The sequence below is a fragment of the Geodermatophilus sp. SYSU D00710 genome (genome assembly GCF_054050195.1).
This window is the reverse complement of sequence record NZ_JBJGYX010000039.1, coordinates 1-43,024: the sequence shown is the minus strand read 5'-3', so window position 1 is coordinate 43,024 and position 43,024 is coordinate 1. Positions and strand designations below refer to the sequence as shown.

The 43,024-nt window shown below is 76.7% G+C and carries 48 protein-coding genes and 1 pseudogene; 27 read left to right on the top strand and 22 right to left on the bottom strand.

Annotated elements, in window-relative coordinates; all coding sequences use genetic code 11:
* Both ACI78U_RS17080 and pcaC read left to right on the top strand, forming a co-directional pair.
* On the top strand, positions 1-457 hold a 457-nt coding region (locus ACI78U_RS17080), incomplete at its 5' end, for an alpha/beta fold hydrolase (protein WP_456876578.1).
* Complete coding sequence (gene pcaC, locus ACI78U_RS17075; protein WP_456876577.1) at positions 454-855, top strand: 4-carboxymuconolactone decarboxylase; 402 nt, start codon at positions 454-456, stop codon at positions 853-855. The genes ACI78U_RS17080 and pcaC, both read left to right, overlap by 4 nt.
* 6 nt (positions 856-861) lie before the next feature.
* Here the strand turns inward: pcaC and ACI78U_RS17070 are convergent, their stop codons facing one another.
* The gene (locus tag ACI78U_RS17070) at positions 862-1,053 is read right to left on the bottom strand and encodes a hypothetical protein (protein ID WP_456876576.1); all 192 of its coding nucleotides are present in this window, start codon (positions 1,051-1,053) and stop codon (positions 862-864) included.
* Between the two features lie 286 nt (positions 1,054-1,339).
* Between ACI78U_RS17070 and ACI78U_RS17065 the strand changes: the two genes are divergently transcribed.
* Positions 1,340-2,800, top strand: coding sequence for a benzaldehyde dehydrogenase (locus ACI78U_RS17065; protein ID WP_456876575.1), 1,461 nt, complete (start codon positions 1,340-1,342; stop codon positions 2,798-2,800).
* 31 nt (positions 2,801-2,831) lie between these two features.
* Here ACI78U_RS17065 and ACI78U_RS17060 read toward each other — a convergent pair whose 3' ends face one another.
* From ACI78U_RS17060 to ACI78U_RS17045, 4 genes are read right to left on the bottom strand one after another with little or no spacing between them, the layout of a single operon-like run.
* Positions 2,832-3,665, bottom strand: coding sequence for a 5-oxoprolinase subunit C family protein (locus ACI78U_RS17060; RefSeq protein WP_456876574.1), 834 nt, complete (start codon positions 3,663-3,665; stop codon positions 2,832-2,834).
* On the bottom strand, positions 3,659-4,267 hold the full coding sequence (locus ACI78U_RS17055; RefSeq protein WP_456876579.1) for a 5-oxoprolinase subunit B family protein: 609 nt from the start codon (positions 4,265-4,267) through the stop codon (positions 3,659-3,661). The genes ACI78U_RS17060 and ACI78U_RS17055 overlap by 7 nt, the downstream gene beginning before the upstream one ends.
* Entirely contained in the window at positions 4,267-5,019 is a 753-nt protein-coding gene (locus ACI78U_RS17050) for a LamB/YcsF family protein (RefSeq protein ID WP_456876573.1), read from the bottom strand. The genes ACI78U_RS17055 and ACI78U_RS17050 overlap by 1 nt, the downstream gene beginning before the upstream one ends.
* 27 nt (positions 5,020-5,046) lie before the next feature.
* Complete coding sequence (locus tag ACI78U_RS17045) at positions 5,047-5,958, bottom strand: EamA family transporter (RefSeq protein WP_456876572.1); 912 nt, start codon at positions 5,956-5,958, stop codon at positions 5,047-5,049.
* An 86-nt stretch (positions 5,959-6,044) separates the two neighbouring features.
* Here ACI78U_RS17045 and ACI78U_RS17040 point away from each other — a divergent pair, with 86 nt between their 5' ends.
* The gene (locus tag ACI78U_RS17040; RefSeq protein WP_456876571.1) at positions 6,045-6,551 is read left to right on the top strand and encodes a MarR family winged helix-turn-helix transcriptional regulator; all 507 of its coding nucleotides are present in this window, start codon (positions 6,045-6,047) and stop codon (positions 6,549-6,551) included.
* A 6-nt stretch (positions 6,552-6,557) separates the two neighbouring features.
* Here ACI78U_RS17040 and ACI78U_RS17035 read toward each other — a convergent pair whose 3' ends face one another.
* From ACI78U_RS17035 to ACI78U_RS17020, 4 genes are all read right to left on the bottom strand, one after another.
* Positions 6,558-8,051, bottom strand: a complete 1,494-nt coding sequence (locus ACI78U_RS17035; RefSeq protein WP_456876570.1) for an APC family permease — start codon at positions 8,049-8,051, stop codon at positions 6,558-6,560.
* Between the two features lie 104 nt (positions 8,052-8,155).
* Positions 8,156-9,007 carry a pyridoxal kinase PdxY gene (gene pdxY / locus ACI78U_RS17030; protein ID WP_456876569.1) on the bottom strand — a complete coding sequence of 284 codons (852 nt, stop codon included), beginning with the start codon at positions 9,005-9,007 and terminating at the stop codon, positions 8,156-8,158.
* A 33-nt stretch (positions 9,008-9,040) separates the two neighbouring features.
* Entirely contained in the window at positions 9,041-9,448 is a 408-nt protein-coding gene (locus tag ACI78U_RS17025) for a four-helix bundle copper-binding protein (RefSeq protein WP_456876568.1), read from the bottom strand.
* Between the two features lie 58 nt (positions 9,449-9,506).
* Entirely contained in the window at positions 9,507-10,184 is a 678-nt protein-coding gene (locus ACI78U_RS17020) for a DsbA family oxidoreductase (RefSeq protein WP_456876567.1), read from the bottom strand.
* A 216-nt stretch (positions 10,185-10,400) separates the two neighbouring features.
* On the opposite strand from ACI78U_RS17020, the gene ACI78U_RS17015 reads away from it, so the two are divergent.
* The 4 genes from ACI78U_RS17015 to ACI78U_RS17000 are packed head-to-tail and all read left to right on the top strand — an operon-like array spanning position 10,401 to position 14,908.
* Positions 10,401-12,854, top strand: a complete 2,454-nt coding sequence (locus tag ACI78U_RS17015; protein ID WP_456876566.1) for a molybdopterin oxidoreductase family protein — start codon at positions 10,401-10,403, stop codon at positions 12,852-12,854.
* The gene (locus ACI78U_RS17010; RefSeq protein WP_456876565.1) at positions 12,851-13,336 is read left to right on the top strand and encodes a hypothetical protein; all 486 of its coding nucleotides are present in this window, start codon (positions 12,851-12,853) and stop codon (positions 13,334-13,336) included. Before ACI78U_RS17015 ends, ACI78U_RS17010 begins: the two co-directional genes overlap by 4 nt.
* Entirely contained in the window at positions 13,333-13,974 is a 642-nt protein-coding gene (locus ACI78U_RS17005) for a hypothetical protein (RefSeq protein WP_456876564.1), read from the top strand. The genes ACI78U_RS17010 and ACI78U_RS17005 overlap by 4 nt, the downstream gene beginning before the upstream one ends.
* Positions 13,975-14,023: 49 nt before the next feature.
* Entirely contained in the window at positions 14,024-14,908 is an 885-nt protein-coding gene (locus ACI78U_RS17000) for a potassium channel family protein (RefSeq protein ID WP_456876563.1), read from the top strand.
* 18 nt (positions 14,909-14,926) lie between these two features.
* Here the strand turns inward: ACI78U_RS17000 and ACI78U_RS16995 are convergent, their stop codons facing one another.
* Positions 14,927-16,141: a zinc-dependent alcohol dehydrogenase gene (locus tag ACI78U_RS16995; protein WP_456876562.1), complete on the bottom strand. Its 1,215-nt coding sequence runs from the start codon at positions 16,139-16,141 to the stop codon at positions 14,927-14,929.
* 124 nt (positions 16,142-16,265) lie between these two features.
* Between ACI78U_RS16995 and ACI78U_RS16990 the strand changes: the two genes are divergently transcribed.
* The 3 genes from ACI78U_RS16990 (at position 16,266) to ACI78U_RS16980 (ending at position 18,845) form a co-directional block, all read left to right on the top strand.
* The gene (locus ACI78U_RS16990) at positions 16,266-17,216 is read left to right on the top strand and encodes a Gfo/Idh/MocA family protein (RefSeq protein WP_456876561.1); all 951 of its coding nucleotides are present in this window, start codon (positions 16,266-16,268) and stop codon (positions 17,214-17,216) included.
* Positions 17,213-18,298 carry a zinc-dependent alcohol dehydrogenase gene (locus ACI78U_RS16985; protein ID WP_456876560.1) on the top strand — a complete coding sequence of 362 codons (1,086 nt, stop codon included), beginning with the start codon at positions 17,213-17,215 and terminating at the stop codon, positions 18,296-18,298. Before ACI78U_RS16990 ends, ACI78U_RS16985 begins: the two co-directional genes overlap by 4 nt.
* Positions 18,299-18,443: 145 nt before the next feature.
* The gene (locus tag ACI78U_RS16980; RefSeq protein WP_456876559.1) at positions 18,444-18,845 is read left to right on the top strand and encodes a hypothetical protein; all 402 of its coding nucleotides are present in this window, start codon (positions 18,444-18,446) and stop codon (positions 18,843-18,845) included.
* On the opposite strand, the gene ACI78U_RS16975 is transcribed toward ACI78U_RS16980, so the two are convergent.
* From ACI78U_RS16975 to ACI78U_RS16965, 3 genes are all read right to left on the bottom strand, one after another.
* Positions 18,842-19,642 carry a hypothetical protein gene (locus ACI78U_RS16975; protein WP_456876558.1) on the bottom strand — a complete coding sequence of 267 codons (801 nt, stop codon included), beginning with the start codon at positions 19,640-19,642 and terminating at the stop codon, positions 18,842-18,844. The genes ACI78U_RS16980 and ACI78U_RS16975 overlap by 4 nt on opposite strands.
* Positions 19,643-19,747: 105 nt before the next feature.
* Positions 19,748-21,535, bottom strand: coding sequence for a glycosyltransferase (locus ACI78U_RS16970; RefSeq protein ID WP_456876557.1), 1,788 nt, complete (start codon positions 21,533-21,535; stop codon positions 19,748-19,750).
* Positions 21,532-22,794: a glycosyltransferase gene (locus ACI78U_RS16965; RefSeq protein ID WP_456876556.1), complete on the bottom strand. Its 1,263-nt coding sequence runs from the start codon at positions 22,792-22,794 to the stop codon at positions 21,532-21,534. The genes ACI78U_RS16970 and ACI78U_RS16965 overlap by 4 nt, the downstream gene beginning before the upstream one ends.
* An 81-nt stretch (positions 22,795-22,875) precedes the next feature.
* Here ACI78U_RS16965 and ACI78U_RS16960 point away from each other — a divergent pair, with 81 nt between their 5' ends.
* From ACI78U_RS16960 to ACI78U_RS16950, 3 genes are read left to right on the top strand one after another with little or no spacing between them, the layout of a single operon-like run.
* On the top strand, positions 22,876-23,937 hold the full coding sequence (locus ACI78U_RS16960; RefSeq protein ID WP_456876555.1) for a glycosyltransferase family 9 protein: 1,062 nt from the start codon (positions 22,876-22,878) through the stop codon (positions 23,935-23,937).
* A complete protein-coding gene (locus ACI78U_RS16955) occupies positions 23,934-24,986 on the top strand; it encodes a glycosyltransferase (protein WP_456876554.1) in 1,053 nt (350 codons plus the stop codon). The genes ACI78U_RS16960 and ACI78U_RS16955 overlap by 4 nt, the downstream gene beginning before the upstream one ends.
* The gene (locus ACI78U_RS16950) at positions 24,983-25,159 is read left to right on the top strand and encodes a hypothetical protein (RefSeq protein WP_456876553.1); all 177 of its coding nucleotides are present in this window, start codon (positions 24,983-24,985) and stop codon (positions 25,157-25,159) included. Before ACI78U_RS16955 ends, ACI78U_RS16950 begins: the two co-directional genes overlap by 4 nt.
* A gap of 55 nt (positions 25,160-25,214) precedes the next feature.
* On the opposite strand, the gene ACI78U_RS16945 is transcribed toward ACI78U_RS16950, so the two are convergent.
* From ACI78U_RS16945 to ACI78U_RS16930, 4 genes are all read right to left on the bottom strand, one after another.
* A complete protein-coding gene (locus tag ACI78U_RS16945; RefSeq protein ID WP_456876552.1) occupies positions 25,215-25,625 on the bottom strand; it encodes a rhodanese-like domain-containing protein in 411 nt (136 codons plus the stop codon).
* Positions 25,622-26,188: a cysteine dioxygenase gene (locus ACI78U_RS16940; RefSeq protein WP_456876551.1), complete on the bottom strand. Its 567-nt coding sequence runs from the start codon at positions 26,186-26,188 to the stop codon at positions 25,622-25,624. Before ACI78U_RS16940 ends, ACI78U_RS16945 begins: the two co-directional genes overlap by 4 nt.
* A gap of 74 nt (positions 26,189-26,262) precedes the next feature.
* Entirely contained in the window at positions 26,263-26,343 is an 81-nt protein-coding gene (locus ACI78U_RS16935) for a putative leader peptide (protein WP_425283680.1), read from the bottom strand.
* Positions 26,344-26,433: 90 nt separating this feature from the next.
* Entirely contained in the window at positions 26,434-27,336 is a 903-nt protein-coding gene (locus ACI78U_RS16930; protein ID WP_456876550.1) for a hypothetical protein, read from the bottom strand.
* Positions 27,337-27,404: 68 nt separating this feature from the next.
* Here ACI78U_RS16930 and ACI78U_RS16925 point away from each other — a divergent pair, with 68 nt between their 5' ends.
* Positions 27,405-28,373: a sulfotransferase gene (locus ACI78U_RS16925; protein ID WP_456876549.1), complete on the top strand. Its 969-nt coding sequence runs from the start codon at positions 27,405-27,407 to the stop codon at positions 28,371-28,373.
* 1 nt (position 28,374) lies between these two features.
* On the opposite strand, the gene ACI78U_RS16920 is transcribed toward ACI78U_RS16925, so the two are convergent.
* Complete coding sequence (locus tag ACI78U_RS16920; protein ID WP_456876548.1) at positions 28,375-28,977, bottom strand: dihydrofolate reductase family protein; 603 nt, start codon at positions 28,975-28,977, stop codon at positions 28,375-28,377.
* 110 nt (positions 28,978-29,087) lie between these two features.
* Between ACI78U_RS16920 and ACI78U_RS16915 the strand changes: the two genes are divergently transcribed.
* Entirely contained in the window at positions 29,088-30,260 is a 1,173-nt protein-coding gene (locus tag ACI78U_RS16915) for a DUF222 domain-containing protein (protein WP_456876547.1), read from the top strand.
* A gap of 124 nt (positions 30,261-30,384) precedes the next feature.
* Here ACI78U_RS16915 and ACI78U_RS16910 read toward each other — a convergent pair whose 3' ends face one another.
* Positions 30,385-30,855: a hypothetical protein gene (locus ACI78U_RS16910; RefSeq protein WP_456876545.1), complete on the bottom strand. Its 471-nt coding sequence runs from the start codon at positions 30,853-30,855 to the stop codon at positions 30,385-30,387.
* Positions 30,856-31,130: 275 nt separating this feature from the next.
* Between ACI78U_RS16910 and ACI78U_RS16905 the strand changes: the two genes are divergently transcribed.
* The 5 genes from ACI78U_RS16905 to ACI78U_RS16885 all read left to right on the top strand — a co-directional run bounded on the left by ACI78U_RS16905 (position 31,131) and on the right by ACI78U_RS16885 (position 35,655).
* Complete coding sequence (locus ACI78U_RS16905) at positions 31,131-31,628, top strand: Chromate resistance protein ChrB (RefSeq protein ID WP_456876543.1); 498 nt, start codon at positions 31,131-31,133, stop codon at positions 31,626-31,628.
* Positions 31,625-32,056, top strand: a complete 432-nt coding sequence (locus tag ACI78U_RS16900; RefSeq protein WP_456876541.1) for a chromate resistance protein ChrB domain-containing protein — start codon at positions 31,625-31,627, stop codon at positions 32,054-32,056. Before ACI78U_RS16905 ends, ACI78U_RS16900 begins: the two co-directional genes overlap by 4 nt.
* 66 nt (positions 32,057-32,122) lie before the next feature.
* Entirely contained in the window at positions 32,123-33,463 is a 1,341-nt protein-coding gene (chrA, locus tag ACI78U_RS16895; protein WP_456876539.1) for a chromate efflux transporter, read from the top strand.
* A gap of 82 nt (positions 33,464-33,545) precedes the next feature.
* A complete protein-coding gene (locus ACI78U_RS16890) occupies positions 33,546-34,967 on the top strand; it encodes an NADP-dependent succinic semialdehyde dehydrogenase (RefSeq protein WP_456876537.1) in 1,422 nt (473 codons plus the stop codon).
* Between the two features lie 100 nt (positions 34,968-35,067).
* The gene (locus ACI78U_RS16885) at positions 35,068-35,655 is read left to right on the top strand and encodes a hypothetical protein (RefSeq protein ID WP_456876536.1); all 588 of its coding nucleotides are present in this window, start codon (positions 35,068-35,070) and stop codon (positions 35,653-35,655) included.
* Between the two features lie 53 nt (positions 35,656-35,708).
* On the opposite strand, the gene ACI78U_RS16880 is transcribed toward ACI78U_RS16885, so the two are convergent.
* Complete coding sequence (locus ACI78U_RS16880) at positions 35,709-36,425, bottom strand: ANTAR domain-containing protein (RefSeq protein WP_456876534.1); 717 nt, start codon at positions 36,423-36,425, stop codon at positions 35,709-35,711.
* Positions 36,426-36,648: 223 nt separating this feature from the next.
* Between ACI78U_RS16880 and ACI78U_RS16875 the strand changes: the two are divergent.
* From ACI78U_RS16875 to ACI78U_RS16855, 5 genes and pseudogenes are all read left to right on the top strand, one after another.
* A pseudogene (locus ACI78U_RS16875) lies at positions 36,649-37,149 on the top strand (N-acetyltransferase family protein); the annotation flags it as partial.
* A gap of 54 nt (positions 37,150-37,203) precedes the next feature.
* Positions 37,204-37,614 (top strand): large conductance mechanosensitive channel protein MscL, encoded by a 411-nt coding sequence (gene mscL, locus ACI78U_RS16870; RefSeq protein WP_456876532.1) that lies wholly within the window; start codon positions 37,204-37,206, stop codon positions 37,612-37,614.
* A gap of 67 nt (positions 37,615-37,681) precedes the next feature.
* The gene (locus ACI78U_RS16865) at positions 37,682-38,548 is read left to right on the top strand and encodes an alpha/beta hydrolase (protein WP_456876530.1); all 867 of its coding nucleotides are present in this window, start codon (positions 37,682-37,684) and stop codon (positions 38,546-38,548) included.
* Positions 38,549-38,594: 46 nt separating this feature from the next.
* Positions 38,595-39,167, top strand: coding sequence for a class I SAM-dependent methyltransferase (locus ACI78U_RS16860; protein WP_456876529.1), 573 nt, complete (start codon positions 38,595-38,597; stop codon positions 39,165-39,167).
* Between the two features lie 47 nt (positions 39,168-39,214).
* Positions 39,215-39,733, top strand: a complete 519-nt coding sequence (locus tag ACI78U_RS16855) for a pyridoxamine 5'-phosphate oxidase family protein (protein WP_456876527.1) — start codon at positions 39,215-39,217, stop codon at positions 39,731-39,733.
* A 13-nt stretch (positions 39,734-39,746) separates the two neighbouring features.
* On the opposite strand, the gene ACI78U_RS16850 is transcribed toward ACI78U_RS16855, so the two are convergent.
* Complete coding sequence (locus ACI78U_RS16850) at positions 39,747-40,736, bottom strand: LLM class flavin-dependent oxidoreductase (RefSeq protein WP_456876525.1); 990 nt, start codon at positions 40,734-40,736, stop codon at positions 39,747-39,749.
* 123 nt (positions 40,737-40,859) lie between these two features.
* On the opposite strand from ACI78U_RS16850, the gene ACI78U_RS16845 reads away from it, so the two are divergent.
* The gene (locus ACI78U_RS16845) at positions 40,860-41,567 is read left to right on the top strand and encodes a hemerythrin domain-containing protein (RefSeq protein ID WP_456876523.1); all 708 of its coding nucleotides are present in this window, start codon (positions 40,860-40,862) and stop codon (positions 41,565-41,567) included.
* Here ACI78U_RS16845 and ACI78U_RS16840 read toward each other — a convergent pair.
* Positions 41,564-42,994: a hypothetical protein gene (locus tag ACI78U_RS16840; RefSeq protein ID WP_456876521.1), complete on the bottom strand. Its 1,431-nt coding sequence runs from the start codon at positions 42,992-42,994 to the stop codon at positions 41,564-41,566. The two genes, ACI78U_RS16845 and ACI78U_RS16840, sit on opposite strands and share 4 nt — an antisense overlap.
* Positions 42,995-43,024 lie beyond the last annotated feature (30 nt).

Genomic DNA, 43,024 nt, shown 5'->3' with positions numbered 1-43,024 from the left:
TGGTGGGGCGTTAAGCGCCCCGCCCCCCCCCCCCCCCCCCCCCCCCCCCCCCCCCCCCCCCCCCCCCCCCCCCCCCCCCCCCCCCCCCCCGCTGGCGCCGACGATCGTCGGCCGCTGGCTCACGCCCGGGTACGCCGCGCAGCACCCCGACCTGGTGGCGCGGCTGGAGGCGATGATCGCCGGCGCCGACGACGAGGGGTACGCGGCCTGCTGCGAGGCGGTCGGCTCCTTCGACGGCCGGGAGGACCTCGCCCGGATCACCGCGCCGACGCTGGTCGTGTCGGGCGCGCAGGACCCCGCGCTGCCGCCGCCGCACCAGCAGGCGATCGCCGACGGGATCGCCGGGTCGGCCCTGCTGACGGTCGACTCCGGGGCGCACCTGCCCAACCTGGAGCAGCCGCTCGAGGTCACCGGCGCGCTGCTGGCCCACCTCGACGCCGCGGGGCGGCACGCGTGAGCGACGCGCCCCTCGACTCGGACGACGCCCGCCGCGAGGCGGGGATGCGCACCCGGCGCGAGGTGCTGGGGGACGCGTGGGTGGACCGCGCGGTGGCCGGCACGACGCCGTTCACCGCGGGGTTCCAGGACTTCATCACCCGGGTGGCCTGGGGCGACGTCTGGCAGCGGCCGGGGCTCGGGCGGCGGGAGCGGAGCGTCGCGACGCTGTCGATCTGCATCGCGCTGCGGCACTGGGACGAGTTCGCGCTGCACGTCCGCGCGGCGGTGCGCAACGGGCTGACCGAGGCCGAGATCGCCGAGGTGGTCCAGCACGCCGCCGTCTACGCGGGGGTGCCGGCGGCCAACCACGCGTTCAAGGTCGCCGGGACGGTGCTCGAGGAGATGCGCGCCGGCTGAGCCGGCTCAGGCCCGCCGCGCCCGCTCCTCCGGGGTGGGCACCAGGGCGACGCTGAGCAGCGTCACGACGCCGACCAGGACCACCGCGGTGAGGTCGTCGTCCAGCAGGAACAGCAGGCCGGCGGCGCCGAGGCCGACGAGGACGGCGACGAGCAGCCGCCCGCGCACGCCGTCCCAGTACGACCGTGGACCACTCACGGCCTCCGACGGTAGGGACGGCACGGGCCACGATCGCGTGCTCCGGGTCGACCGGCGGCGCGTGTCCGGGCCGCCCGGCGCGTCGTCACACCCCGGCATTCCCCGGTCGCGGTCCGGTCGTGGGCGTGGGCGCTGTCGGCACCGAGATCGGCGGTCTCGTGGCCATGAGCTGCTGATGGCCACGAGACCGCCGATCTCGCGGTCCGGGCGTGGGGTGGGCCCCTGCGCAGCGAACGCCCAGCACCTCGGTGAGGATCGGAACAGGATCACCGACGAGAGGACCGACGTGGCACTCCTGGACGACGGCGCGTGGCAGGGCAGGGTCTGGACCGGGGCCTGGACCGACGGGTCCGGCGGCACCTACGACGCGGTGGAGCCGGCCACCGGCGACGTCATCGCGCCGGTCGGCCGGGCGACCCCGCAGGACGTCCACGCCGCGGCCGAGCGGGCGGCACGGGCCCAGCGGGAGTGGGCCGCCGCGCCGTTCGAGGAGCGGGCGCGCGTCCTGCGCCGCGCCGGGCAGGTGCTCGAGGACGCCGCCGACGAGATCCGGGGCTGGCTGGCGCGGGAGTCCGGCGCGATCCCGCCGTTCGGCGACTTCCAGGTCCACACCAGCGCCCAGGAGTGCTACGAGGCCTCGGCGCTGCCCAGCCACCCCTACGGCGAGCTGCTGCGCACCGGCGCGCCGCGGCTGTCCTTCGCCCGCCGCCTCCCGGCCGGCGTCGTCGGGGTCATCGCGCCGTTCAACGTGCCGACCATCCTCGCCATCCGGGCCGTGGCCCCGGCGCTCGCGCTCGGCAACGCCGTCGTCCTCAAGCCCGACCCGCGTACCGCGATCTCCGGTGGCGTGCTGTTCGCCCGGGTCTTCGAGGAGGCCGGACTGCCCGCCGGCGTGCTGCAGGTGCTGCCCGGCGGGGCCGACGTCGGCGAGGCGCTGGTGACCGCACCGCAGGTGCGGGTCATCGCCTTCACCGGCTCGACGAGCGCCGGCCGCGCCGTCGGCGCGCTGGCCGGCCAGCACCTCAAGCGCGCGCACCTCGAGCTCGGCGGCAACTCCGCGCTGATCGTGCTGCCCGACGTCGACGTCACCGCGGCGGCGGGCGTCGGGGCCTGGGGGACGTTCGCCCACCAGGGCCAGATCTGCATGGCCACCAGCCGGCACCTGGTGCACGAGTCGATCGCCGAGGAGTACACCGCCGTGCTCACCGAGAAGGTCGAGAAGCTGCCGGTCGGCGACCCGTACCGCGAGGAGGTGGCCCTCGGCCCGCTCATCGACGCCGGCCAGCGCGACCGCGTGCACGGGCTGGTCACCGCCAGCGTCGAGCGCGGCGCCACCGTGCGCACCGGCGGCACCTACGAGGGGCTGTTCTACCGGCCGACCGTCCTCGGCGGCGTCGCGGTCGACCACCCGGCCTACGCCGAGGAGATCTTCGGCCCGGTCGCGCCGGTGACGCCGTTCTCCAGCCTCGACGAGGTCGTCGAGCTGGCCTCGGGCACCGAGTACGGGTTGAGCCTCGGCATCCTCACCCGCGACGTGCACGCCGGGCTCGAGCTCGCCGAGCGCATCCCCAGCGGGCTGGTGCACGTCAACGACCAGACGGTCAACGACGAGGCGGTGGCGCCCTTCGGCGGCGTCGGCGCCTCGGGCACCGGCTCCCGGCACGGCGGCCCGCAGGCCAACATCGAGGCGTTCACCGAGACCCAGTGGGTCACCGTGCGCGGGGACCTGCCGACGTACCCCTTCTGAGGTCCCGGGCACTTCCGCGGACGTGCACGGGTCAGCGGCGCAGCCGGAGGGTCTGACCGGGCCGCAGCTGCGCGCAGCGGTCGACGTCGTCGTCGGCGACGTACCCGGCCACCGGGTAGCCGCCGGTGACCGGCGCGTCGGCGAGGAAGAGCACCGGCGGGCCCGACGGCGGCACCTGCAGCGCGCCGCGGACCAGCCCCTCGCTGGGCAGCTCACCGGGCACCCGGCGATCCAGCGGGGGGCCGTCCAGCCGCAGGCCGATGCGGTTGCTCTCGGCGGTGACCGTCCACGCCGCGGTGCCCAGGGTGGCCAGCGCAGTCTCGGTGAACCAGTCGCCGCGGGGGCCGGGCAGCAGCCGCACGGTCACCTCCCCGCCGGGCGGGTCGGGCACCGGCGCGACGTCCACCCCGGGCGGCGGGCCGGTGGGCTCCCCGACCGGCAGCCGGTCCCCGGCGCGCAGGGGTGCCGGTCCCAGGCCGGACAGCAGGTCGGTGGACCGCGAGCCGAGCACCGGCTCGACGGCGATCCCGCCGCGGACGGCGAGGTAGGTCCGCAGCCCGGTGGCCGGCGTCCCCAGCGTGAGGATCGCGCCGGCGCGCAGCAGGGCCGGCGCGTCGTGCGCCGGGGACCCCGGGCAGCGGGCGCCGGTGGTGGCGACCAGCAGGTCGGCGTCGGCCCGCAGCGCCAGCCCGCCGAGCGTGGCCTCGAGGACGGCGGCCCCTGCGTCGTTGCCCACCAGCCGGTTGGCCAGCGCGGCCGCCGCCCGGTCGGCCGCGCCCGACCGGCCCACCCCGATGCCGGCCAGCCCCGGGCGCCCGCGGTCCTGCACCGTGGTGAGCGGCCCGGGGGCGAGGACGGTCAGCACGGTACGAACCGCACCCGCACGCCGGGGCGCAGCAGCGCGGCCGGGTCGCGGGCCAGGTCGAACACGGCGACGTCGGTGCGCCCGACCAGCTGCCACCCGCCCGGCGACTCGCGTGGGTAGACGCCGGTGAACCCGCCGGCCAGCGCCACCGACCCGGCCGGCACCCGGGTGCGCGGGGACGCGCGGCGCGGCAGGTCCCAGCCGCCGTCGGCCGGCGTCAGGTAGCCGAAGCCCGGTGCGAAGCCGGAGAAGGCGACGGTCCACTCGGTGCCGGTGTGCCGCCGCACCACCTCGCCGGGGTCCACGCCCAGGTGCGCGGCGACGTCGCCGAGGTCCGCGCCGTCGTAGACGACCGGCAGCTCCACCAGCTCGCCGGCGGGTCCGCGCCCCGGCCGGGGACGGGTCCGCCGCACCGCCGCCTCGACGGCCTCGGGCGTGGTGACCGCGGGGTCGGTGACCACCAGCACCGTGCGCGCGGCCGGGACCAGGTCGACGACGCCGGCCGGACGGTCCTCCTCCAGCGCCGCGTACAGGCCGAGCACCTCGTCGAGGCCGTCCAGCTCCACCAGCAGCGCGGTGGAGCCGCTGGGCAGCACCCGCATCACGGCGCGAAGGCGGCGAGCTCGACCCCGGCCCCGGCCAGCGCCGCCCGCACGCGGCGGGCGACCTCGACGGCGCCGGGGGTGTCGCCGTGCACGCAGATCGACTGCGGGGCCAGCCGCAGCGGGCCGCCCTCGACGTCGGTGATCGGCTCCCCGGTGGCCATGGCCACGCAGCGGCGGGCGATCTCGCCGGGGTCGTGCAGCACCGCCCCGGGCAGCCGCCGCGACACCAGCGTGCCCTCGGGCGTGTAGGCGCGGTCGGCGAACGCCTCGGCCACCACGGTCAGCCCGGCCTCGGCCGCCAGCCGCAGCCAGGCCGACCCGGGCAGGCCCAGCACCGGCAGGGTCCGGTCGTACTCGACGACGGCGCGTACCACGGCCGCGGCCTGCTCCTCGTGGGCGACGATCGCGTTGTACAACGCGCCGTGCGGCTTGACGTAGCGGACCCGGGTGCCGGCCACCCGGGCGAAGGCCTGGAGCGCGCCCACCTGGTAGAGCACGTCCTGGGTGAGCGCGTCGGGCTCGACGTCGACGAACCGGCGGCCGAACCCGGCGAGGTCGCGGTAGCCCACCTGGGCGCCGATCGCGACGCCGGCCGTCGCGGCGCGGTCGCACACCCGGCGCAGGATCACCGGGTCGCCGGCGTGGAAGCCGCAGGCGACGTTGGCGCTGGTGACCACGTCGAGCAGGGCGTCGTCGTCGCCGAGGGTCCACCGCCCGAAGCCCTCGCCGAGGTCGGAGTTGAGGTCCACGCCGGGGAGTCTGCTCGGGTGCAGCCGTCAGCCGCCGCGCTGGGCGAGGAGGACGCTGCCCAGCGCCAGGACCACGCCGGCCAGCTGCAGCGGCCCGAGCGACTGCCCGAGCAGCACCCAGCCGACGGCCGCGGCCACGACGGGGGAGAGCAGGCCGAGGAAGCTCACCCGGTCGGCGGGCAGCAGGCCGATCCCGCGCAGCCACAGCACGTAGGCCAGCGCGGTGTTGACCACGGCCAGGTACAGGAAGCCGCCCACCTGGCCGGCGGTGACGGTCGCCGGCAGTCCCTCGACGGCGAGGGCCAGCGGCAGCAGCAGCGCGCCGCCGGCGGCCAGCTGCCAGCCGGTGAAGGCCAGCACCGGGACCGGCCGGCCCCACCGCTTGGTGAGCACCACCCCGGTCCCCATGCAGACGGTGGCCACCAGCCCGGCGACGACGCCGACGGGGTCGAGCCTCGCCTCGTCGGTGAGCACGACCAGCGCGACCCCGGCCACGCCGGCCGCGCCGAGGGTGAACGTGCGGGCCCGCAGCGGCCGGCCCAGCAGTGGCAGGGCCAGCAGCGCCACCACGAGGGGCTGCACGGCGCCGAGCACCGCGGCCACCCCGCCGGGCAGGCGGTAGGCGGCGACGAACAGCAGCGCGAAGAACGCGCCGATGTTGAGCGTGCCGAGCACCGCCGCCTTCCACCACCAGGCGCCGCGGGGGAGCACGCGGCCGGCCGCGACGAGCAGCAGGCCGGCGGGCAGCGCCCGCACGGTCGCGGCGAGCAGCGGCCGGTCGGGCGGCAGCCACTCGGTGGTGACGACGTAGGTGGTCCCCCAGGTGACCGGCGCGACCGCGGTGAGCGCGGTCAGCGCCCAGACCGCGCGGACGCGGCGACGGGCCGGCGCGGCGGCGGCGGGGGGAGCGGCCGCCGGTGCGGAGACGGTGGTGACCACGGCCAACTCCCTCGCTCGAATGAATCTCGATATCAAGATACTCAGGGCCGAGTATCCGTCAAGCGAGCGAGTGGCAGGATCGAGAGGTGACCGATCGGGACGGCGTCGACGAGATCGTGGCGCAGTGGGCGCGGGAGCAACCCGAGCTCGACACCACGGCGATGGCCGTGTTCGGCCGCGTCTACCGCACCGCCCGGCTGGTGGGGGACGCCCAGGAGCGCTGCTACGCGCGGTTCGGCATCACCCGGGCGGACTTCGACGTCCTGGCGACGCTGCGCCGGGCCGGCGGCCCCGAGGGACTCTCGCCCGGCCGGCTGACCGGGGCGCTCATGCTCAGCAGCGGCGGGATGACCAGCCGGCTGGACCGGCTGGAGAAGGCCGGCCACCTGGTGCGCACCCCGGACCCGGCCGACCGGCGGGCGCTGCTCGTGCGGCTCACCGACTCCGGCCGGGCGCTGGTCGACGAGGCGGTCGGCGCCGGGCTGGCCGAGCAGCAGCGCCTGCTGGAGGGGATGTCACCGGCCGCGGTGCGGCGGCTCGACGACCTGCTGCGCGAGCTGCTCGCCTCCGTCGAGGAGCGCGCCGGCGACTGACCCGACTCAGCGCACCCGCGACTGCACCCGCGCCTCCCGGCGGACGCGGGAGTGCCGGTAGCCGTAGACCGCGTAGACCAGCCCGCCGATCGCGAGCCAGGCCAGGAAGCGCAGCCACGTCTCGATGCTCAGCATGAACATCAGGTAGAGGCAGGCTGCCGCGGCCAGCAGCGGCAGCGCGGGGGCCAGCGGCACGCGGAACGGGCGCTCGAGCTCGGGCCGGGTGCGCCGCAGCACCACCACCGCGAGCGACACCAGCAGGAACGCGAACAGGGTGCCGATGCTCACCAGGTCGGCCAGCGTGCCCAGCGGCACGAACGTGGCCAGCACCAGCACGAGCGCGGCGAACAGCAGCGTGATCCGCGCGGGGACGCCGGTGCGCGGGCTGACCCGGGCGACCGCCGGGGGCAGCAGGCCGTCGCGGCCCATGGCGAAGCCGATCCGGCCGATGGTGATCAGGTCGACCAGGATCACCGAGGTCAGGCCGGCCACCGCCGCGATCGCCACCAGGGACGCCGCCCAGCCCAGCCCGACCTGGTCGAACGCGTCGGCGATCGGGGCACCCTCGTCGATGCTGCCGTACTCGACCATCCCGACCAGGACGAACGCGACGCCGACGTAGAGCGCGGTGGCCAGCCCCAGCGTGCCCAGCAGGCCCAGCGGCACGTCGCGGGCCGGTCGCCGGGTCTCCTCGGAGAGGTTGGCCACCGCCTCGAAGCCGGTGTAGGCGAAGAACACGACCGCGGCGGCGGTGAGCACCCCGCCCATGCCGAAGGCGACCGGCTCCAGCCCGGCGACGACCTCGAGGAGCGGGCGGGACAGCCCGCTGCCGCCCTCGGCCGGTTCCGCGGGCGGGACGAAGGGCGTGAGGTTGTCCCCGCGGACGAACCACATGCCGGCCAGGACGACGAACACGCACACGGCGACCTTGACCACCACCAGCGCGCCGGTGACCCGGGCCGACTCCCGGATGCCGAGCACCGCCACGGCGGTGAGCAGCAGGACGATCCCGGCCGCGCCCACGTTCACCGTCGAGGTCTCGCCGAACAGCGACGGCGGCAGGTCGAGCAGGTTGCCCACGTAGCCCGACCAGCCGCGCGCGACGACGGCCGCGCCGAGCGCGAACTCCAGGAACAGGTCCCAGCCGATGATCCACGCCACCGCCTCGCCGGCGGTCGCGTAGGCGTAGGTGTAGGCGCTGCCCGCCGTCGGCACCGACGAGGCGAGCTCGGCGTAGCAGAGGGCGGCGAGCAGGGCGACCAGCCCGGCGATCGCGAAGGACACCACCACCGCCGGTCCCGCGTTGTTCTTCGCCGTCACGCCGGTCAGCGTGAAGATGCCGGTCCCGATGACGATCCCGATCCCGAAGCCGACCAGGTGCCGGGCCGACAGCCGCTTGCGCAGCCGCCCGTGCCCCGCCCCGGCGTGCGTGCCGCCGTCGCCCGCGTCCGCGCGGACGGCCTCCACCGACTTCGTCCGGAACAGTTCCACCCGGACCATGCTGCGCGCCGGGGGCGGCCCCTGCCGGGTGAGGGGATGGGACGGCCGCCCTTCAGGGCCCCGCGCCGAGCTCGCGAGGCGTGGGGGGAAGGGTGGTCCTTCGTCTACACCTCGTCGACGGGGAAGCTCCGCGAGGGCGAGACGAACTCGTCCTGCGCCGCGACCAGCAGGATCTCCCGCGACCCGGCCTCCTCGGTGCGGCGCAGCAGGCCCCACACGCTGGCCGCGGCCCGGGACAGCGCCTCGCCGGCCGAGCGGGTGTCGAGCCAGTGCGCGAGGAACAGCGCGGCGATCGCGTCGCCGGCGCCGTTGACCGACACCGACAGGCGCGGGGTGCGCACGCGGAAGTGCCGGCCGCCCTCGGAGGCGAGCAGGTCGACGGCGTCGTCGGGGGTGTCCTCGGCGACCAGCGAGGTGGTCATGACGACCCGCGGCCCCAGCTCCTGCACCGCGGCGACGGCGTCCTTCACCGAGGCCAGCGACCGCGTCGTCATCCGGGAGAGCAGGTCGAGCTCGTAGTGGTTGGGCGTCACCAGGTCGGCGGTGGGGACGGCGACCTCGCGCATGAGCTCCTCGATGCCCGGCCGGACGAACACGCCCCGCCCGACGTCGCCGATCACCGGGTCGCAGCAGTAGACGGCGTCGGGGTTGGCCGCCCGCACCCGCCCCACGGTGCCGACGACGGCGTGGCCGATGTCGGCCGAGCCCAGGTAACCCGACAGGACGGCGTCGGCGGTGCCGAGCACGCCGCGGTCGGCGATCCCGTCGACGACCTCCTCGACGGCCTGCCCGTCGAAGACCCGCCCGGTCCAGGCCCCGTAGCCGGTGTGGTTGGAGAACTGGACGGTGTGCACCGGCCACACCTCGACGCCGAGGCGCTGCAGCGGGAAGACGGCCGAGGAGTTGCCCACGTGCCCATAGGCGACGTGCGACTGGATCGAGAGGACGTTGACCATGGGGGCACAGGCTGCCATGCGCCCCCGCCCGGGTCAGCCCAGCGTGGCGACCAGGTCGCGGCAGGCCTGCTCGCAGCGCCGGCAGGCCTCGGCGCAGATCCGGCAGTGCTCGTGCACCTCCGCGTGGGCGGCGCACTCGTCGCCGCACGCCCGGCACGCCGCGGCGCAGGCCTCGAGCACCGCCCGGGTCAGGTCGGCGTCGTAGCCGGTGTGCCGGGACAGCACCCGGCCGGTGGCCTCGCAGACGTCGGCGCAGTCGAGGTCGGTGCGGATGCACGTCCGGAGGTCGGCGACCATCTCCTCGGACAGGCAGGCGTCGGCGCAGGCGGTGCAGGCCTGGGCGCACTCGACGCAGGCCTCGATGCAGGCGACGAGCCGCTCGCGGTCGATGCCGCCGAGGTCGGCGGGGTGGGCGGCGAGCATCCGGTCGGCGAGGGTCACGTCGGTCTCCGTTCGGTCGGTCGGACCGGGACGGCGGGTGCCGTCCCGGCGTACCCGGTCAGGAGGCGGCGTCGGCGGCGCGCCGCACGAGGTCCGCGTAGACGCCGGGGTCGTCGGTGTCGACCACCGGGTACCCGGCGTCGGCCCAGTGCAGCCCGATGCCCGGGTTGTGCAGGTCGGAGCCGTCGGCCAGGAAGAAGTGCGGGCTGCCCTGGACCTCGTCGGCGTGCGCCCGGTAGTCGGCCATCATGGCGCCGCGGGCCCGCCCGTCCTCCAGCGCCGCGGCCAGCGCGTCGGCGTCCACCCGGTCGCAGTCGCGGGCCACGTCGACCACCTCGTGGAGCATGCTGATGCACCGGCTGTCGCGGAAGAACGCCAGCCGCAGCGCCATGTCCAGCTGCTCGGCGGCCGCGGCGGACTGCTCCTTGGCCGCGTGCACCGCCTCGTCGGCCGGCAGCGCGGTCACCGGCCAGTCCGACGGCTCACCCTGCCAGGGCGCGATGCCGAGGTCGGGCTCGAGCGGGCCGACGACGGGGATCTCCGCCTGCAGCATCCGCATGGGGATGGCGAAGGAGTTGACGTCCTCGAGCAGGTACAGCCGGTGGTCGACGCGGACGCGGTCGTCGAGGCCCAGCCGGGACCGCGCGGCGTAGAAGCGCTGCAGCGCGACGGTGGACCAGGCGCAGACGACGTCGGTGTAGACGACGACGGTGCCCGGGGCGACGTCGACGGTCACGGGTGCTCCTCTCCGCCGGCGCGGTCAGCGCTCGGTGCCCGGCTGGCTGCGCCGGGTCCCGGGACTCCCGCGCCCGTGGTGACGCGACGGGATCGCGGTACCCCGCCGGTCGTCGTCCGAACGCCGGGCCGTTTCGCGGGGCAACCGTCGGGTGATCCCCCCGGGAGGACAGCGGCCGAGCAGGAGCCGGGGACCGACCCGACGAGGGGACCAGGCATGCCACGCACCGACCGGATCGCCGAGCCGTGGGGGACCCGCACGCCGTACGGGCCGGGGCAGACGTGGCCGGTGCGGGTCGACCAGCACCTGGCCGACGGGGTGACCGAGGACGACGTCGACCGCTGGGTGCAGGCGGCGTCGATCCTGCACTCGAACGGGGACGCCATGGACATCGCGGTCAAGGACGGTGCGATCGTCGGCGTCCGCGGCCGGGCCGTCGACCGGGTCAACCGCGGCCGGCTGGACCCCAAGGACCTCTTCGGCTGGCAGGCCAACGCCTCCCGCCAGCGGCTCACCCGGCCGCTGGTCCGCAGGGACGGCCGGCTGGTGGAGACCGACTGGGACACCGCCATGGACCTCGTCGTCCGGCGGACCCGGGAGCTGCTCGACGAGCGGGGCCCCGGGAGCATCGGCTTCTACAACACCGGGCAGCTCTTCCTCGAGGACTACTACACGCTCGGGCTGATCGCGCACGGCGGCATCGGGACGATCCACGTCGACGGCAACACCCGGCTGTGCACCGCGACGGCGGCCGCGGCGCTCAAGGAGTCCTTCGCCTGCGACGGCCAGCCCGGCTCCTATGCCGACGTCGACTCCGCCGACGTGATCGTCCTGTACGGGCACAACATGGCCGAGACGCAGGTCGTCACCTGGAGCCGGGTCCTCGACCGGTTGGCCGGCCCGAACCCGCCCCGGGTGGTCTGCGTCGACCCCCGCACGACCCCGGTGGCGCGGGCGGCGGCCGTCCACCTGGCCCCGCGCCCGGGGACCAACGTCGCCCTCATGAACGGGCTGCTGCACGAGATCGTGACCAACGGCTGGATCGACCGGGACTACCTCGACGCCCACGTGGTCGGCTTCGACGAGCTGGCCGAGCGCGTCGCCGAGTACCCGCCCGACGTCGTCGCCGGGATCTGCGACGTCCCCGCCGACCGGATCCGCGAGGCCGCCCGCGTCATCGGGACCGCCGAGCGGCTCTTGTCCACGGTGCTGCAGGGCTTCTACCAGTCCCACCAGGCCACCGCGGCCGCCGTGCAGGTCAACAACGTGCACCTGGTCCGCGGCATGCTCGGCCGGCCGGGCTGCGGCATCCTGCAGATGAACGGCCAGCCCACGGCGGAGAACACCCGCGAGGCCGGGGCCGACGGCGACCTGCCCGCCTTCCGCAACTGGTCCAACGACGCCCACATCGAGGACCTGGCCCGCATCTGGAACGTCGACCCGGCCCACATCCCGCACTACGCGCCGCCGACGCACGTCATGCAGCAGCTGCGGTACCTCGAAGAGGGGTCGATCCGGATGTTCTGGGTCATCTGCACCAACCCGGCGGTGTCCCTGCCGGAGCTGGCCCGCATCCGGTCGATCCTGTCCCAGGACCGGCTGTTCCTCGTGGTGCAGGACATCTTCCTCACCGAGACCGCGCAGCTGGCCGACGTCGTCCTGCCCGCCGCCACCTGGGGGGAGAAGACGGGCACCTTCACCAACGCCGACCGCACCGTGCACCTGACGGAGAAGGCGGTCGACCCGCCCGGTGAGGCCCGGCCGGACATGGACGTCCTCATCGACTTCGCCCACCGGCTCGGGCTGCAGGACAGGGACGGTGCCCCGCTGGTGAAGTGGTCCGACCCGGAGGGCGCCTTCGAGGCGTGGAAGGAGTGCAGCCGGGGGCGGCCGTGTGACTACACCGGCATCACCTACGACAAGCTGCGCGGCGGCAGCGGCATCCAGTGGCCGTGCACCGACGAGGCTCCCGAGGGCACCGAGCGGCTCTACACCGACGGGCGGTTCTCCAGCCATCCCGAGTACTGCGAGAGCTACGGCCGGGACCTGCTCACCGGGGCCCCGCTCGACCCCGACGAGTACCGGTCGATGAACCCCTCGGGCAAGGCGGTGGTCAAGGCGGCGGAGTACGTCCCGCCGCACGAGCCGACCTCGGCCGCCTTCCCGTTCGCGCTCATCACCGGCCGCACCCTCTACCAGTTCCACACCCGCACGAAGACCGGCCGGGCGCCGCAGCTGCAGGCCGCGGCCCCCCAGGTGTGGGTGGAGATGTCGGTGGGCGACGCCGGCCGGCTGCGCGCCCGGGAGGGCGACCTGCTCGAGGTCGCCACGGCGCGCGGACGGGTGCGGGCCCGGTTGCGGATCAGCGGCATCCGCGACGGCGTCGTCTTCCTGCCCTTCCACTACGGCTACTGGGACGTCCCGGGACGCGGACGCCGGCGCCGGGCCGCCAACGAGCTCACGCTCACCGACTGGGACGCCGCCTCCAAGCAGCCGATCTTCAAGACCGCGGCCGCCCGGGTGCGCAGGGTCCGCTGGTCGCGGCGCGGGCGGTCCTCGGCACCCACCACCACCGGCTCGGCCCCGGCGCGCGGCTCCCTCCCGCCGACCCGGGGCGGGCGGGCCGCCGAGGTCCAGGAGACCCTGGCGGACGAGGGAGGCCGGCGGTGAACCTCGGCCTGGCACTCGAGGAGCTGCACCGCTCGGAGAACTCCCTGGCGCACCAGCTGCTGGCCGTCGCCGAGCGGCACAAGGTCGACCACGAGGTGTTCCACCTCGGCCGCGACCTGGCCCGCTGGTCGCAGGACCACGTGCGACGGCTGGCGCCCTTCGGGGCCCGGTACGGCGTGGAGCTCGACCCCGAGCCCGCCGGTGAGCCGCGGCTGGTCGCGCGGCTCTACGAGGCGGTCAGCGACAGGCTCGGCCGGCGTTCGGCACCCGCGCTGCTCCTGCTGCGCGACCTGCGCAGCCTCCACATCCACGCGGTGGGCGTCTCGGTCGACTGGGAGATGGTGGCGCAGGCGGCACAGGGGCTCGAGGACACCGACCTGCTCGGGCTCGCGCAGCGCTGCCACCCGCAGACCCTCCGCCAGGCCACGTGGGCCAACAGCCGGATCAAGGAGTCCGCGACGCAGATCCTGGTGACGGGATGACCCGGCCCGGGACCCACGTCGTCCTCCGGCCGGTCGCGACGCCGCTGCCCCTGGGCTTCCTCGCTCTGGCACTGGCGACCACCGTGTTCGCCGCCGTCCAGCTCGGCTGGGTCCCGCCGACCGAGGGGCGGGTCGCCGCTCTCACCGCGCTGGTCGCCACGGTCCCGCTGCAGCTGCTCGCCTCGGTCGTCGGGTTCACCGCCCGCGACCCGGTCGCCGCCACCGGGATGGGTGTGCTCGCCGGCACGTGGGCCGTCGTCGGCCTGACCACGTGGACGTCACCGCCGGGCGCGACCAGCGCCGGCCTGGGTGTCCTCCTGCTGGCGGCCGGCGTCGCCATGGAGGTCTCCGCCCTCTCCGCGACGGCGAAGCTGGTGCCGGCCGCGGTGATGGGACTGGCCGGGATCCGGTTCGCCGTCACCGGTGGGTACCACCTCACCGGCTCGCCGGCCTGGCAGACGGCCGCCGGCTGGGTGGGGCTGGCGCTCGGCGTCCTGGCGGTCTACGCGGCGCTGGCCCTCGAGCTCGAGGGGTCCCACGGCCGCACCGTGCTGCCGCTGGGGCGCCGGGGTCCCGGGCGGGCCGCCGTCGAGCCGTCGGGCGTGGCCGGCGAGCCGGGTGTCCGCCCGCAGCTGTGAGGTCGGCGGCGTGCCGCGGTGGCGGCTCCCGGCTGGCAGGGTGGCCCGGGTGGGCGAGGTCCTCGGCTGGTCGGTCACCGCGGTGGGGGCGCTCCTCGTCCTCGTCGCCCTGCGCGACATCTTCCACACGATCTGGCACCCGAGCGGCCGGGGCTGGCTGAGCCGGCGGCTGCTGCGGGGCGTCTGGTGGGCCGGGCGCGGGCGGGTCGGACCGGTGACCGGGCCGCTGGCGATGACCGCGGTCATCCTGACCTGGATGCTGCTCATCGCCGGCGGCTGGGCGCTGGTCTACTGGCCGCACCTGCCGGACGGGTTCGCCTTCGCCACCGGGCTCGACCCCTCGGCGCGGGCCGGGCTGCTCGACGCGCTGTACCTCTCGGCGGTCACCCTGACCACCCTGGGGTTCGGCGACATCTCCCCGGAGGTCGCCTGGCTGCGCCTGGTCGTGCCCGTCGAGGCGCTCGTGGGCCTCACCCTCGTCACCGCCGCGGTGTCGTGGGTCCTGCAGGTCTACCCGGCGCTGAGCCGGCGGCGTGCGCTCGCGATCCGCCTGACGCTGCTGCAGCGGTCGGGCGCCGGGGACCGGGTGGCCGCTGGGGACTCGGCGCTGGCGCCGGCCCTCCTGGCACAGGTGGCGGCCGACGTGGTGCAGCAGCGCGTCGACCTCTTCCAGCACCCGGAGACGCACTGGTTCACCGACAGCCGCCCCGATGCCGCGCTCGCGCCGGCCCTGGACGTCGCGCTGGACCTGGCCGCGGCCGCCATGGCCGCGGCGGACCCCGACACCCGGTTCGCCGGCCGGCTGCTCGAGGCTGCCGTGCACGACTTCCTCGTGGTCGTCGACGACGAGTTCCTGCACACCCGGGCCTCCCCGCGGGACGTGCTGGACCGCTACGCCGACGCCCGCGGTGTCCGGCGGCTGCCGGCCGGCTGACCGGTCGGGGCGGGTCCCTCAGCTGCTCGGGTCCAGCGCGACCTTGGTCCAGCCGCTCTCCCGGCGGTCGAAGGTCTCGTACGCCTCGAGCACCGACGGCATGTCGCCGACCTGGGTGAGCACCGTCGTCGGGTCGATGGCGCCGGTGCGGACGAGGGTGAGCAGCTCGGGGACGTAGCGCCGGTGGTTGCAGTTGCCCATCTTCACGGTCAGGTTCTTGTTCATGGCCGCGCCGGTCGGGAAGCTGGTCATGTCCGGCGGGAAGACGCCGATGACCCCGATGCTCCCGGCCTTGGCCACGCACTCGACCGCCCACTGCAGCGACTGGCTCGGCGCGTCACCGGCCACCCAGGTGTCGCCCTGCGCGTTCCGCTCCGGAGCCACCTGCTGCCGCTCCTGCTCGAACTGCTCGGCCTGCTCCTGCGCCGCCTCGGCGGCCGGGCCGCTCTTCGGCCGCTGTGCGTCGACGCCGACCGCCTCGATGACGCGGTCCACGCCGACGCCGCCGGTGAGCTCCTGGACGACGGCGACCGGGTCCTCGGCGTTGAAGTCGACGACCTCCGCCCCGCGGGCCCGGGCCTGGTCCAGCCGGCTCGCCACGCCGTCGACGACCAGCACCCGCCCGGCGCCCTGCTGGAAGGCGCTGGTGACGGCGAACTGACCGACCGGGCCGGCGCCGAGGACGAGCACGGTGTCGCCCTTGCCCACCTCGGCCAGCCGGGCACCGAACCAGGCGGTGGGGTAGATGTCGGACAGCAGGATGGCGGCGTCGTCGCCCACCTCGTCGGGCAGCCACACCGGACCGACGTTGGCGAAGGGCACGCGGGCGTACTGGGCCTGCAGCCCGTCGACCGGGCCGGTGGTCTGCGGCCCGCCGAAGAAGCAGGTGCCCGCCGCCGGGCCGTTGGGGTTGGCGTTGTCGCACTGCGCGTAGTAGCCGGCGCGGCAGTACGAGCAGTACCCGCAGGCGATGGTGGAGGGGATGACCACTCGGTCGCCGGGGCGCAGGTTGCGCACACCCGGACCGGTCTCGCGGACCACGCCGACGGCCTCGTGGCCGAGCACGGTGCCCTCGACCATGCCGGTCATCGTGCCGCGCACGAAGTGCAGGTCGGTGCCGCAGATCGCGCTGGCGGTGATCTCGACGATGGCGTCGGTCGGGTCCTGGATGGTCGGGTCGGGGACGTCGTCGAGCCGGATGTCGCCGACGCCCTGCCACACCACTGCCTTCATGCCGGATCTCCCTGGGAAGTGGGACGGGGCCGCTGCTCGACCCGGCGGCGGCCTACCCGGGTGGTGTGCGACCCGAACCGGTACCGGGCGGTTGCGCAGCCCCGGCCGGGGGCAGGACGCGCCGGTGAGCACGCGCATCGGAGTGGTGGGGGCCGGGTTCATCGCCGGCCGGCACGTGGAGTCCCTGACCGCGCTGGACGGCGTCACCGTCGCCGGGGTCGCCGATCCGCAGGCCGACCGCGCGCGGCGGCTGGCCGAGCGGGCCGGGGCGACGGCGTACCGGTCCTGGGAGGACCTGCTCGACGCCGAGGCGCTCGACGCGCTCTACGTGTGCGTCCCGCCCGCCCAGCACGGTGCCGTGGAGGACGCCGCGATCGACGCCGGCCTGCCGCTGTTCGTCGAGAAGCCGCCGGCCGCCGACCTGGCCACCGCCGAGCGGCTGGCCGCGCGCATCGAGGCCGCCGGGCTGCTGACCGCGGTCGGCTACCACTGGCGCTACCTCGACACCCTGGAACGGGCCCGCGGACTGCTCGCCGACCGGCCACCGCGGCTGCTGCTGGGCGCCTGGCTGGACAAGGCGCCGAACGTGCCCTGGTGGGCGCGGCAGGACCAGTCCGGCGGGCAGACCGTCGAGCAGGCCACCCACCTGCTCGACGTCGGCCGGGTGCTGGCCGGCGAGGTGGAGTCCGGCTGGGCCACCGGCGGACGCTCGTCGGACGGGCCCGGCGACATCCTCGACGTCTGCACCGCGTCGCTGCGCTACGCGGGCGGCGCGGTCGGCACGTTCTCCAACAGCTGCCTGGCACCGCGCGGCTACCGGATCGGCGTGCAGGTGGTGGCCCCCGGACTCGGCCTCGAGCTCACCGAGCACGACCTGCGGATCACCGACGCCGACGGCGAGCGGACCGTGGTGCGTGCGGCCGACCCCATCACCGTCGAGGACACGGCGTTCGTCGCCGCGGTGCGCGGGGAGGGCGACGACGTCCGCGCGCCCTACGCCGAGGCGCTGCGCACCCACCGGCTCGCGGTGGCCGTGGCGCGGGCGGCGGCCGACGGCGGGACGGTGGCCCTGTGAGGGCGGTGCGGACCATCGGCGTCGTCCGGCCCGGTGAGCCGGCGCTGCTCGACGACACCGAGCCCGAGCCCGCGGCGGGCCAGGCGTGGGTGACCACGGAGTACAGCGGGATCAGCGCCGGCACCGAGGTCGCGCTGGTGCGCGGCACCGATCCGCACCACGTCGTGCACTGGGACCCCGACCTGCGCTCCTTCTCCGCAGGCGAGCCGGTCGTCGGCTACCCGGTGCACACGCTGGGCTACATGGAGGTCGGCCTGGTCACCGAGAGCCGCACCCCCGACCTCGCCGAGGGCACCCGGGTGGCGATGGCCTACGGGCACCGCACCGGCCGCTGTGCCGACCCGGCGACCATGCACGTGATCCCCGTCCCCGACGACCTCGACCCGCTGCTCGGCGTCTACCTCGCGCAGATGGGGCCGATCTGCGTCAACGGCCTGCTGCACGCCACCGCGCAGTTCACCGGGCCCGGCGGCGCGATCGGCGACGGCGTCCGCGACCGGCACGTGCTGGTCACCGGCGCCGGCGTGATCGGGCTGCTGTCGGCGCTGCTCGCGCAGCGGCACGGCGCCGCCGACGTCGTCGTCGCGGAGGACTCGCCCGGTCGCCGCGCCGTGGCCGGGGCACTGGGGCTGGACACCGTGGACGGCGACGCCTGGCGCGAGGTCAAGCAGCGCTGGCGGCACGCGCCGGGGGACGCCGGCGCCGACCTGGTGCTGCAGTGCCGCGGTCACGACGCGGCGCTGGCCACCGGGCTCAAGGCGCTGCGGCCGCAGGGCGTCGTGGTCGACCTCGGCTTCTACCAGGCCGGCGCCGAGCAGGTCCGGCTCGGCGAGGAGTTCCACCACAACGGCCTGGCGGTGGTGTGCGCCCAGATCAGCCGGGTGCCGCGCGGGATGGCCACCGCCTGGCCGCGGCGGGCCCTGGCCGACGTCGTCCTGGACCTGCTGCGCGAGCGCGGCGACGACGTCCGCCGGCACCTGGTCACCGACGTGCCGCCCTTCGACGACGGCCCCCGGCTGCTGGCCGACCTCGCCGGGCGGCGGCTGCCCGCGCCGCCGCTGCAGGCCGTGCTGCGGTTCTGACGGCGCCCGCTCCGCACGGCCCGGCGCGTCGCGCGGTGCGCCGCGGAGACCGACTTGTCCCGGAACCGGGACGGCGGGATCCTGCGGTCATCGCCGCGGCCGCCGGGTCGCCGGGCTGCGCGGCGCGGTCCAGGGGAGGGCCGCCATGGAGTGGGCAGTCGTCAGCGTCGTCGGCTTCCTGGTGCTGACCGGGCTGGTCACCGCCATGGCACGGAGCAACACCGCCCGATGGGAACGCGACCACCGCGCGGCACAGACCGCCGCGCGGGCGCAGGCGGCGCGGGGACGCAGCGTCTGGTCGGCCGCGCTGGGCCGCCGGCACGCCGAGCCGCGGGAGCACCCGCGCCGGGCGCACCTGCACCTGCCCCACGTGCACCTGCCGGCCGGGCTGGTGGCCCGGCTCCCGCACCCGCACGTGCCGCACCCCCACCTGCCCCCGCACCTCCGCCTGCCGCACCTGCGCCTGCCTCGGCGGGTGCGGACCCGCCGGCCGTCGGAGTCCCCGCGGGCCGGCGCCGAGGAGGACACGACCGGCGTGCCGTCCTAACCCGCGGCCGGGAACGGCAGCGTGCCGGTGCGGACGTCCCACGGCACCGCGCCGGACCGCTGCGACCACCGCGCGCCCTGCCGGGCCATCCGGCGCGCCGCCTCCTGCCGCGCCTCCGCCTGCCGGGCGTGCGCGGCCCGGGCCTCCGCCAGCCCGGGCGCGGTCACCCCGTCGGCGGTGAGCCGGCACGCGGCCAGGCGCACCCAGCGCACCCGGTCGCCGGCGTCCCGGACTCCCACGAGCAGGCCCCGGTCGTGGCGCCGCAGCGACAGCGCCGCGCCGCGCACCCCGGCCTCGGTGGCCGCGGCGGTGTCGGCGTCCGGGCCGTAGAGCCATGAGACCGACCGCACCGTGCGACGGACCCGGTCGTCCCGCGCCCGCCAGGCGGTGTCGGTCAGCGGCACGAGCTGGACCTCGAGGGCGGCGCCGAGCGCGTCGACGACGACGTGCAGGCCGGCGTGCCCGTCCCGTCCGGACACCGTCTCGACCCGCGGCCGGTGTCCCTGCCCGGTGAGCCACGCGGTCAGCGCGGGCCGGTAGCGGAGGGGGTCGTAGGCGCGGGCGGCCGTCGCGCCGCGGCGGACGAACCGACACGGCTCCTCGCCGGTGTGCCGGAACACCGGCCGCGCGCCGCCGTCGGCCACCACCAGGGACCCGCCGCAGCCGCCCGCCGCGAGCGCGCACCAGAACCCGCCGGCCTGCTCGGCCAGCCGGCCCGCCGACCCGGCGTCCTCCGGCAGCTCGACCGCGGCCGTACCGCGCGGCCCGTCGGTCACCGCCCACCGCAGCTCGTCCACGTCCCGGACGGTAGGAGCGGGGTCCGACAGTCCCGCCCGGGAACGGCCTTCATCGCGGTATCGGCACCTCCCCGGAGGTGCCGATATCGCGATAAAGGCTGATCTTCAGCGGGCGACGGCGCGGAACAGGTCGACCAGCCGGTCGGCGTGCGCGTCGAAGACGTGCCGCTCCCGCGCGGCCAGCGCCGCCCGGTGACCCGCCCGGGTCACGACCTCCTCGTGCAGCACCGCGGCGACGTCGTCGGCGGAGCGGTATAACAGCCCCGTCCCGTCCTCGCGCAGCACCCGCTCGACCGACACCCGCGAGCCCGGGTTGGCCTGCTGCAGCAGCGGCAGGCCCGCGGCCAGGCACACCGGCAGCCGGGCGGGGGAGTTGAGGTCGTCCCAGGTGGCCCGGCGCAGGTCGCCGCCGTTGGCCGAGTCGAAGCGGTGCAGCCAGCCGGCGTCGTGCCGGGAGAGCTCGCGCACCCAGTCCTCCGGCCCCACCGCCGGGTGCACGTGCACGAACCCCGGCGCGCGGGCCAGCGCCTCGTCCAGCCAGCCGGTCCAGGACCCCTTGGGCCCCGGCGCGCGCACCTGGCCGTAGAGGTGGGTGTGCACGCCGCGGTCGGCCAACGCGAGCACCCATTCCAGGTCCAGCCCGGAGGGCCGGCCGGCGACGGCGGCGTGCGGCTGCCCGTCGGCGTCGGAGAGCCTCGGCGAGAGCGGGGCGTCGAGCCAGTCGCGCTTGGGCAGGTCGCCGTCGAGGACGCCGAGGCGGGCGGGGTCGACCCGGCCGGACAGCGCCAGCGCGAACCAGTCGCGCTCCTCCTCGGTGGCCAGCAGCACCGCGTCCGCGCCGCAGACGAGGTCGGCCAGCAGCGGCCACTCCCCGCGGACGACACTGCGCTGCGGTGCCTCCTTGAAGTGCCACACGAACGGCAGGTCGGGGAAGGCCCGCCGCACCGCGTGCGCGAACGGCACCGCCCGCCAGTTCAGCTGCGCCCAGACGACGTCGGGGGCGAGGTCGCGCACGCCCTCGCGCCACGCGTCGCGGTCGAGGTCGGGCACGTGCCCGAACGGCAGCGGCCCGACGGTGGCGTCGCCCAGCGCGTCGCCGGTCCACAGCCCGGTGATCCGGTGGCCGCGCTCGGCCAGCGCCAGCACCCGCTCGGGGTTGAACGCCAGCTCCCCGACGACGAGCACCGACAGCCCGTCGGGGCGGGCCTCGTACGCCCGCGACCGGAAACGCGCGTACCGGGCGACCTCGTCGACCTCGCCGCCGTCGGTCGAGGCGAACCGCAGCGGCCCGGCCACCCGGTAGCGGGTGCGGAACACGTTGAGGCCGCCGTCGGAGGACTCGCGGATCGCCCGCGACCGCTGCCCGGGGTGCTGCGTCCACGCGCAGGTCACCCGGCCGGTGCCCGTCGTCGTCCCGCGGGCGGCGACCCGGGTCCACATCAGCCGGTCGAGGTCGTCGGTCTCCAGCTCGGCGCGCTCGGTCCACCGGTCGCCGGTGCGGCGGTGGGCCACCTGCACCAGCTGCGCGTACGGGGTGCCGGCCGGCTCGGCGAGCCCGGCGCGGACCAGCACCACCGCCGGGTCGGCCAGCCGGTCGAGCGCGGTGCCCAGATGGTCGGGGAACCAGACGTCGTCGGCGGGGAGGTAGGCCACGACCGGCGCGGTGGTGGCGTCCAGCGCCGTGTTGAGCGCCGCGCCCAGGCCGCGGTTGTCCTCGGTGCGCACCAGCCGCAGCCGGGGGTCGGGCGGCACGGCGACCGGTTCCCGCGAGCCGTCGTCCACGACCACCGCCTCCCACGCGGTCTCCTCCTGCGCGAGCAGCGACTCCAGCGCCCGGGGGAGGAAGGCCGCCTGGTCGTGCACCGGGACGAGGACGGCGACCCGCGGTCTCACGCGGCCGGCTCGAGGTCGGCGGCCGCCCCCAGCACCCGGTCGTAGACCTCGGCGACCCGCCCGGCGAGCGCCGGCCAGGCGTAGTCGGCCGCGCGGGCCCGGGCGCCCGCGGCCAGCCGGGACCGCAGCGCCGGCTCGGCGGTCACCCGGTCCAGCGCGGCGGCGAGCGCGTCGACGTCGCCCGGTGGCACCAGCAGCCCGGTGACCCCGTGCCGCACCACCTCGGGGATCCCGCCGACGTCGCTGGCCACCACCGGCAGCCCCGCGGCCATCGCCTCGGTGAGCACCGAGCCCATCTCCTCGTAGGCCGAGGGCAGCACCAGCACGTCGACCGAGGCCAGCAGCGCCGGCACGCGGGCGTGCTCGACGAAGCCGGCGAGGGTGATCCGGTCGGCGGCGGGGCTCTCCGCGGCCAGCCGCTCGACCAGCGGCCGGTCCGGACCGTCGCCGACGACGACCAGCGACGCCGTCTCGCGCATCCGGCCGAACGCGCGGACCAGCGTGCCGGGGCTCTTCTGCGGCGCCAGCCGGCCCACGTAGCCGATCCGCGGCCGGGCCACCCCGGGGAAGGCGTCGGCGGTGTGCCCGGTGAACAGCGCCGGGTCGAACCCCGACGGGATGGTCGAGATCCGGTCGGCGGGCACGTCGTCGTCGCGCAGGGCCGCCGCGGTCCGCCCGGTGAGGACGACGACGGCGTCGGCGTGCCGCAGCGTGCTGCGCTCGATCCAGCCGCCCACCGCGCGCAGCAGCCGCACCCTCGGCCCGCGGCCGGTGAGGGTGTGCCCGACGCTGCAGTGCACGGTGACCACCAGCGGGGCCCGGTGCACCCGGGCGGCCAGCCGGGCCAGCGGCAGGGTGGCGAGGTCCTCGCCCTGGTGGGCGTGCACGACGTCGACCGGTGCCCGCCGCCCGGCGCGCAGGACCGTGGAGAGCCCGCTCAGCGCCCACAGCTGGCGCAGCCGCGGCACGGGCAGTCCGGTGCGGTGCACCCGTCCGCCGCGGCCCAGCGGGGTGGTGCCCGCCGGGCCGGCCAGCCGCGCGGTGACCACCGTCTGCCGCACGCCCCGGGCGTCCAGGCAGCGGGTCAGCGTCGCCGTGTGGTTCTGCATGCCGCCGATCGGGTCGAAGCGGGCCGACCGGGAGTCGAGCTCGCCGGGGAGCGTCCCGGGACGGACCGGCCCCGGGGCTGCCGGTGGCTCGAAGACGCTGCACAGCCGCAGCACGTGCAGGGGACCGGCGGGGACGGCGGGGCGGGACACGCAGGGGACCTCCGGCTGTCGGGACGGGATGTGTAGTGCACCACGCGTTAGCGCACGGCACAGCCGGGGCAGAGGGCGCAGGTGATCACGCCGCTCGCCGACCCGGCCGTGCGCCGCCTGGCGCTGGTCCGGCTCCGGGTGGGCCTGGGCGACCTGCTGTGCACGGTCCCGGCGCTGCGCCGGCTGCGCGCCGCCCGTCCCGACGTCGAGGTGACGCTGGTGACCTTCGGCCGGATGGCGCCGGTGGTCGACCGCCTCGGCGGCACCGTCGACGACCTCCTGGCCTTCCCCGGCGCGCCCGGCATCCCCGACGGGCCGGTCGACGCGGCGGGGTGGCAGCCGTTCACCGCGGCCGCCCGCGCCCGCCGCTTCGACCTCGCGCTGCAGGCCTACGGCGACCGGCCCGCCGCCAACCGGGTCACCGCCGCGCTCGGCGCCCGGCTCACCGGGGGCTTCGCGCCGACCGGCTGGGACCCGCCGGCCGCCGCCGCGGCGCTGCACCTGCGCTACCCCCGGCACCTGCACGAGGCCGCGCGCCACGTCGCGCTGCTCGAGCACCTGGGCCTGCCGCCGGGCGGGGACGCGGCGATGGGCTTCCCGGTCACCACCGACGACGAGGCCGAGCACGCCGCCACGCTCGCCGCACACGGGCTCGAGCCCGGCCGGTACGCCGTCCTGCACCCGGGCGCCTCGGCGCCCACCCGCCGGTGGCCGGTGGACCGCTACGCCGCGGTCGGCGACGCGCTGGCCGCCGACGGGCTGGCCGTCGTCGTCACCGGGGTGCCCGGCGAGCGGGAGATCTCGGCGCGGGTGGTGGCCGCGATGCGCGCCCCGGCCGTCGACCTCACCGGCGCCACCAGCCTGGGCGGGCTGGCCGCGCTGCTGCGCGACAGCGCGGTGCTGGTCGGCAACGACACCGGCTCGGCACACCTGGCCGCCGCCGTCGGCGCGCGCAGCGTGACCGTCTTCCTGCCCGGCGACCCGGTGCGCTGGGCACACCCCGGTCCGCGGCACCGGGCGCTGACGCCGGCCGTCGCGTGCGCGCCCTGCCCGCACCTGGCCTGCCCGATAGAGTTCCGCTGCGCGCTCACGGTCCGGCCGGACGCCGTCGCCCGGGCCGCGCGCGAGCTGGCGGCCTCGTGAGGGTCTCGTTCGTCGCCGACTCCGATGCGTGGGGCGGCGCGGAGGTGTGGCTGACCCACCACCTGCGCCGGGCCGCCGACCACGGCGCCACCGCGTCGCTGGTGTGCGCCGAGCCGGTGGCCGCGGGGTTCGCCGGCCTGGACGTGCCGGCCGCCGTCGTCCCGCTCACCCGGCGCGCCGCCGCCGCGCCGGGGACCCGAGCGGCGCTGGCCGCGCAGCGCCCCGACGTCGTGGTGGTCAACCTGGTCGACCCCGCGTCCAACGCCGCCGCCGTCGCCGCCGCGCAGGAGGTGGCACCCACCGCCGGCGTGCTGCACCTGGTCGGCGACACGCGCACGGGGGAGGAGCGCGCCGTGCTGGCCGCCCTCTACCGGCGGATGGCCGCGGTGCTCAGCCCCTCGGAGCAGGGCCGCGGCCAGGTGGTGGCCGACCTCGGCGTCGACCCGGCGCGGGCGCACCTGGTCCCCAACGGTGTCGACGTCCCGCCCGACCCCGCCGGGCCGGCGGGCCGCCCGGTGCCGCGGGTCGGCGCGTTCGGCCGCCTCACCGCACAGAAGGGCTTCGACGTGCTGCTCGCCGCGCTGCGCCGGCTCGATGTCCCGTACGAGGCCGTCGTCGGCGGGGCCGGGCGCGACGGGGAGGCGCTGCGCGCCGCGGCCGCCGGGCTGCCGGTGACCTTCCCGGGCTGGGTCTCCGACGTCCGCGGCTTCCTCGCCGGGCTGGACCTGTTCGTCCTGTCCTCGCGGGTCGAGGCGCTGCCACTGGCGCTGCTGGAGGCGATGGCCGAGGGCCTGCCGTGCGTGGCCACCGACGTCGGCGACGTGCGCCGCGCGGTGGGGGAGGACGCCGTCGTGGTGCCGGTGGACGACGCCGGAGCGCTCGCCGACGCGATCGGCGGCCTGCTCGCCGACCCGGACCGGCGGGCGGACCTCGGGACGCGGGCCCGGGCGCGGGCGGTGCGGGACCTCGGCGCGGACCTCATGGCCGCCCGGACGTTCCGGGTGCTGTCCGGCGTGGCGGGCGGCCGCCGGGGTACCCGCCCGGCATGAGCAAGAACAACGACGCCGACGCCCAGCGCGCGGCCGCCCGCGAGGCGAAGAAGGAGGGCGTGGCGCCCAGCGCGGCCGGCGCCACCACCGGCGCCTCGAAGCAGACCCACCACGTCCGGAAGGGCGACGACCGGCACGAGCACTCCGGCGCGCAGGGCAAGAGCAAGACCTGAGGGGGGTCCGGGGCGGCGGCGTCCCTCCGTCAGGCGCCGCCGTCCCCGGACGGTCTCAGCCCGCCGGGCCGCTGGTCGTGGGCAGCCCGGCGGCCACCCACGCGCGGTGCCCGCCGATGACGTCGCTCGCGCTGGCCAGGCCCAGCGAGCGCAGTGCGTCGGCGGCCAGGCTGGAGGTGTAGCCCTCCTGGCACAGCACGACGACGTCGACGTCGTACCCGGTGGCCTGCGGGACCCGTGCGTCGCTCTCGGGGTCGAACCGCCACTCGAGGTGGTTGCGCTCGACCACCAGCGCGCCGGGCACCTCGCCCTCGGCCTCGCGTTGCGACTGCGGCCGGATGTCGACCAGCACCGCTCCGGCCGCCACGCGCTGAGCGGCCTCGGCCGGCGTCACGCGGGTGATCCGCGACCGGGCCTCCGCGAGCAGCTGGTCGACGCTCCTGGCGCCGGGCGGGCGGGTGCTCACCAGTCGACGCCGGCGCGCTCGGTGCCGGTGTGCAGCAGCCCCCCGCTCTCGAGGGCGTAGGTGCTCATCTGGTGGAGGGCCGGGGTGTAGGCGTGGACGCTCACGGCGGCCACCGTGCCCCGGTTGGTCACCCGGTGCACGTGGTGCGGTCCGAACGGGCGCACCCGCCCGGCCGTCAGCTCGGTGGACACCTCCCGGACCGCGCCGGCGCTGCCGCCGACGGTCTCCTCGGTCAGCGCACCCCGGACGACGGCGAAGGCACCGGCCGAGCCGCCGTGGTCGTGCAGCGGGGTGCCCTGACCGGGCAGCCAGGTCAGCAGCCAGACCTGCGTGGCGGCGAGGTCGGCGGCGAGCGAGGGGTCGAGCAGGCCGACGGCGTCGTCGAGGGGGAGCAGGCCGGTCCAACGGCTGGCGGCGCGGTACTCGACCCGCGGCAGCCAGGCGTCGGCGACGGCGGCCAGCGCGGCCGCGACCGCGGCGGTGGACGTGGTGCGGGCGGTGGTGGTGTCGGCCGTGAGCTCGTCGCGGGCGGCGTCGGACAGCAGGGCGGTGCGGGGGGTCATCGGGACTCCGGGTTCAGGGCGCGCGCCGGGCCCCTGCCGGGGGCGGGCGCGAGAGGTGGCGGTGGGTCGGGCGCTCAGGCGGCCGGACACAGCGCGCTGGCCACCCGCAGCAGGTCCACGGCGGACCGGCGGGTGAGCGTCAGGGCGGGTGCCACGCACCCATCCGACCTGCCGCTCCAATGTGTGTCAAGTCGATCGACGTGGTGCACTTTGGCGTGTCGCTCGTCGGGACAGGGTGGACGGCGTCAGGCCGGGAGCAGGACGGTGCGCAGCTCGTGGGCGCCGTCGGCGCGCGTCGCCTCGTAGTACCAGCGGGCACCCCCGCCGGGCAGCGCCACGACGTCGGCGTAGCGCAGCCCGTGCGGCGGGTGCGGGCTCTGCAGGTGCGGCCCGCCGGGTGCGGCGCGGAACCTCCCGCCGTCGAGCCGGGCCAGCCCGGTGCGCTCCTCCCAGTTCTCCGCCGCGGTGGCCCGGCCGTCGTAGAGCGCCCAGCTGCGGTCGCCGTCGAGGACGACGGTGGCGAACCGGACGCCGCGGGCGTCCCAGCTTCCCGGCGTGCCGGCCAGTGCGGTGCCCCGCCACGTCCACGCGACGCCGTCCGGGCTGGTCGCGTGCTCGGTGGTCATGCGGTCGGTGGCGTCGGGGTCGTCGAGCGGGTGCACCGAGGCCCACAGGTGCCACTGGCCGCCGTCCCACCGCACGACCGGGTCCTTGGGCGCGTCGGCGGCGCTGCCGGGCAGCACGGTGCGCGGCTCGGCGACGGCCAGCCCCTCGACGGTGTCGGCCTCGAGCAGGTCCACCCGCCAGTGCCGGGTGCCGGGTGTCGCGCAGCTGACGTAGAGCCGCCAGCGGCCCTCGGGCGTGTGCACCAGCGCCGGCCGCTCGAGCGACTCGGCGCCGAAGCGGTCCTTGCCGAGGGCGACGACCGGCTCGAAGCGCACCCCGTCGTCGGACCGGGCCACCACGTTGCCGAAGCCGCGGCCCTCGCCGACCGGGCGGCGCAGCCGGTGGGCCAGCCACCAGGTGCCGTCGACCAGCTGCGCCGACGGGGCGCCGGCCCACGAGCCCGGGCGCGGGTCCTCCGGTTCGACGACGACCTCGGCGTCGCTCCAGAAGCGGTCGGGCGCCGGGGGGCGGGGCGCGGTCACTCGACGGCTCCTCTCCGTGGGGGTGGCAGGTCTTCCCGTGTGTACACCGCGGGTCGGGGGTGGGTCGGGTGACCGCTGACGCCGGCCGGCTCCCGCAGTTCGTCGTCGCCGGTGCGCCCAAGGCCGGGACGACGGCGCTGCACGCGGCGCTGGCCACCCACCCCGGGCTGTACCTGTCCCCGGTCAAGGAGCCGAAGTACTACCTGACCGACGGCCGCCCGCCGCCGCGCAGCGGCCAGCGCGGACCCGGGGATGCGCACAGCGCGCGGGAGTGGGTCTGGCGGCGCGAGGACTACCTGCGGCTGTTCGACGGCGCCCCGCCCGGGACGGTGCGTGGGGAGAGCACGCCGTTCTACCTCCACGACCGCGCCGCGCAGCGCCGCCTGGCCGCCGACGTCCCGGGGGTCCGCGTGGTCGTGGTGGTGCGCGACCCGGTGGACCGGGCCTGGTCGAACTGGGTGCACCTGCGTGCCGACGGCCTGGAACCGGAGGCGGACTTCCGCACCGCCGTCGAACTGGAGGACGCGCGGGTGGCCGCGGGGTACGCGCCGTTCTGGCACTACCGCGGGCTGGGTCGCTACGGCGAGCAGCTGCGCGACCTGTTCGCCGTCCTGCCGCGGTCGCAGGTGCTGCTCCTGCGCTACCGGCAGCTGGTGGACGGCCCGCGGGAGACGCTCGACCGGGTCAGCGACTTCCTCGGCGTCGAGCGGGGGGTGGCGCACACCGTGCCCCCGGAGAACGTGAAGCCCTACGTCTGCGACACGCCCCGGTACCGGGCGCTGTCCCGGGTGGTGCGGGCCGGGGCGGCGCTGGGTGCCCATGCCCCGCCGCAGGTGTGGCGGCAGGTCTCGCGGCCGCTGCTGGCGGCGCTGCACGCCGGGCGGGCGCCCCGGCCGCCGCTGCCGGTCGAGGTGCGGCACGAGGTCCTGGTGCCGCTGCTGCCCGACATCGCGCTGCTCGAGGAGCTGACCGGGGAGTCCTTCGACGACTGGCGGCGCGACACCGGCCGCGGCGACTTCCGCTCCCGCCGGTCCTGAGTCAGCGGCGCACCCGGTAGGTCACGTGCGTGCACACCGGGCTCACCTGGACCGACGTCTGCTCGAGGCGGTGCCGCCCGACGCCGGCGAACAGCGGTGTGCCCGCGCCCAGGACCTCCGGCGCCACGTGCAGGCGCAGCTCGTCGAGCAGCCCGTCCCGCAGGCACGAGCCGACCAGCGCGCCGCCGCCCATGACGAAGACGTCGCGGTCGCCGGCGGCTGCCCGGGCCCTGTGGATGGCTGCTCCCGGGCCGTCGGTCACGAACGTGAAGTCGTGCGTGGCCGCGAGCCGGTGCTCCGCCGGCGGGCTGCCGGTGACGACGAAGAACGGCGGGCGGGCGTCCAGCGCCGCGCCGTAGCCCATGCCGTCGCCCCACCCGCGGTCGACCTCGTCGAAGGTGCGCCGGCCCATGACGACGGCACCGGACGCCGCCGCGTGCCGCTCCAGGACGCCGCGGTCGACGGGGTCCTCGCTCCGGAGTGCCCAGGCGTGGATGGCCTCGACGCCGTCGTCCGCGCCGGACACGAAGCCGTCGAGGGAGACCGTGATGTCGCCGATGACGAGGGTCATGTGGTGTGGACGCCGCAGGGGTCGCGCACTCATCGCTCGTGTGGTGCGCGGCGTGGTGTCAAAGGGCGTAACGGATCTGTGGACAGGGCTCTGACCTGGGAGTTCGGGTGGTGCGCGTGGTCCTGATCGGCTATTCTTCGATCATGCGTTCGAGCAGGTGGGAGACCGGTGACGTCCTCGACGACGTCGCCGCGCTCATCGCCGAGCGCAACCGGATCGATGCCGCCCTGGCCCGCCGGGTCCGCGCCGCCGAACTGTCCCAGGCCCCCGAGCGCGACGGGCAGAAGAGCATGGCGTCGTGGCTGCGCGGGCACTGCCGGCTCTCCTCGGCGGCGGCGTCCCGGCTCGTCACCAACGGTCGAGCGCTGGAGCACCTGCCGGCCCTCGCCGAGGCCCACGACGCCGGGTGGGTGTCGGCCGAGCAGGTGGCCGAGGCCGCGCGGGTGGTCACGCCGCAGCGGCGGGCCGCGGCCGCCGCCCAGGACGTCGACCTGGCCGCGATGGACGCCGCGCTGACCCAGGTCGCCCTCGACTGTCCCCACGCCGACCTGGCGCAGATCGTGCAGCGCTACCTCGACGCGCTCGACCCCGACGGGCCCGAACCCGACCCCACCGCGGGCCGGTCGCTGACGGTGTCCAGGCACGCCGACGGATCCCTCAGCGGGCGCTTCCACCTCGACGCGGTGGGCGGGGAGAGGTTCCAGGCCGCCTTGGAGCCGTTCGTGCAGCGCGACCGCCCGGCCGGGGACGAGCGCACCCGGGCTCAGCGGCTCGGCGATGCGCTCGTGCAGCTGTGCGACAACGCCCTGGCGTCCGGGAGTCTGCCGGTGCTCCGGACGGTGAAGCCGCACGTTGCGGTGCGGGTCGACCTCGACGACCTGGCCGACCCCGCCACCGGGCCCGGCGCCGCCACGATGGGCTTCGGCGCGACGATCTCCGCCGCCCGCGCCCGCTGGCTGGCCTGCGACGGGGCGATCTCCCGGGTGGTGTTCGGGCCCGACGGGAGCCCACTCGACCTGGGTCGCAGCCGGCGGCTGGTCAGCCGGCAGCTGCGCCACGCCGTGGAGCTGCGCGACGGGGGCTGCGTGTTCGCCGGCTGTGACGCGCCGAGTCACTGGGCCGACGTGCACCACCTGGTGCACTGGATCGACGGCGGCGAGACCAGCCTGGCCAACAGTGCGCTGCTGTGCGAGCGGCACCACACCCAGGTCCACCACGGCTTCCGCGTCGAGCGGCAACCCGACGGGCGATGGCGCACCTGGCGCCCCGACGGCACCGAGATCACCGTCCCGACACCGCTCGCACCCGCCGCCTGACCGACCCGCGCACGCCGGCACGGCCGCCCGCATCTCGCGCGGACGGCCGTGCCGGCATGCCCGCATGGGGCCATCAGAACCAGCGCAGGTGCGCCCGCCTCTCGATCGACGACTGTGCTGCGACTCAGCGCCTCCGACCGGGCCCGGCTCCTCTCGGCCGGCGACGGCCGAACGCCGCCGTCGGCCAGGATCGGCGGGCGAGGTGCAGGGCTCCCAGAGCGAGGATCGGATTGCCGAGCGTGTAGGTGCCCAGGGGCATGATGCCGAGGGAGAAGCCGGCCGCGGCGAGCAGGCCCAGGCGGGCGGCCGGGTCGGGACTCAGGATGGCGGCGGCCACCGCCGTCTCTCCCGCGGTCATGGCCGCGCCGAATGCCCGTGGAGCAGGCTGGGTCAGAGCCAGGCCAGCCCGTCGGTACCAGCCCCAGGGAGCACGTCTGGCCAGCATCGGGAACTGTTCGGGGGCCTTCGCGGTGAGGAACCCGTTCCAGGCCAGGCCCATGACGGCGAAGAAGACGCCGAGAGCACGCCGCCCCACCGACGGCCGCCAGTACGCCAGGCCCGTGAGCCCGGAGTAGACGGCGGCGGCGATGACCATCTGCCGGAGGTCGTCGGCCCTCGTGGGTGTGGAACCGGTCGGTCGGGCCGTTGCGGGAGACTCCGTCGTCGTCATGTGGCACCTCCGGCGCTTCGTGCACGAGCCTGACGGGGCGCTGCACGGCCGCGCCACGAGCCAAGGTCACGCCGAACCAGTGGTCTAGGTCCCGGAGGCTGCCCTCACCCGCCTCGTCGCCGGCTCCGGTGGCCCGAGGTCGCCTCGCGGTGACGCGAGCCGGGTCGACAGGAGCGGCGCAACCGTGGTTGCATCGCGCTGTGGCCGCGGTGGGGGAGTGGGTGCTGCTGTCCTACCGCCTGCCGCGGGAGCCGTCGGGCCCGCGGACGACGCTGTGGCGCCGGCTGCGCCGGCTCGGCGTGGCCCAGCTCGGCGACGGCGTGGTGGCCCTGCCCGCCGACGCCCGCACCCGGGAGTCGCTCGAGTGGCTCGCCGACGACGTGCTCGCCGCCGGCGGCTCCGCCGGGGTGTGGATCGCCCGGCCCGCCGCGGCCGCCCAGGAGCGCGAGCTCGCCGCCGGCATGGCCGCCGCGCGGGCGGAGGAGTACCGCGAACTGACCGCGGAGTGCACCGCGGCGCTCGAGGCCCCCGAGGCCGACCGGGCGCGTGCCCTGCGGCGGTTGCGCGGCGAGTGGCGGGCCATCGGCCGACGGGACTTCTTCCCGCCGGCGGAGCGGGACGCGGCCGGTGCGGCGCTCCTGGCGCTGGCCGACGCCGTGGGCGAGCCGCTGGCGGCCGGACGGGGGAGCCGGTCGTGAGGTGGGCGACCCGCGCCGGCGTGCACGTCGACCGTGCCGCCTGCGCCTGGTTGATCCGCCGGTTCGTCGACCCGGACGCCGAGTTCGTCTTCGTCTCCGACCCCGCCGACGTCCCGGCCGACGCCACGCCCTTCGACATGCGCGGCGCCGCCCTCGGCCACGTCGGCGGCGACTGCTCCTTCGAGACGATCCTGCGCGTCCACGGCCTCACCGACCCCGCGCTGGAGCGGATCGGCCAGATCGTGCACGAGGCCGACCTCGACGACGGCCGGTTCGACGCGCCCGAGGCGCCGGGACTCGACGTCCTGCTGCGCGGCCTGTCGATGACCGGCGACGACGAGCGCACCCTCGCCGTCTCCGGACCGCTCTTCGACGGCCTCTACGAGTACGTCCGACGCCGCCTGCTGCTCGGCCGTGAGCCGGCCTGACCCCGACGGAGACCCGTGACGCCCGAGCCGCGCCCCACCCCGGCCGTGCCGCCTGCCACCCCTCCCGTGGCCACCGCCGTGCCGCCGTTCCGCACCGCCGTCCGCACCTGGTTCCTGGTGTCCCTGCAGACCTTCGGTGGCCCCGCCGGGCAGATCGCGGTCATGCAGCGGGAGCTGGTCGACGAGCGGCGCTGGATCGGCCAGCGCCGGTTCCTGCACGCCATGAACTACTGCATGCTGCTGCCCGGCCCCGAGGCCCAGCAGCTGGCCACCTACGTGGGCTGGCTGATGCACGGGACCCGCGGCGGCCTGGTCGCCGGCGGCCTGTTCGTCCTCCCGGGCGTGCTGGCGCTGCTGGTCCTGTCCGCGGTCTACGTCGCCTTCGGGGACACCACCGCCGTCCTCGCGCTGTTCGTCGGGCTCGCGCCGGCGGTGGTGGCGATCGTCGCCCAGGCGGTGCAGCGGGTGGCCAAGCGGGCGCTCACCAGCCCGCCGCTGGTCGCCATCGCCGTCGCCGCGTTCCTCGCGCTGGCGCTGTTCGCCGTCCCGTTCCCGCTCGTGGTGCTGGCCGCCGGCCTGGCCGGGTGGGTGCTGGGCCGCCGGCGGCCGTCGGCGGTCGCCGAGGCACCCGCCGACGGCGGCCCGGCGCCGGTGATCGCCGACGACGCCCTGCACTCGGAGCGCCCGGGCACGCGCCGCACGCTCACCGTGCTCGCCGTCGGGCTGCTCGCGTGGGGCGTCCCGCTGGCCGCCGTCGTGCTGCTCACCGGCGCCGGCAGCACGCTCACCGAGCAGGGGCTGTTCTTCTCCGGCGCCGCGGTGGTCACCTTCGGCGGCGCCTACGCGGTGCTGGCCTACGTCGCGCAGGCCGCCGTCGGCACCTACGGGTGGCTCGCGCCGGGGGAGATGGTGCGCGGGCTGGCGCTGGCCGAGACCACACCCGGGCCGCTGATCATGGTGGTGCAGTTCGTCGCCTTCCTCGGCGCCTTCCGCGCGCCCGGCACGCTCGACCCCTGGGCCGCGGCCGTGCTCGCCTCGCTGCTGGTCACCTGGGTGACCTTCGTGCCGAGCTTCCTGTTCGTGCTGCTCGGCGCGCCCTACATCGAGCGGTTGCGCGGCAACCGGTCGCTGTCGGCGGCGCTCACCGGCATCACCGCGGCGGTGGTCGGCGTCATCGCCAGCCTCGGCCTCTACTTCGCCGTCCACACGCTGTTCTCGGAGACCGTGCGGCTCGGCCCGCTGGCGCTGGAGGTGCCCGACCCCACGAGCGCCCAGCCGGTGGCCTGGGCGGTCGCCGCGGTCGCCGCCGTCCTGCTGTTCCGGCTCAGGTGGTCGGTGCTGCGGACGCTCGGTGTCTGCGCGGTGCTCGGGCTGGCCGCGGGCCTCGCCGGGCTGCCCGTGGCGTGAGCGCGGGTGACCGGCGGCCGACCGGGTAGGGCCCCCGGCTGAGGGTGCGGGCAGCCCGGCCCGACCCGGACGGGAGGCAGAGATGGCGATCGCGACGATCAACCCGGCCACCGGCGAGACGCTGAAGACCTACGAACCCCTGTCGGACGACGCCGTCGACGAGAAGATCGGCCGGGCCGCGGCTGCGTACCGCTCCTACCGGCTGACCAGCCCCGAGGAGCGCGTGGGCTGGCTCCGCGCGGCCGCCGACGTGCTCGACGCCGACACCGACACCGTCGCCGCGCTCATGGTCACCGAGATGGGCAAGACGCTGGCCGCGGCGAAGGCGGAGGCCGCCAAGTGCGCCAAGGCGCTGCGGTACTACGCGGAGCACGGCCCAGCGATGCTCGAGCCGACGCCCGCCGACGCCGACGCCGTCGGCGCCGCGCAGGCGTTCGTCGTCCACCGGCCGATCGGCGTGGTGCTGGCGATCATGCCGTGGAACTTCCCGCTCTGGCAGGCGATGCGGTTCGCCGCCCCGGCGCTCACGGCCGGCAACGTCGCGCTGCTCAAGCACGCCAGCAACGTGCCGCAGACGGCGCTGTACCTGGAGGAGCTCTTCCGCAAGGCCGGCTTCCCCGCCGACGTCTTCCAGACCCTGCTCATCGGCTCCTCGGCCATCGAGCGGGTGCTGCGCGACGACCGGGTCGCCGCCGCCACCCTCACCGGGAGCGCCCCGGCGGGGCAGTCGGTGGCCGCGATCGCCGGTGACGTCCTGAAGAAGACGGTGCTCGAGCTCGGTGGCAGCGACCCGTTCGTCGTCATGCCCTCGGCCGACCTCGACCGCGCCGCCGAGGTGGCGGTCACCGCGCGCTGCCAGAACAACGGGCAGAGCTGCATCGCGGCCAAGCGGTTCTTCGTGCACGCTGACGTCGCCGAGGAGTTCACCCGGCTGTTCGCCGAGAAGCTCGGCGCGCTCACCGTCGGCGACCCGATGGAGGAAGGCACCCAGGTCGGGCCGCTGGCCACCGAGTCCGGCCGCGAGGACGTCGAGCGGTACGTGCAGGACGCCGTCGACAAGGGCGCGACCGTCGTCGTCGGCGGGAAGCGTCCCGACCGGCCCGGCTGGTACTACGAGCCGACGCTGCTCACCGGGATCACCCCGGACATGGACCTGTTCGACGAGGAGGTCTTCGGGCCGGTGGCCGCGCTGTGGACGGTCCAGTCGCTCGAGGAGGCCCTGGAGATCGCCAACAGCCACCCCTACGGCCTCGGCGCCAACCTCTGGAGCGAGGACGAGGCGGAGCGGGCCACCTTCGTCCGCGACGTCGAGAGCGGGATGGCGTTCGTCAACGGCATGGTCACCAGCTACCCGGAGCTGCCCTTCGGCGGGGTGAAGCAGAGCGGCTACGGCCGCGAGCTCACCGAGCTCGGCATGTACGAGTTCATGAACGCCACCACCGTGTGGATCGGCCCGCCCAGCAGCCGGCAGGGGGAGGGGAACACCGCCACCGCCTCGGAGTGAGCGCGCCGCGGCACGGGTAGCCGGACCGGACCGGCCCCTCAGCAGCGGGGACGCCGGGGACGTTCGACGGGTGCGACCGCGCACCCGGGCAGGAGCACTCGTGACGAAGACGACGGACAACCACTTCGTGGCCCAGGCGGTGCACGACCTCGGCGCGGCGCTGTGGTTCGGCGGCGCGGTGATGGGGATCGCCGGCGTGAACAAGTCCGGCAGCGACCTGACCACCGGGATCGACAAGGTCCGGGTGGCCAGCTCGGCCTGGAGCCGGTTCTCCCCGGCGCAGTGGGGCGGCATCGCGGCCACGCTGGGGTCCGGACTGCAGCTGACCCGCGTCGGCGGCCGGCGGCTGGCGCTGCAGAAGGGCTTCGGGTCGGTCGGCGCGCTCAAGGCCGCGCTCACCGTCGCCGGGGCCGGCGCGACGGCCTACGCCGCGTACACGGGCAAGAAGATCGGCGAGCTGGCCGAGAAGGCGAACCGCGACGGCGGCGGGCTCGACGTGAAGGACGCGACCCTGCCCTCGGCGGGCACCCCGCCGGAGATCGCGAAGTGGCAGGGGCGGCAGCGGGTCGCGCAGGCCGCCGTCCCGACGCTGGCCGGCGCCGTCATCGTCTGCAACGCCTGGCTGGTGCAGTCCTACCGGCTCGGGTCGACCGCCAAGGGCGTGCTGGGCCGGCTGCTGCCCACGTAGCCGTCGCCGGCCGGGCCCCGCGACCAGCGGGCGCCCGGCCGGTCCCCGGCCGGTCAGGCGTCCCCGGCCGGCGGCGGCGTCTCTCCGGTCTCGGTGACCAGCGCGGCGACGTCGCGGACCTTGCGCTGGGTGTCCCGCGAGGCGCGCACGAGGATGCCGAACGCGATGTCGGCCGTGATCCGGTGGCGCTCCATCAGCACGCCCTTCGCCTGCCCGATGAGGTCGCGGCTCTCCAGGGCCACGGCCAGGTTGGCGGTGCGCCGCACCGCGGACAGCGCCAGCGCGGCCTGCCCGGCGACCGGGACGAGCACCGCGCGGTCGGCGACCGGGCCGGTCGCGTACACCGACAGCGCGCCGAGGACCTCGGTGCCGGTGTCGAGGGGCAGGCAGGTCGCCGTGCGCACGCCGGCGGCGCCGGCTGGTGCCGCGAGCGCCGGCCACCGCAGGTCGCGGCCGAGGTCGCCGCTACCGGCCGCGGTGCCGGCCAGGGCGGTCAGCAGCGGCCCCTGCCCGCTGCCGATCTGGACGGCGTCCAGGGCAGCGGCCGACCCGGCGTCGCCCTCCGGGGGGAGCGGCCGCCGGCCGGTGCCGAGCAGCGTGAGCGACGCGGACGCACCGGCCGGCAGCAGGGCCGCCACGTCCTCCAGGACGGCCCGGACGGCGGTGGCCGGGTCGTCGGCGGCGTGCCACCGGCGGGCCGCGCCGAGCAGCCAGGCGGCGAGGTCGGGACGGGGTCGGGGGACGGGGACGGCGGTGGGCACAGCGTGCACCGCGGCACCTCCAGCCGGAGCGGGCTCCGGGTCCGAGAGACCGAGGGCGCCCCGGTCGTTCGAGGCGCCGGTCTGCGGGGTGGGCCGATCGTGCCACCCCGGGTGCGACACGCCCATGATCGACACGTGAGAGTGATCTCGCGCACACGCAGCGCTCACACCAGTCCCGTCGTGCGGCTGGCGTCGGGGGAGTGACCGGCACCGTCCGCACGCGACCACCGCCGACGCCGCCGCCTGCCGCGACGTCTACGCGCCCTACGTCACCGGCACCGCCGTCTCCTTCGAGACCGAGCCGCCGACCGCGGCGGAGATGGCCGCGCGCATCGCCGCCGCCCAGGAGCACCACGCCTGGCTGGTGCTCGAGGACGACGGCGCGGTGCGCGGCTTCACGCACGGCGGGCCGTTCACGAGCCGCGCGGCCTACCACTGGTCGTGCACGGTGAGCGTCTACCTCGAGCCGGGTCGCCGGCGCACCGGCGCCGGCCGGGCGCTCTACGGCGCGCTGCTCGAGCGGCTCGCCGCGCGCCGCTACCGCCGGGCGCTGGCCGGGGTCGCCCTCCCCGACGAGGCCAGCCTGGGCCTGCACCGCGCCTTCGGCGTCGAGCCGGTGGGCACCTACCGGAGGGTCGGCTGGAAGGCCGGTGCCTGGCACGACGTCACCTGGCTGCAGCGGGACCTCGGCCCCGGTCCCGCCGACGGCGCGCCGGCCGCCGAGCCGCGCTGACCGCGGGCCGGCCCTACGCTCCCCGCCGACCCGGACCGGCCAGGGAGGACCCCCGTGCGCACGCTGCTGACCAACTTCCGCAACTTCGCCTTCTCCGGCAGCCTCGTCGACCTCGCGGTCGGCCTGGCGATCGGCGCGGCCTTCGCCACGGTGGTCGAGTCGCTGGTCGGGGACGTCATCCTGCCGCTGGTCGCCGCGGTCTTCGGTCAGCCCGACTTCGACGCCCTGGTGCTCACCGTCAACGGCGCGCAGATCCGCTACGGGTCGTTCCTCACCGCGTTCGTCTCGTTCCTGCTGCTGGCGGTGACGATCATGTTCCTGGTCCAGGCGATCCGCCGGGCCACCGGCCGCGAGACCGCCGGCGCCCAGGGCAACCGGGAGTGCGACCACTGCAGGAGCTTCATCCCGGTCGACGCCTCGGTCTGCATGTTCTGCACGCGGGACGTGGAACCGGTCGTCCCCTGACCGGGAGCCGGGTCCGGCCGGCGACCGGCTACGGTCTGGCGCCGGTACGACCGGACCGGGAGGACGCGTGACGACAGCGGTGAGGCACGGGCAGGGCAGCCTGCCGTCGGGGCAGTACTGGCAGGGCTGGACGGTGCCCGACCCCGTCGGCGTCGTGGTGCTGGTGCACGGCGCGCACGAGCACGGCGGCCGCTACGCGCACGTGGCCGAGCGGCTCGGCGCCGCCGGGTACGCGTCCTACGCGCCCGACCACCCCGGCCACGGCCGCTCCCCGGGCCGCCGCGGCGACATCCGCAGCCTGGCCACGGCCGTCGAGGGCGTCGCGCAGACCGCCCGCGCGGCCGCCGACCGGCACCCCGGCGTCCCGCTGTTCGTCTACGGCCACAGCCTCGGCGGCCTGGTCGCGCTGCAGTACCTGACCGGCACGCCGCACGAGCGGGTCGCCGGCGCCGTCGTGTCCGCCCCGGCCCTCGACACCAGCAGCGCCACCCCGGTGCAGCGCGCGGTCGCGCCGCTGCTGTCCCGGCTGGCCCCGGGCCTGGGGGTGCTCACCCTCGACGCCGAGACGGTCAGCCGCGACCCCGAGGTCGTCGCCGCCTACCGGGCCGACCCGCTCAACCACAACCGGAGGATGGTGGCGCGCACCGGCACCGCGATCATGCTCGGCGCCGCCGGGATGCCCGACCGGCTGCGCGGGCTGCGCCTGCCCCTGCTGGTCATCCACGGCGGGGACGACCGGCTGATGCCGCCGGCGGCCAGCGAGGTCGTCCGCGAGCACGCCGGCTCGCCGGACCTGACGGTGCGCGTCTACGACGGGCTCTACCACGAGCCGCACAACGAGCCGGAGAAGGACGAGGTCCTGGCCGACGTCGTCGCCTGGCTCGACGCGCACCGGGCGGACGGTGCTCGGGCGGCGACGGCCACCGGTCCGTGACAGGGTCCGGGCAGCGGCGCGGACGGCGCGGCGGACGGGAGTGACGGTGACCCACGCCCTCGGTGACGGACTGCGCCTGCTGCGCGCGTTCGCGAGCAACCCGCGCCAGATCGGCGCCGTGCTGCCCACGTCCCGGACCGCGGTCCGGGCCATGCTCGACCTCGCCGACGTCCCGGCGGCCCGGCTGGTGGTCGAACTCGGGGCCGGCACCGGGGTGGCCACCCGCGAGATCCTCGCCCGACTCGGCCCGGACGCCCGGCTGGTCGCCGTCGAGATCGACCCGCGGCTGGCCCGCCTGCTCACCGAGCGCTCGGTCGACCCGCGGCTGCAGGTCGTCTGCGGCTCCGCGGAGGACCTCGGCGCCCACCTCGACGGGGAGCGCGCCGACGTGGTCGTCTCGATGCTGCCGTTCACCTCGCTGGAGGCCGGGCTGCGCCACCGGCTGCTCGACGAGCTCCCGCGGGCGCTGCGCCCCGGCGGGACGGCGCTGGTGATCCAGTACTCGCCGCTGGTTCTCGGTCAGCTGCGCCGCCGGTTCGCCGAGGTGCGCACCCGCGTCACGCCGTGGAACGTGCCGCCGGCGTTCCTGTTCGCCTGCACCGGCACCCCGGAGGGCTGACCCGGCGGGGGCGATGAGTCGCCGCGCCGGGACCGGTCACAACCGGCATGACGACCGGCGAGATCGACCCCCGCTACGGCGACGCGTCGGCTCCGGCACCGCCGTGGGCCGACGTCGAACGGCTGCTCGCGGACGCCCAGCTCTACTGGGTGGTCACCGTCCGGGCCGACGGGCGCCCGCACGCGGTACCGCTGGTGGGCGTCTGGCAGGACGGCTTCGCGTTCTGCACCGGCGCCGGGGAGCAGAAGAAGCGCAACCTCGACGGCAACCCGCACGTGGCGGTGACCACGGGCAGCACCGGCGCGCACGGCTGGGACAGCGGTCTCGACGTCGTGGTCGAGGGCACCGCGACGCGCGTGACCGACCCGCAGGAGCTGCGGGCGCTCGCGGCCGCCTGGTACGCCAAGTACGGCGACGACTGGCACTTCGCGGTGCACGGCGAGGAGTTCGTCGAGGTCAGCGACTCCGGCGGCGCCACCGAGGGCGGTGCGCTGGTCTACCGGGTCACGCCGGCCAAGGTCCTGCTCTTCGGCGGACCGCACGGCCAGACCCGGTACCTCCGCTGAGAGGGAGGACGTCTCAGGCGGCGACGGCGTCCATCGCCTCGGCGACCAGGGTCACCGAGCGCAGCCGGCCCTCGGCGGTGGGGACCTGGTGGGCGACGATCAGCTCGTCGGCGTCGGCCAGCCGCGCGAACGCGGTCAGCTGCTCGCGGACCTCCGCCGGGGTGCCGGCCGCGGTGTGGGTGAGCATGGTGTCCACCTGCCGGCCCGCGCCCGACTCCAGCAGCAGGTCGGCGGCGGCGTCGTCGAGGTCGCGGCCCTGGCCGAACAGGCCGACGGCCAGCCGGCGGCGGGTGGCGGCGAGCGCGGCCCGCGCGGCCTCGGTGCTGTCGGCGGCGATCGCGTTGACCCCGGCGATGACGTACGGCGCGTCGAGCTGCTCGGACGGGCGGAAGTCGCGCCGGTAGGCGGCCACCGCGGGCTCGAGCAGCTGCGGGGCGAAGTGGGAGGCGAACGCGTAGGGCAGGCCGAGCGCGGCGGCCAGGCCGGCGCCGAACATCGACGAGCCGAGCACGTACAGCGGCACGTCGGTCCCGCGGCCGGGGACGGCCTCGACGCCGGGCACCCGCGACCGGCCGGTCAGGTAGCCCTGCAGCTCCAGCACGTCCTGCGGGAAGCGGTCGGCGGCGGCGGGGTCGCGGCGCAGCGCCCAGGCGGTGTTCTGGTCCGAGCCCGGCGCGCGGCCCAGGCCGAGGTCGATCCGGCCCGGGTGGATCGAGGCCAGCGTGCCGAACTGCTCGGCGATGGTCAGCGGTGAGTGGTTGGGCAGCATGACGCCGCCCGCGCCCAGCCGGATGGTGCGCGTGTGGGCGGCCACGTGGGCGACGAGCACGCTGGTGGCCGACGAGGCGATGGCCGGCATGTTGTGGTGCTCGGCGTACCAGACCCGGCGGTAGCCGGCCTCCTCCGCCCGCTGCGCGAGGGCCACGCTGGCGGCGATGCTCTCCCCGACGGTCTCCCCGCGGGCGACGGGGGCGAGGTCGAGCACGGACAGCGGGATGCGCATGGGGGAGCTCCTGGGACGACGGCGATCGTTGCCCGGTGCAACTCCCGGGGGTGCCCGGCTCTTCCGGCGCCGGCGGTAGTCGGTCGCAAGTCACCGGCAACCGGGCCGCGGGACGGTCGTCCGGTGACCGCGACCGCGCCGCTGCCGTTCCCCGTCACCCCCCGCCGGCCCGGCGAGCCCGAGGCCGACGTCTCCCGGCTGGCGCTGGCGCACCGCGCGCTGCGGGCCGGCTGCCGGCTGCTGGCCGACGCCGCCGCCGGGGCCACCGAGCAGACCGGGGGCGACGGCTGGCCGCCGGAGCGGCGGAGGGCGCTGGTCGCCTTCGGGCGGGGCGTGCTGCGCGAGGTGCGGGCGCACACCGAGCGGGAGGACGCCGTGCTGTGGCCGGTGGTCGCGGCCTGCGCCGGCACGCACGCCGCCGACCTGGAGCCGCTGACCGAGGACCACACCGCCCTGCGGGCGCTGCTCGGGCGGGCCGCGACGGTGCTGCCGGCCCTCGCCGCCGCGGGCCCGGACGCCGGCCAGGCGGCCGCGGTCCTCCGCGAGCTGGCCGATGCGCTCGACGAGCACGTCGCCGAGGAGGAGCGCGAGGTGTTCCCGGCGGTGCGCCGGTGCGTGTCGGCCCGCGACCTGGCCCGCTACGAGGCGCTCTGCGCACGCGGCGCCGGCCTCCGGCAGGCGGCGTTCACGCTGCCCTGGCTCGCCGACGCCTGCGGCACGCCCGGCGAGCGCGCCGGGCTGCTCGCCGCGACCCCGCTGCCGCTGCGGCTGCTGCTGCGGCTTGCCGGGCCCGGCTGGCGGCGCCGCCGCGACCTGGTCGCAGGCTCCTAGCCCGGCACCCCCGGCGCGGCGTGGGCGGCCGCGATCCAGCCCGGGTGCCCGGTCCGCTCGGCGACGGCGACGGCGACCTCGCGGTGGGCCGCGGCGGCCTCGGTGTCGCCCCGCGCGGCGGCCAGCCGGGCGAGCAGGGTCGCCGTCGGGCCGAAGGCCAGCTGGGCGGTGTGCGTCCCGCACACGGTGTCCCGGTAGGGGAGCAGCTCGGCCTCGGCCTCGGCCATCCGGTCGGCGTCGCCCAGGGCCAGCCCGACGACGCCGCGGCAGTACTGGAGGAACGGCGTGAACAGGTCCCGCGTGACCCGGTGGCGCGGCGGGCCCAGCGACCGCGCCTCCTCCACCCGCCCGGCCAGGACGAGCGCCAGGGCCTGGAACTCGGTCGCGAGCTCGGGCGAGATCGGCGCCAGGGTGGCCATCTCCTCGGGGGCGACCGGCCGGGCGGCGGGGTCGGCGAGCTGCAGGGACAGCTGCGTGGTCAGCCGGAGCGCCCGCGCCACCTGGGGGTAGTAGCCGGCGTCGAGCAGGGCCTGCTCGGCCACGCGGTAGGCGGCCTCGGCCTCGGCCACCCGCCCGGCGACGGCGGCGCGCAGGCCGGCGTAGCAGCGGGCGATGCCGTGCAGCAGCGGCAGTCCGTAGGCGGCGGACAGCCGCTCGGCCTCCCCGGCGTGCCGGTCGGCGGCCTCGAGGTCGAGCACCGCGCAGGTGCCCTGCAGCAGCACCAGCCGCGCCACCGCCTCGAACAGGCCGAAGCCCTCGCGCTGCGCCAGGGCGAGCAGCTCGGTGCCCAGCGCGGTGGCCTCGCTGCGGTCGGACCCGCGGACGGCGTGGAACTGCCGGACGGTCAGGGCGTGGGCCAGCGCCAGCGGGTCCCCGCCGAGACGGGCCTCGGCCAGCGCCTGGGCCGAGACCTCGACGGCCCGCTCCTCGTGCCGCTCCTCGAGCTCGACGGCGAGCATCGCCAGCAGCCGGGCCCGCTGCGGGTCCCCGGCGGGCAGGCCGGCGACGGCGCGCTCGGTGCGCGCGACGAACCGGTCGTCGACCGGGTCGACCCAGGCGTTCCAGAAGGTCGGCACGTCCGAGGACAGCAGGACCGACGCGGTCAGCGCGGCCGGCGCGTCCTCGGGCAGCACCGACAGCGCCCGGGTGCGCAGGGCGCGGGCCTCGCCGACGGCGCCGGCCATCGCGTCGGCGTGCGCCTGCGCGGCCAGCAGCCGGGCCAGCTCCGCCGCGTCGCCCGGGCGGGCCGTCGCGGTGGCCTCGGCCGCCCGGCCCCACATGACCGCCGCGTCGGCGTGGGCGAAGCGGCGCTCGGCGAGCTCGGCGGCGGCCTGCGCCCAGCGCGCCGCCGGCCGGGGGGGCGCCCCCCCCCCCCCCGCCGCGGGGGGCGGGGGGGCGCCCTCCCCGACATCGCCGCCCCCCCCCACCCCCCCCCCCCCCCCCCCCCCCCCCCCCCC

Coding starts and splice junctions, on each gene's coding strand:
- ACI78U_RS16920 (WP_456876548.1), bottom strand. CDS start 28,977: ATGAGTGCGCGACCCCTGCGGCGTCCACACCACATGACCCTCGTCATC.
- ACI78U_RS16850 (WP_456876525.1), bottom strand. CDS start 40,736: ATGCGCATCCCGCTGTCCGTGCTCGACCTCGCCCCCGTCGCCCGCGGG.
- ACI78U_RS17055 (WP_456876579.1), bottom strand. CDS start 4,267: ATGCGGGTGCTGCCCAGCGGCTCCACCGCGCTGCTGGTGGAGCTGGAC.
- ACI78U_RS17005 (WP_456876564.1), top strand. CDS start 13,333: ATGACCCGGCCCGGGACCCACGTCGTCCTCCGGCCGGTCGCGACGCCG.
- ACI78U_RS17015 (WP_456876566.1), top strand. CDS start 10,401: ATGCCACGCACCGACCGGATCGCCGAGCCGTGGGGGACCCGCACGCCG.
- ACI78U_RS16980 (WP_456876559.1), top strand. CDS start 18,444: ATGGAGTGGGCAGTCGTCAGCGTCGTCGGCTTCCTGGTGCTGACCGGG.
- ACI78U_RS17035 (WP_456876570.1), bottom strand. CDS start 8,051: ATGGTCCGGGTGGAACTGTTCCGGACGAAGTCGGTGGAGGCCGTCCGC.
- ACI78U_RS16950 (WP_456876553.1), top strand. CDS start 24,983: ATGAGCAAGAACAACGACGCCGACGCCCAGCGCGCGGCCGCCCGCGAG.
- pdxY (WP_456876569.1), bottom strand. CDS start 9,007: ATGGTCAACGTCCTCTCGATCCAGTCGCACGTCGCCTATGGGCACGTG.
- ACI78U_RS16855 (WP_456876527.1), top strand. CDS start 39,215: ATGACGACCGGCGAGATCGACCCCCGCTACGGCGACGCGTCGGCTCCG.
- ACI78U_RS16910 (WP_456876545.1), bottom strand. CDS start 30,855: ATGGTCATCGCCGCCGCCGTCTACTCCGGGCTCACGGGCCTGGCGTAC.
- ACI78U_RS16940 (WP_456876551.1), bottom strand. CDS start 26,188: ATGACCCCCCGCACCGCCCTGCTGTCCGACGCCGCCCGCGACGAGCTC.
- ACI78U_RS16995 (WP_456876562.1), bottom strand. CDS start 16,141: ATGAAGGCAGTGGTGTGGCAGGGCGTCGGCGACATCCGGCTCGACGAC.
- ACI78U_RS16890 (WP_456876537.1), top strand. CDS start 33,546: ATGGCGATCGCGACGATCAACCCGGCCACCGGCGAGACGCTGAAGACC.
- ACI78U_RS16915 (WP_456876547.1), top strand. CDS start 29,088: ATGCGTTCGAGCAGGTGGGAGACCGGTGACGTCCTCGACGACGTCGCC.